The organism is Ferrimonas aestuarii, assembly GCF_005116665.1.
Classification (GTDB): Bacteria; Pseudomonadota; Gammaproteobacteria; order Enterobacterales; family Shewanellaceae; genus Ferrimonas; species Ferrimonas aestuarii.
Window position 1 is genome coordinate 1 of sequence record NZ_SWCJ01000026.1, and the last position, 49,802, is coordinate 49,802.

The following is a 49,802-nucleotide window of genomic DNA, read 5'->3' on the forward strand; positions in this document are numbered from 1 at the left end:
ACCTATAACAACTTGAGACCGCACCTTAGCCTGGGAATGAAAACCCCAAACGAGGTGCATGGAAAAGCCAGTTGCTGATGCAACTGGCTCTAACTGAAAAGTGTCAACGCATTTCAGGACGACACAAAATCTACACTTGCGCCGAGCTTGTCAAATAACTATCCAGCCTCGCAATCGCCTCTACCAATGGCTGATGCTGACCACAAAACACCTGCTCCGCCATGGGTGCCACCGCAATTTTAGTCGGCAGTGGCAGTTGGTTATCCAATAGAATCCTCATCTTAGGGATAAATAAGAACTGCAACCACTGTGGAAAGCTCATGGTATCAACGGCAAAAGGCTGAACGCTCTCAAGTGCTTGCGGATCAATAGGCGCATCTTGCCACAGCTTAGCGTGCACCAGCTGCGATTCAATCTCATCGATCAAGCCGTGAAGTGTGTCTTTGTGGCTCATGATTCTCTCCAAACGTCATTGGGGGCGCATCATAGCACTCAAGTCGCTATAATGCCGCCAACTTGCGCTAAAGCACATCGACATACCAATAGAAACGACACCATGGAAAACATCAATACTCTACACCAGTTCCTGCAGGCTGCAGGCGTTCAATACCAAGCCTTCGACCTCGGCCGCCGTGTTACTCCGCTGGATCCCATTGAGTTTGCTCAGGTGGAGTCGTTGTCAACGGCTTACCCCTACCCGAGAAATGGCCACGCTTGGCTGGGGCTGCTATTCTGGAACCAAGGGCTATCCAAAGATCACTACATTTGGTTTATCAAACTGCCGCTGGATGAGATGGGCAAGCTCAATCCGGCCGCTCGCAGCCAATTTCTTCAGACGGTGATCGACGCCTTAGGTGAGAACCCAACGGCTCCCATGACCGAAGAGAAGCAGCAACAGCTAAAATCCAACCCATTCATTTTCACCCCGCCTCAAGAAAAATTGGCGGTGTTCCATGCGCTGGTGAATAAACAGTTAGCTCGCCCGGCCTCCATCTACTTCGAGCACTGCCAAAGCTACTTGCAAGGCCAGATGGATTGGGATAATTGGCAACAGATTGGACTACAGGGCCTGGCCGACGTGATGGCTCGCCCTACCACAGAGATGCTCGACAAACACCTTCCTCAAGCCATTGAGCAGATGCCGCCACAGCCTTTGGCCGCATTCGCTTCTGTTGCAGAGAACTTTAAAGCCAGTGACGCCATGGCAAACTCTTGGCTGGCATTGATGGCTGATGGCAGTAATGACACCATCAACCAAATGGCGCTTCGAGGTCTGGCTGGACACCCACAACATCTATCGACGGCGATAAAACTGGCACTGCCCCACGCCTCCGCGGATACCTTGGTCATCATCGCTGCCCGAGGCTGGCTGGCCTTAAATGATGCCGAACTTTTGATGAACTATTTGGAGCAGTTGGCAAAACAGGATCACCAACTGTTCATCGGGCTTTACTCCGACCTCGTTTCCATGCCAAGTTTACGTCAACAGGTATTGACCAATATTCGCCGACCAGATCGCTCTGCGGAGCTAACCGCGGCCATTGGTCAATTAATGCAAACCTTAGGTGCTTAATTCATGTTGAATCTGTTCGATCTTATTCTTGGTCTACTTGTCTGCGGTATAGCGGCGGTGTTCTGGCAATTGCGTCAGGTCGCTGAGTTTGCTGAATTCCACTCCAAACGCGAGTGTGACCGACGCCGGCTCCAGTGGGTCAGTACTGCTCGAACCAAAGCACGCTTAGGTTTTATTCCAGGTCAGGGGCTAGGTTGGCGAACTGAGTTCCAATGTGAATTTTCCACAGATGGCATTAACCGTTTGCACTCGACTCTGCTGTTTAGCGGCAAGAAGCTCTCTGATGTAAAAATGCCTCTCTACCCAGAGCCTGAGTGGCAGCAGGCCCCACAAGCCAAAGGACGTATCGGCGGCTGTGGCGGCGGTGGCGCTCCTGCCTCCAGTTGTGGAAGCAAGTGCAGCACTAACTGCAAATAGCAACAAACTTTGCGATCAAAAAAAACCGGCCTTGGCCGGTTTTTTTGATGCCTTCAAACAGAGAGATTCTGTTTAGATGACAATGCGCTCGATCATAAATCATCAAGCGCCGGAAATAGAACGGGGCGCCACGAGTGCGCCCCTAGATATTACACGCTAAGCAATCCTGCTATAATTGGTGCTCCCTGCATCATCCTTGCGTACTACAGCTTCCTGCTATCTTCCTTGGCCGATCCATCAGCTTCCTTGTGCACTTACTGCACTGTCTTCCTTTACACGATAACGTCCTGTTATCGATCTCTCCTCATCCTGAGGGTGTCCTAGACCTTCCTTGGAAATCTGCAATCCGGCAGATAGTGCGTTACCATTAAGTCTCACCATCCTAGTGATGTCTAACGGTTCAGCTGTCCCCGACACGTTAACGGCAACTTCCTGTCACGCATCAAAGTTTCGGTTCCTTTGCCCTTGTCCCTAGGCACAACTTAAGTCTACTCACAAACTTAAACTTAACAAGCCACCCATAAAGCCAATGAACCACGTCATATTAATTCAACAATGTTAATTTAGAATTAAAGCTTAATATATTCAGCAGGTTAGCTAAAGAAGCCACCGCTAATGGAGTAATTTCTCACACATTCTCCTACACGCTTGTAAGAGATCTCGCACAAAAAAATTCAGTTAGCTAGGCGAACCTCTGCTTCCCTGTTTGCGGGTTGGTACAATAATTGACCACTTATGTCTGCCACTTCCACATCTGCAATAAAATCAAAGCCGTGTTGTTGGAAAAATTGCTGATGTTCTGGCTGATAAGTGAACACTGCAAGACCGGAAGACTCAGAACGATTCTGCAGCTCAAGAAGAGCGGTAAGAAATTGAGAGCCTAAGCCGGTGTTTTGATGTTGAGGGTGAATTGCGATCAGCTGCAGTAGCCAGTATTCATTAGACGGTAATAAACGTTTCAGTTCATCCTCTCGTTCAATCCAGTGTCGCGTTGGTGCCCACCCAGTCCCTAACGCCATCTTAATCCGCCATGACCAATAACGGCTTTCGCCCTGTGGATACTGATGATCAATGATGCAGGCAACACCCAACAACGCACCATCCACGTAGAAACCAACCACTCGCTGTTGATGCTGCCAAAGCTCGGTGAGCTCTTCACGAATGGCTGCTCGCAACTTTTGGCCATAATCTTTGCGACCAAAGGCCTGCTGGAAAAACAGATCATCATAATAGGCGTTGTAGAGTAACGACGCCGCCACCCTCAACTCTTCTGCGGTTAAGTACTCCGCTTTTATCTCGACTTTTTTCTGCTCATCCATCGCCTACGCTCCCTGAACCCAACTCAACCTAACTTAAAATCAAAACTGCCTCTAACTCAAGCCTAATTGCTGATTTATTACTCAATATCGTCAGAATTGAAACTAAACTGAAGTGGCGTCTAGAGATCTAGGGATTGTAAATATTATGGATACCACCACTCCAAGCTTGAATACCCTGTTTCAACAACTTGGTCTAAAAAGCAATGATAGTGACATTGACCAGTTCATCCGCCAGCACAAACTCCATCGGCGTACCTTAATCGAAGACGCCCCTTTCTGGTCGTCTTCTCAATCGCAATTTTTGAAAGAGGAACGTCGACAAGATGGCAACTGGACCGAGGTAATCGATTACCTCGATGGACTGCTGCACAAGTAGCATCAATAAAAAACGCCGGCAATCGCCGGCGCTTCGATTTCACTATCAATTTAAATTAGATGCTTTGGTATGCGCGCTCGCCCCAGCCTTTAAGCTCTCCCTGTTCAAATACCAGTGGCGTACATTCGTCTTTGGTTGTCTTACCATCGCCCTTAGTGCGCTGAGTCCGATAGAACAGCACTTGAATCTGCTTATCGTTCTGCTGATAAAACTCATTAAACGCCGCCGTGCCCATCAGGGTTTCCACCTGCTGAACGCTCATGCCAGGATTCAGTGTCGCCAGCTTTTCACGATTTTGCTTCTCTTGGTTCTCCCAATGGCTGCTGGAACTGCTGTCATAGCTATCGCCATCCCAACCATCGCCATCTACCGCAATCACGCAGCCGGTCAAAGTCATGGAAGCAGCCAAAACGGAAGAGATTAATAAAGTGGTTTTCATGATAAACATCCTTATTGCTTATAAAGTTTGCTAACACTAGAGCAACAACTGGGCCAAACCCATAAGCTATTGATATTATTAATTATGAGGAATATTTCATTGCCCCCGAGTAGTGAATTAGGTCAAACTGGTGGTCAAATTCACCACTTAAACTGGCAAGAGTTCACATCATGAATCCGGAATTAGTGCGCGCACTCAATCGATTGCATCAAAAAGGGCACAGTGTGTCGTTGGCGACATTAAAAGCGCAACTGACCACTCCATTGCCGATGCCGCAACTGATCGCAGCCATTAAGGCTTATAAAGCCGATCCTGAAGCCGTTTTAAATCAAGCCAGCACTGCGGCGCCTACTCCAGAAAAACCGAGTGAGAGCGCTTTGGAGCAGAGGGTCGCAGAGCTAGAACAGCAATTGAAGCAACTGATGAGCCGAGTGGCTCAGCTAGAACAGCGCTAACCGAGCAACCCTAGAAATGTTATTGGCCGTGCTTCGATAGCCAACGGCCATAGTAGATAAGACCGACAGTAGTCACTAAGCCGACGGCACCAAACACATACCACACCTGGCCTACCGAGCCGCTTTGGTACAACTGCTCGGTCAACACAGAGGCTTCCACGCCAGTACGCTGCTGCAGCGCCATAAAGTACTCCCCTTGAGGAATGGCTTTAATCTGCTCTGGGGTTAACCCCATCTGCTGTAGCGACTCTCGAGCCAAAGTCTCTTTGGCCCCCCATGCATCATACAGACGTGGCCCGACTAACGATTCCAATACCCAGCCAATGCCATAGGGCAACTCCTTAAAGCCTAGGTACATCGCTTTCTTATCGTCAGGAGCGAGATTGCCGATGAACTTGGAGGAGGTAGGGCTAGCCAGCATCTCACCGGAGGAGAACACCATTACCGCCAGCACAATGATCCAGGCGTAGGTGGAGAACCCAATCACCATCAATCCCAGAGAGCAAAGCAGTGTTCCCCAAATAAGTGAAGGCACAGTACCGATACGACCGGCGATGGCGGCATAAAGAAAGCACACCAACATGATCATGCCGAAGTTGATGTTCATGATCCCTTCAGGCAGCACGCTCATTCTTGAAGGGTCGATGGCTAAGATGGCCTGCATAAAGCTCCCCGGCGCATCAACACCAAACAGCGACTGCACAATCACCGAGGTATCCACCCAATCTCGAATGTAGACCGGCAGCACATCAAACAGCGCCATGAACATAAACCAGAACCCGGAGAAGATAATGGTGTAACGCATCAGGTGGGGCTGGCGAATCTCCTTCCACGCACTTTTCCACAAACTGCCTTTATTCTGCTGAGCCTGACGGGCTTCTTTTCCCGGTTCTTTGTAGGTCAGTAGCAACAAGAAGTTAAGGCTGATGATGCCGGCGCAAGCAAAGAACAGTTGATCCCAAGCCAAAATACGCATCTGCGCCGCTAAGATAGGGCCCAGCCATCCACCGATGTTGACCATCTGGTAAAACAGACCCCAGGCCATGGCGGAGTTTTCTTTGGTAGAGCACTTCACCAAGGTGCCCTGAATGCCGGGCTTAAATATTCCGGTACCAAATGCCAGTGTTGCGGCACCGATTAAAAACCCCCAGAAAGAGGGGAAGAACGCCATGATCAGGTAGGCGGCAATCTTAATAAAAGTCGACAGCGCAATGGTCTCTTTGTAGCCGATGCGGTCGGCGGTGCCACCAAAGAACACCGGAACGAATGACTGGAATGCGGCCCAGGCCACCAAAATCCAACTGAAATCAGTCATGGTCAAACCAAGACCACCAATGGATTTGGCGTCGGTGGCATAGATGCTGGCCGTGGTTTTCACCCCGTAGAACGCCAAACGCTCTACCAATTCCATGCCACCAACTACCCAAAATACGTAGCCTAAGCTGGCTATCGCTGTCCATAGCCCAAGTTTGCTAGCGTCGTTCCAGCCAGCGGAAGTAGGTTGTGTCATCCGTGTCACTCTTATTATTGAATAATGTATACAAGGTATCGTCTGAAATGAGTGGTGACAAGTTTCTCTCCTACCCACCTAACGCTATACTGTTGCGCTTTTTCGCCAATGCAACCTGTATACTCAGCCGGACGGCCGTTAGCGTCATCGGCTCAGATAGCCATTGGCAAAACCCGCTTAACCAAAATCGCTTTTACTCTCGGAGCCCTGTATGTACCTGGTCGAAATTCGTTTCGAATGCTTTGCTGACACCACCCTGACTCAGGTGGAATACGCCATCAATCAACTGGTGGAAGCCTGGCGTGCCAACGGTCAGATCCTCGGCAAAGAGTTTCCAGTGATGCAGCACGACGCCGAGTTTCGCCTGCGAGCCCTATGCCCAGAAGAGGACAGCCTCCACCATCGCAACCACTCCGCTTGGGCCAAACAGCGCATCGACAAGCTGGCAGACGCCAACCTGACTCGCCCTCGCCTCAAGATTCTTGGCCGTGACATCAACAGCGAGGCCAGCTCGCCGGTACTGCCCACCAACTGGCAACTTATCTACACCACCTACGTGCACACCTGCTCGCCACTTCGTGATGGTGAAACCATGATGCCAGTGCCACTGTACAAGCTGCCAGCGACCTTCAATGGCGATCATAAAGCATTGATTAAATGGCAAAGCGAATGGCAGGCCTGTGACGAGTTACAGATGGCGGGCAGCGGTGCAGTGGAGTTTGCAGCCCTTAATGAGATCACCCAAGTCGATAGCGTACTGTTCCGCCGTGGCTGGGATCTTCGTGGCCGCATCGAATACCTCACCAAGGTGCCCACCTATTACTACCTTTACCGAGTTGGTGGTTCCTCTTTGGAGGAGGAGATCGCCCGTCCTTGCCCCCGCTGTGGCAACACCGATTGGTACCTCGGCGAATGCATCCACGATCTGTTTCATTTCGTCTGCCACGACTGCCGAATCGTCTCCAACCTCTCTTGGGACCTGATTTAAAAAATCTCGCCTTCTTTCTAGCGAACTGATTTTTATGAACTAAACTCAGTTGCGTTACGATTTTTTAGAGCTATCGGTGGCCAACGCATGAGTCGCCGAAGCATCCTGTGTAATGCCCCATAGATTCAAACACTGGGGCCTTGAGTTGTCTTAGGGATGGCAGTCTTCGCGCCGGTCACCACGCCTTGGTGATCCGTGGCTCATTCGCACACACACTGCGTAAGGAGACGCCATGATCTACTCACCACCAGGCACACAGGGTGCCCTATTTAATTTCAAGCCTCGCTACCAGAACTTCATCAACGGCCAATGGGTCGAGCCGGTGATGGGCAACTACTTCGTCAACACCAGTCCGGTGAACGGCGAGCCGATCTGCGAAGTGCCTCGCTCTAGCTTCCAAGATATTGAACTGGCACTGGATGCCGCTCACGGCGCTCAAGAAGCTTGGGGGAAGACCTCCGCCGCCGAGCGAGCCATCGTGCTGCTAAAAATTGCCGACCGCCTTGAAGCCAATATTGAAACTCTGGCTTATGTAGAGACTTGGGATAATGGCAAACCGATTCGAGAGACCCTTGCGGCAGATCTGCCGCTGTGTGTGGATCACTTCCGCTACTTCGCCGGTGCCCTTCGCTCTCAGCAGGGCACCATAGGTCAACTGGATGAACACACCAGCGCCTACCACTTCCATGAGCCCATTGGCGTCGTCGGCCAGATTATCCCTTGGAACTTCCCCCTATTGATGGCAGCTTGGAAACTGGCTCCTGCGTTGGCAGCCGGTTGTGCCGTGGTACTCAAACCCGCCGAGCAAACTCCAACCAGCATTCTGGTGATGCTGGAGATGATTCAAGACCTACTCCCAGATGGTGTAGTCAATGTGGTCAACGGCTTCGGAGAAGAAGCTGGGCAAGCACTGGCCAGCTCGAAACGCATCAATAAATTGGCGTTTACTGGCTCTACGCCAGTGGGTCAGCAGATCATGCGTCAAGGGGCTGAAAACCTAATTCCGGTAACCTTAGAGTTGGGGGGTAAATCCCCCAATATCTACTTCGAAGATATTCTCGACCAAGACGAGGCTTACATCGACAAGTGCGTCGAAGGCTTGCTGCTGGGCTTTTTCAATCAAGGCGAGGTCTGCACCTGCCCCTCTCGAGCCTTGGTTCAGGAATCGATCTATGAGCGCTTTATCGACAAAGTGATTGAACGAGCCAAAACCATCAAACAGGGCAACCCACTGGATACCGACACTCAAGTAGGTGCCCAAGCGTCTCAAGCTCAGTTTGATAAGGTAATGAACTACATGAAGATCGCCCGCGAAGAGGGGGCCGAAATTCTACTGGGTGGCGATGCGGCCAATCTGGACGGGCTGGATGGCTTCTACGTTCAGCCAACCCTACTCAAGGGCCACAACCAGATGCGGGTATTCCAGGAGGAGATCTTCGGCCCAACCCTAGGGATCACCACCTTTAAAGATGAGGCAGAAGCGCTGGCCATCGCCAACGACACCGACTATGGCCTCGGCGCAGGCGTTTGGACCATGAATCAAAACCTGGCTTACCGCATGGGTCGGGGCATTCAGGCGGGCCGAGTTTGGGTTAATTGTTATCACCTCTATCCGGCCCACGCCGCATTCGGCGGCTATAAGCGCTCCGGCATCGGCCGAGAAACCCACCTACAGGCACTAGGCAACTACCAGCAAACCAAGAACATGCTGGTCAGCTACGACCCCAATCCGCTGGGCTTTTTCTAGGCGAAAGCACATTAAATGAAAACGGCCTCTCATGAGGCCGTTTGTTTAGCTCGAGCTTAGCTTTTACCAAGCAGGTGTCGCCCCATGGTTTTCAGACGTTGCCATAATCCCGGCTGAGGCACTGAAGCGGGCATCGGCTCAGGCATCAGCACCTTAGGCTCAATCGCACTCAATAGGGCATCTAAGCTGTCTGCCACCTTCTGGTGCGGTTCCTTACCCGGTACCTCTAGCCATACCGTGGCATCACTATTATCCAGCACTAAGATGGCATCGGAGTCTTCCATAGGCGCTAAGAACCACGTCGGTGGCTGCTTAAGCTTTTTCTTCATCATCGCATGGCCGATGAGGTTCTCCTGCAGAAAACCAAAATCGTCTTCGTTCCAAGCCTGCAGCAGTTCACCACTGCCAAAGTCGGCAGCAAACGCCATATTGCCGCCATAAAAGCGTCCGTAGAACTGGGATAACTCCGGATTTACCTCCAGCTCCAGCGCTTTGGAGAGGTTATCAAAGCTGGCCACTTCGCTACGGGCATGCAGTTGCCAATGGCTTCCCAGCTGATGTTCACCGCTAGCCGCAGGGCTAGCCTCCTCTCGTGGAGCGATGGCATCGCACTGATGGCTGTTGTGCCACGCCTGATGAAATCGAGCGTGAAAGTCTAATAGCGACTGAGGATTCATGATTATCCACTGACTTAAGTTACAATAGGCCTTATTTTGCATGAATTGGATTAGCGATGACAGACCATCACGACCCCTACCACGGCGCCGACGCCCTGAAAGGCCTGACCCTAGGTCAGCAAACTCAATACCAAGATCAGTACGCCCCAGAGCTGCTGCAAGGCGTGCCTCGCCAACTAAACCGCGACGCCATCAAGCTGCCTGAGCCACTGCCATTCAGTGGTGCCGACATCTGGACCGGTTTCGAGCTGTCTTGGCTCAATGGCAAAGGCAAACCGATGGTGGCCGTGGCCGAATTTCGCCTGCCCGCCACCTCAGCGAATCTGGTGGAGTCCAAATCATTCAAGCTCTACCTTAATAGCTTCAACCAAACCCGTTTCGACACCCCGGAGGCGATAAGAGAAACTCTGGCCAAGGATCTAAGCCACTGCGCTCAAGGTGAAGTGGAGGTTAGCCTGATTCTGCCAAACGCCTTTGCCGATGAACGCATCACCGAATTTGACGGCGAGCTAATCGACGATCTGGACATCAGCATCGATGATTATGAGTTCAACCCTGACTATCTAGATGGCGCCGCCGATGGCGAGCTGGTGGAGGAGACCCTGCGCTCCAACCTGCTTAAGTCCAACTGCTTGATCACCTCTCAGCCGGACTGGGGCAGCGTACTTATCCGCTACAAAGGCAAGCGCATCAACCGCGAGAAACTGCTGCGTTATCTCATTAGCTTCCGTCGTCACAACGAGTTCCACGAACAGTGTGTCGAGCGCATCTTTATGGATCTGAAGCGTTATTGTGGTGTAGAGCAGCTGACAGTGTACGCCCGTTACACCCGCCGAGGTGGCCTGGACATCAACCCGTTCCGCAGCGATTTTGAGTCCTTGCCTGCCAACGTGCGCTTGGCACGCCAGTGATCCCCACCCACCATGCCCCCATAAAGGGCGTGGTTATTTTATAATCAAATTTGCATCCAGCGGCGACCATTCTGTAGAATGCCCGCCGCCCTGAGAAGCTATAGGATTATCATGTTTAAGCCAGAACTGTTGTCCCCTGCGGGAACACTGAAAAATATGCGTTACGCATTCGCCTATGGTGCGGATGCCGTTTATGCGGGTCAGCCCCGCTACAGCCTGCGTGTGCGCAACAACGACTTCAATCTAGAGAATCTGGCCACAGGTATCGACGAAGCCCACGCTCAGGGCAAAAAGCTCTATGTGGTGTCTAACATTGCGCCCCACAACAGCAAGCTGAAAACCTACCTGCGTGACATCGACCCGGTGATGCAGATGAAGCCTGACGCCCTGATCATGTCTGATCCAGGCCTGATTATGATGGTGCGTGAAGCCTACCCGGATCAGCCGATTCACCTGTCGGTACAAGCCAACGCCATCAACTGGGCCAGCGTTAAATTCTGGCAGCAGCAGGGCATTGAGCGTGTGATCCTCTCCCGTGAACTGTCACTGGACGAGATTGAAGAGATCCGCATGCAGTGCCCAGAGATGGAGCTGGAAGTGTTCGTTCACGGCGCACTGTGCATGGCGTACTCCGGTCGCTGTTTGCTGTCTGGTTACATCAACAAGCGCGATCCAAACCAAGGCACCTGCACCAACTCTTGCCGCTGGAACTACAACGTTCACGAAGCCAAGGAGACTGAGTCTGGCGACGTTGTTGCGGTAAACCCTAACGCTGGCGTGCAGCAGATGCAGCCAACTCTGGGTGAAGGCCCAACCACGGATCAGATCGTGCTGCTGCAAGAGGGCAACCGCCCAGGCGAATACATGCCTGCCTTTGAAGATGAGCACGGCACCTACATCATGAACTCCAAAGATCTGCGCGCCATCCAGCACGTAGAGCGTTTGACCAAGATGGGTGTGCACTCACTGAAGATTGAAGGCCGTACTAAGAGCTTCTACTACGTCGCCCGTACTGCGCAGCTGTACCGCAAAGCCATCGACGATGCCGTTGCCGGTCGTCCGTTCGATCCAAACCTGATGCTGTCGCTGGAATCTCTGGCCAGCCGTGGTTACACCGAAGGCTTCCTGCGCCGTCACACCCACGATGAGTACCAGAACTACGAGTACGGCTACTCCGTGTCTGACAAACAGCAGTTTGTGGGCGAGCTCACCGGTGAGCGTAACGGCCAAGGCCTAGCAGAAGTGTTAGTAAAGAACCGTTTCGAAATTGGCAACAGCGTTGAACTGATGACCCCACAGGGCAACATCAACATCAACCTTGGCCACATCGAAAATCGCAAAGGCCACAAGATGGACGTCGCCCCGGGTAACGGCCACACCGTCTACCTGCCGCTGCCGGAAGACATGGACTTGAGCCATGCCATCCTGATGCGCAACCTGACCGACGGTCAAACCACCCGCAATCCGGTGACGCCGAAATAAGTTCACGGCACCAACGCGTAAGGGCACCCATGACGGTGCCCTTTTTGATGGCCTAAACTTATGGTAAAGTCGCCGCCCGAATTCAATACTGACCAACAGGCAACCCAATGGCTTTAGTCATTCTCGACAGCTGCATCAATTGCGACATGTGTGATCCTGAGTGTCCAAATCAGGCGATCACCATGGGTGAAGAGATCTATGAGATCGACCCAGACCGCTGTACCGAGTGCGTTGGCCACTACGACAAACCCACCTGCGTCAGCGTCTGTCCCATCGACTGCATCATTCCAGATCCAGAACATAAAGAAGATGACGCCACCTTGATGGCCAAATATCTGATTCTGACCGGCAAGGCGTAATACCGTCCGGCATAATTGCACCCACAAACAATCAAGGCGCCACAGGGCGCCTTGATTCATTTATCGAGATAGAGTTCTCGGCTAGGATTTGGGCCTTAACAGTGTGGCCAGCATCTTCAGCGCCGCTTTAGGCATCGGCAACAAAGTTTCTCTGCCGAGTAACGCTTTAAGCTCCATAGCCAGTTCGGTATCGCCGCTCATCTCCAACTGCCGCTGAAAAAACAACGCATCCGCATCCGCTTGGCCTCGAGCCAAGCTCCAAAATGCCCGTGGCGTGCCTTGCAAACTGGCATCTTCATCGCCATTGGCCCAGCGCACCTGCCAGCGACCATCGTTAAGCGATAACGCCAGCCCCATCGGCGCACCTTCAATCATCAACGCCACCCAGCGCCCTTCCAGAAACGCCAACTGGCCAGCGCCCACCTGCTCGGAGAAACGGTGGCTCATCAGGGTTTGCATCACCACTGCCACTGGCGCAACGGGAGGGAGTGGCGGCGTAATGCCTAATTTTCCACCTAACACAAGCTCAATTCCATCTAAAGAAAAAATGAATAATAAACGGGAGATAAGTCACATTCTCTGTTTCAGATCAAAGTGTTAACTAACAGTATTAGTAAAGTAGCACCCAGAACCTGTCAGGACTATAGAGTAGTTACATGGAACTGTTGGCCCCTGTTGCCAATCTGGCCGCCTTGGACATCGCCATAGAAGCCGGTGCCGATGCGGTCTACGTCGGCCTTAAAAACGACACCAATGCCCGCGCCTTCGCTGGCATCAACTTCGATGAGCAAGATCTCATTGCCGCCAAAGAACGCTGCGAACGACACAAGGTCAAATTGATGGTCGCCATCAACACCTTCCCCCAACCTGGCCAAGAGCCCCGCTGGCACCGCGCCATTAGTCTTTGCGCCGATGTTGGCGTGGATTCGGTGATCATGGCAGACCCCGGTCTGTTGGCCCATGGCGCTCGTCATTACCCCAACCTTGAACGCCATCTATCGGTGCAAGCCAGTGCCGCCAATGTGCCCACACTGGAGCTGTTCCATAACCAGTTTGGCATTACGCGAGCAGTACTGCCTCGGGTGTTGGACATCCACCAAGTGGAAGCCATTTGCGCCGACAGTCCGGTCGAGATCGAGGTGTTTGCCGGTGGCAGCTTGTGCGTCATGGCTGAGGGACGTTGCCAGCTGTCGCACTACGTCAGTGGCCATTCGCCCAACTCTGGGGGGGCTTGCTCCCCCGGTGCCGAAGTGAGCTGGCACCACCATAACCAACACCGAGAGGTACGCCTTAGTGGCACCCTACTCGACCGAGTCGAAAAGCAGGAGGCCGGTGGCTACCCCACGGTCTGCAAAGGGCAATTTGTGGTCAGTGGCCAACCCCTGTACCCCATCTCTCGCCCCTGCTCGCTCTCGACCCTGCCGCTGCTGCCGCGTTTTGGAAAAGCGGGGGTGGCAGCGCTGAAAATTGAGGGCCGACAACGCAGCCCATTTTACAGCAAGCAGGTCACCCAGATCTGGCGTCAGGCCATCGATGAATGGAAGGCAGGCCCAGAACGCTATCAACTCAAGCCTCAGTGGCATCAACAGCTAAAACAGTTAGCCGAAGGCGGTCTATTGACCACCGGCGCCTATCTTGGAAGCTGGCATTAAGGGATTAAGATGAAACTGGCTATGACGCTAAACTGCTGGCCATTGACACGTCAGCAACAACAACAACAACTGGATCAGCTCGCCACCCTGCCGGTGCAGCGAATATTTCTTGGGGAAACCGTCTGTGAAAAACGCGATCGCGTCGCCCTAAGGGGCTTGCTTGAGCTTGCCGACGGCTTAGCCCAACAGGGGAAACAACTGGTGCTGTCGACACTGAATCTGGTTAATGGCCCCAGAGAGCTAAAACTGGTGGAGCAGGTATGCCAACAAACCAAGATGCTGGTGGAGGCCAACGACTACACCGCGGTTCGATTGCTCACCGAAATGAAACAGCCATTTTGGGCCAGTGCCAACCTGAACCTGTATAACTTAGATACCTTAAGTTGGCTGCACGACCTCGGCGCTCAGGGCTTTGTTCCGCCTATCGACATCAGCGACAAGAACGCCACCCGTCTGTTTGAGGAGGCCGCCACTTGGCTGCCCAATCTGGAACGTGAGATCATCGGTTTTGGCTGGCCACAACTGTCGGTGTCGGCACGCTGCGCCACCGCCAGAATTCAAGGAAGGAATCGGGATAACTGCGACAAAGTGTGCCAACAGCACTGCACGCCGGTGGCCGATACCTTAGAGGGAGAGCGATTGCTTTACATCAATGGACCTCAAACCCATGGGGTTAACGCCGTCAATCGCTTTGCAGAAGCGCGCCATTGGCACAACCTCAATACCCATTGGCTGCGGATCATTCCGGGGCCGTCACTCAACTTTGATTGGATGACGCCCCTTTGTGACTCAGATGGTTTGGTTAAAGTTGCGGAGGTGGAGTCGAATCTCCATCTCGAAATACCAACACCAGAGAGTAATATAGCCATAGGATAACCGACAGCATCAACGCCCAGCCTAACAGAGCCGGCCACCAGATGAGTGGCCGCTCAATGCCAAACAGGCCGTAAGGATAACGGTCTTGTAGGCTGAGCAGCAGATCCTCTCGAGACAGCAACATCATCGCCAGAATCGCCGCCGTTACCGCGGGCAGTACGCCCCAACGGGGAGGTTTGTCAGTGAGAATCGAGTGGCAATAGAACACGGCACACAGAATGGTCATCACGTAAAATGACAGCATCGCCTTGGCATGTAAGGCCCCGACGTTCACCGGGAATAACCCACAGCCACACAGGCTTAAACTCAGCATCACCCCACACACCAACAGTGGCGAGCGTAAGTTGCGGTTGATAAGCCAACTGCTCATCAAAAACGACAGCGTCAACGCCAGGCCGCCGAAAAACAGCCCCCCATTCACTAGAGCCGCTAATGGCGAAGAGCCGTAGCGTCCCAATTCAGACAAGCTGTGGTTCAGAAAGCTGTAGTGCTCCCCCGCTTCCCCCTGATACACCAAGGCCGCCAACAGCGGCGGCAAGGCGATCAGCAATAGGGCGGCTAAACCGATGCGATTGGTCAGGCGCACCAAGGGCCGGTTTTGAAAACGATTGGCCACCGGTTAACCTCGAATGTGGTAGTCGCCCACACCCAACCATTTGTACGTGGTTAACGCTTCCAGCCCCATAGGGCCGCGGGCATGCAGTTTTTGAGTACTCACCGCCACTTCGGCACCAAGGCCAAACTGGCTGCCATCGGTAAAGCGAGTGCTGGCATTGATGTATACGGCAGCAGAGTTGATGCTGGCGGCAAAATAATGTGCCGTTGCCAGCTCTTCCGTCAAAATTGATTCCGAGTGATCACTGGAGTGAGTTCGGATATGGTCGATGGCACCATCCACGTCATCCACCACCTTAATGCCTAAGGTCAGCGACAACCACTCACGGTCAAAATCGCCTTCGCCAGCGGCTTCCACCTCAATAATCGCCCGAGTACGTTCACAACCAAGTAGACGCACCTGCTCTGACAGTCGACGTTGCAGCTGAGGCAGCAGCGTGTCGGCAACGCTCTGGTTCACCAACAAGGTATCCAGCGCATTGCATACGGTTGGACGCTGCACCTTAGCGTTTTCAATCACGTCCACGGCGCGTTCAAGGTTGGCGCTCTTATCCACATACAGGTGGCAGATGCCAATGCCTCCGGTAATCACTGGAATGGTCGCCTGCTCTTTACATAGCTGATGCAAGCCCGCACCACCACGAGGGATGATCATATCCACATAGCGGTCGAGTTTAAGCAGCTCAGTCACCAATCCTCGGTCGGGATTATCAATCAGGCTGATGGCCGCCTGAGGTAGCCCTTGCTGCTCCAAGGCTCGATGAATCACCGCCACCAGCGCCAAGTTACTACGACGGGTCTCTTTGCCACCACGCAAGATCGCTGCATTGCCAGTTTTCAGCGCCAATACCGCCACGTCGATGGTCACATTAGGCCGAGCTTCGTAGATCACCCCCAGCACCCCGAGCGGAATGCGGCGACGGCTCAGGCGCATGCCGTTGTCCAAAAGCTTCGATTCCAGCTCTTCACCCACAGGGTCGGCCAGACCACGGACGGTTTCAATATCAGCACAAATCGCCGCTAACCGCTCGGGGGTCAGCAGCAATCGGTCCAACATGGCGGCATCCAGCCCCGCCGCTTTGGCATCTTCAAGGTCTTGGGCATTGGCCGCCAAAATCTCCGCCTCACTGGCAGCAATGCCTTCGATTATCTTCGCCAGCAGTGCATCTTTATCACTGCGACCTAAATTCAGTAGCGCGAAACTGGCCTTGCGAGCCGCTTGGCCCATCTGTTGTAACTGACTCATAGAATTACCAAATCATTACGGTGTACGGCCACAGTGCCATAACTAAAACCTAATTGCCCCTCAATTCGTTCCGAGTGGCAACCTAAAATCTTACCCAAACTGGCTTCATCATAGCGGGCGATACCACGGCCAATCAATTGGCCTCCTGGACCACAGATGTTGACCGTTGCTCCACGAGCGAAGCGCCCCTCTATGGCAACGATGCCCTTAGGCAACAGACTGGATCCTTTTTCGATTAACGCGTGTACCGCTCCGGCATCGATATGCAGCTGCGCCACCGGTGCCGGTGCCGCCAGCAACCACTGTTTGCGAGCATCCAGTGGGCAGGCGTGGGCGGTAAAGCGCGTTCCCGCTTCGCCCCCCATCACCAAAGTTTCGATGATGCCTTCGGCGTGACCGGCAGCAATCACCACCGGAATGCCCGCTCGCTGGGCTTTATCTGCCGCCTGCAACTTAGTCGCCATGCCGCCAGTTCCCAAATTGGTACCACTGCCCCCAGCGAGACGACGAATGTCATCGGTGATTCGGCCCACCTCTTTGATGAGCTCGGCATCCGGATTGGAGCGAGGATCGGCTGTAAACAAGCCGTGCTGATCGGTCAGCAGAATCAGCTTATCGGCATCCGCCAACAGCGCCACCAACGCAGACAGGTTATCGTTGTCGCCCACCTTAATTTCGGCGGTGGCCACCGCATCGTTTTCATTGACGATGGGCACAATGCCGCAATCAAGCAAGGCGTTAAGCGTATCGCGAGCATTCAGATAACGTTCGCGGTCATCCAGATCGGCCCGAGTTAACAACATCTGACCAACGTGCATGCCGTAAAGATTGAACAACTGCTCCCAGGTTTGAATCAACTGGCTTTGCCCTACCGCCGCCAGCATCTGCTTGCTGGCCACGTTGGCGGGCAACTTGGGGTGGCCTAAATGCTCGCGTCCAGCGGCGATGGCGCCGGAGGTGACTAGAATCACTTCGCAGCCTTCGCGCTTTAAACGTGCCATCTGCCTAACCAGCTCCACCATGTGGGCTCGGTCTAGGCTGGTACCACCTGAGGTCAGTACGCTGGTGCCCAGCTTTACGACCACTCGTCGATAAGGGAGAGTAATAGAGTTCATCAATTGGAAAACCTTCTAACACATCCTTTCAGTTATACCTTATCTGGCGGTGCTAAACGTAAAAAGGCGCCCCAAAAAAGGGACGCCCATCACGAAAACTTGTCTGGTTATCGGCATTCCTTATTAAACACCGATTTTTGGAACAACCTTTACAAAAAGAGATACTTCAAGATGAAGGCAATGGCAATCACCGCCACCGCAGGATTGAGCTCTTTAAAACGCCCAGTCATCAGCTTTAGCGCAGCATAGGTAATAAAGCCAACCGCAATGCCGTGAGAAATGGAGTAACTCAGCAGCATCACCAAAGTCGTTAGCACCACGGGGGCCGCTTCAGTGAGATCTTCCCACTCCACGCCAACTAAACCGGACATCATCAAAATGGCCACATACAACAGCGCCCCAGTGGTGGCATAAGCGGGCACCATGCCCGCCAATGGCGAGAACAACAAACAGGCGATAAACAGCAAACCAACCACAACCGCAGTCAAGCCAGTACGACCACCAGACGCCACACCGGCGGTACTTTCGACATAACTGGTGGTGGTTGAGGTGCCCAGCGCTGCTCCCGCAATGGTGGCGGTGGAATCGGCAAACAGAGCTCGTTTCAAGCGGGGTAAGTTACCCTTGTCATCCAACAGGTTGCCTCGTTGAGCCACGGCAATCAGCGTACCTGAGGTATCAAACAGATCCACAAATAGGAACGCAAACACCACGGAGATCATACCCACTTCCATGGCACCGGCCAGATCCATCTGCATTAGGGTTGGCGCAATGGACGGTGGCGCCGACATTACCCCAGTAAAAGGCTGTTGACCAAAGATCACCGCAATGGCGGTGACCACAAGGATGCTCAGTAACACCGCAGCTTTAAATTGAAAATGTACAAGGGTAATCACCAGCAGGAAACTCAGCAGTGCCATCACCGAACTGAACGAGGTGATGTCGCCCAATGACACCAAGGTAGCCGGATTATCAACGATGATGCCCGCCCCTTGCAGGCCGATGAAAGCCAAAAAGAGGCCGATGCCAGCGGCAATCCCCAGACGCAGGGACATCGGGATGGAGTTCACCACCCATTCGCGAACCTTAAAAATTGACAGCAACAGGAAACAAAGCCCAGAAAGGAACACTGCCCCCAACGCGGTTTGCCAGGAGTGACCCATCTGGCCCACCACGACGAAGGTGAAAAAGGCGTTCAATCCCATTCCCGGTGCCAACGCAATCGGATAGTTGGCCACCAAGCCCATGATGAAACAACCGATGGCCGCCGCCAGACAGGTCGCCACAAACACTGCCCCTTGATCCATTCCGGTGATCGCAAGCATCGAAGGATTAACGAAGATGATGTAGGCCATTGCCAAAAAGGTGGTAAAACCGGCAATCACCTCTTGGCGAACGGTGGTACCGTGCGCCTTGAGCTGGAAATGCTTTTCAAGCATAAGATGTCCTAATTGTATGTATTTTATATTTTTTTAGAGTCAGAGGTCCGCATATCGCGGATGGCGCGCATTATCCGTATTTCCTGCAGAAGCGGCAAGTTTTTGACCAACATCCAGATCACAACCAGAGCAGCCAACTGGTCTTAGACCCGCGCCACGGGCTATCGGTGTCAGTTTCACGGGCGCAAAAAAAAACGCCAGCAACTTGGGTTGCTGGCGTCAAGGATGACAAATATCTCGACCAGAATTACCGGTTGGCTTGCCGGCAAAGGATGTAGGTCTAAAAAGTAACTGATGAAATTACTGGGTACCAACCCGTCTTAATCCACCCTGTTGGTGTTCAAGACCGGTCAGTAAGTGCCTTAGCGAGCGTAGTAAATTACGCCAGCGTTCCAACCCATGGTTGATTGGGAAGAAAATAGGGTCACGTTATAACCAAATGCGTAAGACATAATCATGTTCTCCGAAAAAATTGCTAACACCTAGTAAAGTGCGTGCGGTTCCTTGGCACAGCGGCTCAGTTCCTTGGAGAAACTTCCGTCCCTACCCAGGGACGGCTTCAAATCACCTGACTTGAAACTAGGGGGAGTTGCCTCCCGACGCTGGCTATAATATCAAACTGTAATTTAATTACAAGAAATAATGCAAAAAAAGCCCAAAATATCCATTTCAGAGCATTATTGTGTAATTTAATTACACCATAAGCAAAACGAATGCTGTTTAGCCTAGAACGACATTCATTTATAAGCAGTATGGAAATTCACCCGTTGGAATGGCGATCAAGCATCTGGTTTTTAGGCTAAATTCACAGCGGAATGGAGAAGGTTGTCATGGAGACTAAAACCGATTTAGCCACAAAGTGGTGCCGCGCAGCAGCGCTGCTGTCTATCTGCCACCTTAACGGGGGCATTGCTACGCCCTTCTTTTTCAGCACGCAAAAAAAACGCCAGCAACTTAGGTTGCTGGCGTCAAGGATGACAAAAATTCTGACCTGAATTACCGGTTGGCTGACCGATAAACAAAAAGAGGTCTAAAAACAGTAACTGATGAAATTACTTGATACCAATTCACCCGGTGCTGATTACGTCACCGGATGAATCAATTTGGTGCCTTAGCGAGCGTAGTAAACTACACCAGCGTTCCAACCCATGGTGGATTGAGAAGAAAATAGAGTTACGTTGTAACCGAATGCTTTAGACATAATGATGTTCTCCGAAAAATTTGCTAACACCTAGTAAAGTGGTGCGGTTCCTTGGCACAGCTGCTCAGTTCCTTGGAGAAACTGCCATCCCCACCTGGGGACGACTTCAAGCTCTCTTAGCTTGAAACTAGGGGGAGTTGCCTCCCAACACTGACTATCTTATCAAGCTGTAATTTAATTACAACCCCTAAAGCAAAAAAAGTGGTTTTTTACCTAAAAACGGGCTCATTTGGTAATTTTATTACATTATCAATTTGAGCAATATCACTCGAACCGATTTTCCAGTGAGCGCCAGCACAAAAAAAGAGGCGCATTTGCGCCTCTGGTTGCCATGTCGATAACGACTCAATCTCGATATTACATCTCAAACAGTGCCGCATAGAGGGCCGCCACCGGTCTGGCGGTTGGTTTACCGTAAAGGGGATTACTGGCTTCAACCGCCGAAGAGGCGATATCCAGATGCAGATACGGCACTGGGTTTTCACTTCCCGTGTGGTAGCTATCCAGCCCAGAGGACTTAAGCAGAAACGCCAGTGGGAACTGATGACCACGGCTGATGTTCACTGAAGCACCATTATTAGAGGAGAGCAGATCTTCCGATTCACTGCGAGGTGCCACCTGCGCGAAGTCTTCTCGGCGCAATCGAGACAACTCCATCGGTTCGCCCCAGCGCTCCCCTATATCTGACAACACTCGGCCGCACTGCGCCAAACGGGAAACCCCATTTTCAACAATGCCAGTATAAGGACCATAGGCACGGCCTACATGGCCAGTTAAAGTGGCAATGGAGAACACTTTAGGATTCACCGCACCGGCAATGCCTTCACGCAGGTGAGACAGCAGATCCGCCAGCACCAATCGTCCTTCGGCATCGGTATTGCCAATGCGAACCTTGGCGCCCGCATGACTGGTGATGATCTCATCGGGAACAAAGGCATCTGAGCCGATGGAGTTACGCACCAAACCCAGCTCCATTACCACGCGAACCCCTTGTGGTTTCAGCATGGCGATGGCTTTCATTAATCCTGCCGCCGCCGCTGCGCCACCTTTATCGCGGCTCATGCCCGCCATGGCACCACCTATCTTAAGATCGGCACCACCGGTATCGTAGGTCACTCCTTTACCGGCAATAAACCAGGTTTGGGTGACCTCCCCTTCGGGCCGATATTCCAGACGCACCACGCGGGCACTGTGACGAGGCACGGCAAAACTGGAACGCGCGACGGCACTCAGCAGCGGGTAATCACGCTCAAGCAATTCTTGGTCGTCCAGTACCTGCAGCTTAATGGGCTCCTCAGCAAACAGAGCCACACAATAATCGGCGAATGCCGGCGGTGCCATCTGCTCTGGGTCGCCTCCGCAAAGATCTCGACAAGCGCTACGGCCAAGTTCCAATGCATTTAGCTTGTCTGCGTCTTGGCCATCCATCAGACCTATCACTACCTGCTCACCGGTTTCTACGTCTGCATTGAGATACAAGCCTTGGCCACAACCTAAGACGGCCACCTCGGCACTGTGCAGATAGCGGCTGTCATCTTGGCTTAAATCCAGCACCAGCAGCGGCCGACGAGAGCCTGATTCATAGGCAATTTTGATCCCTTTCTCAGCCGCCTCATACACCCGGCGCACATCTTCATAATCACTGCCCAGATCGCCGGTCGGCGACAGCACTAAGCGGCCCCCAGCCAATCCCGGTGCCAACAACACCGTGGCTTGCTTGCCGATTCGATGATCAATACTGGCAGCATGATGAACCAACTGCGTGAGCTCACTGTGATTGGTCAGTGCAAACTTATCGCTGATGACCAACACCGAATCCCAACCACCCTCGCCAAATAGGGCGTTCTCTTGTGCTGTTAAAAATTCCACTTTTGCCATTCGGCCTCCGTATCCTTGCGGATTGCGTTTATTGTTATTCGCTCCATGATGCCCACAGCCGACCTGTTTGGGCAAGCACAGCCCGACCATCAATTGTGGTAGACTGGCACAATTCTAATAACGGCGTATATAGGAGTATTGCTCGTGCAGCCATTGAGTTCCTTAAACCCGCAGCCCCTTTGGCGCTGGTTCGAAACCATCTGTTCTATTCCGCATCCTTCCAAACACGAAATCGCCCTTCGCGACCACATCGAAGCGTGGGCCAAGCAGCAGGGTCTGAGCACTCAGATTGACCCAGTTGGTAACCTGATCATCAAAAAAGCCGCCACCGCCGGCATGGAGGATCGCCAAGGGGTCATCCTGCAAGCACACCTCGATATGGTGCCGCAGAAGAACAACGACACCGACCACAACTTCGAAACCGATCCAATTCAAGCCTACATCGACGGCGAGTGGGTTACCGCTAAAGGCACCACTTTGGGATCGGACAACGGCATCGGCATGGCATCTGCGCTGGCAGTGCTGGAAGCCAGCGATCTGGAACACGGCCCTCTGGAAGTGCTGCTGACCATCGACGAAGAAGCGGGCATGACCGGCGCTTTTGGTCTGGAAGCGGGTTACTTAGATGGCCAAATTCTGATCAACACCGATTCCGAACAGGAAGGTGAAGTCTACATGGGCTGCGCCGGTGGCGTAGATGCCAGCCTTAAGCTGGACACCCCACGTGAAGCCACTCCTGCGGATCACGCCAGTGTGCAGATCGCCCTGACCGGCCTCAAAGGCGGTCACTCCGGTTGTGACATCCACCTAGGTCGTGGCAACGCCAACAAACTGCTGGCGCGCTTCCTGTTTGGCCATGGCGAAGAGCTGGAGCTGAAACTTAGCGAGATTCGTGGTGGCTCTTTGCGTAACGCCATTCCTCGTGAAGCCTGGGCTACGGTTCAGCTGCCACAAGCGAAGCTAGGTCTACTAGAGCAGCGCATCGAGCAGTACCGTGACATCCTAGTCAATGAGCTGTCTGCCGCCGAACCCAATCTTGCCCTAAGCCTAGATCAAGCGGCCCCAGCAGAACAGGTATTTGCGGCCACCGCTCAATCTCAGCTTATCGCCATGATGCACGGTGCCCCTAACGGCGTTATCCGCATGAGCGACGAGTTTGAAGGCGTCGTGGAGACCTCTTTGAACATGGGCGTAGTCACCACCGAAGCCGACGCTGTGGAAGTGCTGTGCCTGATTCGCTCTACCATCGACAGCGGCCGCAGCATGGTAGAGAACATGCTGGCTGCGATTGCCCAGCTTGCGGGGGCTAAGCTGACCCTGTCCGGTGCTTACCCAGGTTGGAAGCCCGATGCCAGCTCACCAGTAATGAAGATTGTCCGTGAAACCTATGAAACCAAGTTTGGCAGCCTGCCAAACATCATGGTGATTCACGCCGGTCTGGAGTGTGGCCTGTTTAAAGAGCCTTACCCACACCTGGATATGGTTTCCATCGGCCCAACCATTCGCTTCCCTCACTCCCCAGATGAGAAGGTGAAGATCGATACCGTTGAGCAGTACTGGCAGTTACTGACTGAAGTGCTCAAGGCGATTCCGGCGAAGTAAACGCAAACAGACCCGAAAACCAAAAGCGCCGTCACTTAATACCGTGACGGCGCTTTTTTGTTGATTAGCCAATACGGCTAGTTTGGCTAGATCAGGCCTTTCTCTTTAACCTGAGGCTTATTGTGCTCCAGCACCAGCATCTCTACCTGATCTTCTGGGGAGTTCATGCAAGCGCTGACTAAGGCCTCATGACGCTGCATCTCACAGGCGCCCACAATGTCCATGCCCTTGTCTTTACCAAAGCGCTTCATCAGATACTCCATGGCGTTGTCTTCGGCGTAGCGCAGTAACACCTCAACCTTTTTCTGATCGCCTTTCTGCTGATAGTAGTTGACGGTATTACAGTGGGTGCTGGGCCCAACGTACATGGTGAAATAATCGGAATCTCGCAGCGGTTGCTGCTGGTAAAAGCCATATCCTAGGGCATAGCACGCGCTGCCCACCATGGCTAAAATGCCGGCCGAAACGGCCAATTGCTTGATGTATGCTCTCATAGCATAACCCTCCTTCTGTCGGCGTCGATGGATTGCAATGCATCGACATCAAGGCCAGGCAAAAGATGGGAAAAGTTAGGAAAGAACGGTGCCTGGCGTCTCGCTCAGTGACGCCTATCGATTTATTGGCCACTACCCTCTGCATGACGTATGGACCACGGAGTGTGGGTGCAGCAATTTATGGTGGCGTTCTTGAGCTTAATTTCAGATTAAAACTCTGTTTAGTTTTGGCATTGACTAGGATCAAAAAAAGGTCAGACCAAAGGCAATGTGAGCTGTTTTAGGTTTTGAGTGTTATCTAGCTCTACTTGAAGGCCCACCAAGCGAACATTTCGACCATGACCACGGTCAAACGCAATGCGCATTAACGCCTTAAACAGGTCAGGGTTGAGTTTCTGGCTCTGCTGCGACACCGTCGTCTGTTCAAAATCATGGAACTTGAGTTTAACCGTCTGCCCCTTGATGCCCTTTCGGCTCTTAGCCAAACGCCGCTCCAGCTCCGGCACCAAGGTCTCCAGTTGCTCAGCACACTGTTCAAGGCTGGTCAGATCTTTCGCCAAGGTGGTTTCTACACCAACGGATTTTCGAATGCGGCTTGGCTCTACGGGCCGCTCATCCAAGCCCTGACAACGCTGCCACAACACTGGGCCAAACTTACCCAGCATCTTCTCTAAATCCACATCAGAGAGCGCCAGCACGTCTTTACCGGTACTTAATCCCATGCGTGCCAAGCGCTCACTGGTTTTTGGCCCAACGCCGGGGATCTTCTTTAGGGGTAACGCTGCCGCAAATTCGCCGGCGTGATCCGGCGTGATCAACAACTGACCATTCGGCTTATTTTCATCACTGGCCACCTTGGCCAAGAACTTATTCGGTGCTATGCCTGCGGACGCGGTCAATCCGGTAACGTCAAAGATCTCTTGGCGAATCGCTTGAGCCATCAATTTGGCACTGCCCTGACAGTGACTTTGTCCTGTTACATCCAGAAAGGCTTCATCCAGAGACAGGGGCTCAACAAGGTGAGTGTATCGATGGAAAATCTCGTGGATCTGCTGTGACACCTGCTTGTACACGGCCATACGGTGGGGCACTAACTCCAGATCCGGGCACAGCTGCAACGCCTTGTGAGTGGGCATGGCAGAGCGCACCCCAAAACTGCGCGCGAGGTAGTTACACGTGGCGATAACGCCCCGACCAGACGCCCGCCCTCCCACAGCAATGGGTTTGTCTCGCAAACTGGGGTTGTCCCGCATCTCCACGGCGGCATAAAAACAATCCATGTCGATATGGATGATCTTACGCTGAGGGGTCATCTTACCGGCCAATTAAGAACTGTATATTCATACAGTCAATAGTAACGCCGCAACCTTAGCCAACGCAATAGCGAGCTTCCTTTGTGATGATTTGATGCAGGCCACGAACTTAAATCAGTATGAAGATTATAAAAATAGTCATACAAAGTTGATTTTGATCATCAAATCCATAAGCTAGGCCTGTTAACTTTTTTGGGGTCCCGGGAACAACTAGAGTGCAATCAGTTATTCCTAAGCCAGTCATCGTCAGGATGGCGGTGACTGGCTTACCCCAATTCCTCTCTGAGATTCATGCCGCCGCTGCGGAGTCCACCAGATTCGACACCCGATTTTCAATCTCTGCCAATTTTTGTGCTCGCTGCTGAGTGTCTAAGTGACTGGCGTGCAGGGTGGTCACATCGGTAACCCCCATCATTGCCAAAGGCTCAATAAGTTGCTTTTCAGTGCTGCCTATCTCCGCGCCGCCACTGGCAATCACCAGATACACCGGCTTGTCTGCAAGCAGGCCAACACACTCTCCATCCACATAGTGGAAGCTGCGGCCAGAGCGGGCGAGATGATCAATGTAGGCTTTTAACGTGGAAGGGATGCTCCAGTTGTATACCGGCACGGTAAAGACCACCGCATCCGCCTGTTCAAATTCATGAATCAAAGATTCAGACAGCGCCAGAGCCTGCTGGCTAGCAGCCGACTCCAACTCGCCGCTAAAGGCAGCGTAGGTAGCATCGGAAAAATGTGGCAGGGGCGATAGGTTCAAATCGCGCTGAGTCACCAACAGATCGGCAAACTGTTGATGCCAATTGGCTACTAACTCATACCCCAGTTGGCGACTGCTGGAACGCTCGGTACGCACACTGGCATGAACCATCAATACTCGCTTCATCGTTTTCCCTTATCAATCGACTAATTCCAAGTAAGTGATGGCGAGTCTAAAACTTCAAGTTAACTTTAAGTCAAGGTATGATTTGGCGTTATTGTTTCGCCAAGGAACCACAGGGATATGAAACGCCAAACTCAGGAGCTGACCGTTAGTCAGGTGGCCAAACGTACCGGCGTTGCCGCTTCCGCATTACGATTCTATGAAACCAAGGGGCTGATTCGCTCTCTGCGTACCGCTGGCAATCAGCGGCGCTATCACCCTGCGATGCTCAGAACCATCTCGGTCATTCAAGCGGCACAAAAATTAGGCCTGACGCTGGATGAGATCGGAGAGGCTCTTTCCACACTGCCGGGCAATCGCCCCCCAACGGTAAAAGATTGGGAACGCCTGTCCAGCCAATGGCGAATCACCTTAGATCAGCGCATCCAAGATCTCACCTTACTTCGAGATAGGCTTGATGGTTGCATTGGCTGTGGTTGCCTCTCGATGCAAAACTGCCAACTGTTTAACCCTGATGATGAATTGAGTCAGCGCGGCGCCGGCCCTCGGTTCCTGATCGATCCTGAGGCCGAGAGTGGAACTGAACAATAAAAAAGAGCAGGCAAAGGCCTGCTCTTTGAAATCAACAATGCGACTACACCCGATAGCCGCCTAGGGTATTGGCCAACTGACGGCCTCCCTCATCCAGCTCTTCCAAGCTGCGCTCAAGGTGATCCCCTTGAGCCACCGCTTCATCAGACAGCTCATGCACCTTAGACACGGTTTTGGCGATCTCATCGGCAACCTGAGCCTGCTGGCTGATGGCATGGTTCATCTGCTCAACCTGAGACTGAATCAAGCGCACATCGTCACTGGCCTGCCCCAGAGAATCGACAATCTCTTGGTTGCGGATCTGGCTCTGCTCCACCTGCTGACAACTGATGGACATCGCCTTCTCGGCGGCGATGCTAGATTGCTGCAGGGTTTCGATGATCGACTGAATATTGGCTGTGGAATCCTGGGTCTTAGAAGCGAGGTTTCTAACCTCATCGGCAACCACCGCAAAGCCACGGCCTTGTTCGCCAGCACGAGCGGCCTCAATGGCGGCATTGAGCGCCAGCAAATTGGTCTGTTCAGCGATGGTGCGAATCACGTCCAGCACTTCGCCAATCTGCTCGGCGTTTTGCCTTAACTGTGACACCACGTCGGTGGCATCGCCCATCTGTTGAGACAGCTCGCCCAGCGCCAATTTGCCTTGCTCCACCGTACTGCCAGCTTCGGTCATGCGCTGATGGACTCGCGTGGCATTCGTAAACATCTCATCGGCACTGCGAGCCATCTCGCCGCTGGTTTCCGCCATCTCAGTGGTGGCGGCAGAAGCCTGTTCAACTTCCCCTTTTTGCGACGCCATCGACTGCAGAGTTTGTGCCCAAGTCTGGGTTGCTGTGCTGCTGCCGTGGGAAACGGTGTTGGTCAAGGTTTTGCTTTGGGTCACCAGTTGATGCACCCGCTGTGCAAACTGGTTAAAAGCCTCACTGAGCTGGCCCAGTTCATCTTGGCGCTTCACCTCAATACGTCGGGTCAGATCGCCATCGCCTTGGGCAATCTCCTCCATGGCTTCGACCAGGTGGCGAAGATGAGCTTTCAGTGGCAGTGACATCATCCACACCACCAAGCTGATAACGCCAATCAGCAGTGCCAAAGCCAGTGCGGTCGACCAGGCTTCAGAAGCCACTTGGGCGTCCACCACCTGCTTAGGTAGCATAAAGCCAAGCTTCCAGCGTACGTGAGGATAATCGCTGCTTACAGGCTGCCACTGCACCCATTGAGCCTGTCCTTGCCACTCGACTTGGGTTACTCCTTCCGGCTGGCTATTTAGCTCTGAGGCCAACTGAGCAAAACCGGACGCTTCGCTAAACTGGCTGTCTACGGTTTCCAGCAAGCTTCCTGGAGGAAAGGCGTCGCTAAAGCCGGGGAAGAACACCAATTTGCCCTTTTCGGTGACCAGAAACGCCTGTCCCTGCTGCTGGTACTTAATCTGTGACAGCAGTGACTCGCCGATGGTTGAAATCAAGATGTCCATCCCCCCAATACCGAGGAAGCGGCCATCGGTGTCATACACGGTTTGCTTAACCGTAGCGGAGATGGAGCCATCATTGGCATCCACCGCAGGGTCAGTCACATAAAGCCGGTTTTGGCTGATGGCTTCACCCCACCATGGGCGGCGATTGGTGTAATAATTGGGGTCATCTTCGTAACGCCCATTAAGATCAAAGTACTCAAAGGTGTTTTCCGAGCCAAAAAACACACTTTTAATGGCTTCGTCGTTATCGGAGAAAAACTTAAAAAAGTCAATTACATCAGCGTAAGCCTGCGCATCGCCGATGCGGCCGCCACGATTATCGTATTCTTGGAAAAATTGCTGAACCTGCGGTGAGGCGAATACCGAGTGGATCACCTGACCTTTGGCCTCGAAAAAGGCCGCGATGCCCGCGGCCTGCTTGGCCACCATCTGGCGTACCTCGTGATCGATCTCCTGCTGAGTTTCCACCCGAGCATTACTGACCTGATATCCGGTCACCAGCACCATCAATACGCACAAGGCTCCGCCAATATACGCCACCAATTGGCGGGTAATTGAAGCTCTAATCCACTCCATCCCAAATCCCTTTTGTCACTGTCCTGTTTTTATTATCGGCTGCGTTAAGCGCAGCTTTTACTTTATTCTAAGCAAACCTCATCATACCCCAACCGCCAACTCGATTTAGGTTGTTGTAACAAAAGAGGATTTTCTTTGGAGTGATGCAGCCAAGCCAACCATAGCCCACTGAGTGACAAGCAATACTCCTACAGATCGGCGAAACATCTGGGGTTTAGCCAGACATTAATTGGGAGGCGCGCAGCGATTGCCTCGGCTTTATTTCACAAAGTGACAATTTGATTCGAAAAGGCACCAACAAAAACGGGGCGCCTTTGAAAAGACGCCCCGTAGAATCTGTATGCAGAAACGATTAAATAATGCGGTTCTCGGTCAGCTTTTGCTGACGCTCCTGTTCCGCCATCTTAGCTTTGCGTTTATCACAGGGTTCAGGACAATCGCAGGCTTTATCCACACCGACACTGCCTAGGCCACCGCAAGAACCACTGATGGTCTTGCGCTTAATGATGAAACCAACCGCCATCATCGCAACCAACAACAGCATCATGGCAAAAGTCGCAATAAAGGTTTGCATCGGGATCACTCCTTATCCAGATAACGGCGGAAAGCGTCACTGTAGTGAACCTTAAACTCGCCGTCGACGCGTTCAATCAGCATCACCGCCAATTTCTGACGATCTGCCAACTCCAGAGATTTCTCAACCCCCATTACCATCATCGCCGTTGCCAGACCATCGGCGGTCATGCAGCTGCTGGTGATCACCGTAGTCGACACCAGATGGTGGGTAACAGGATAACCGGTTTTCGGATCGATCAGGTGAGAAAAGTGCTTACCGTCTCTCTCGAAGAAATTGCGATAGTCGCCGGAGGTGGCCACCGCATTTTCACCGGGCTCGATCACACTGAAGATATCCCGTCCAGATGGATCCGGACGCTCTATGGCGATGCGCCACGGTTTACCTTCAGGCTTTTGGCCTTTTACTCGCAGTTCGCCGCCCACTTCCACGATGTAATCGTGAATGCCTTTGGACTCCAGTACCGTGGCCACAACGTCGACACCATAGCCTTTGGCAATGGCACCCAAGCCAATCTGAAGCTCAGGAACGGTCTTGGACAACCACTGACCTTGCAGGGTCAACTTTTCATCACCAACTACCTGCAGAATTTTCTGCACAATGGCGTCGTCTGGTGCGGTATCGATTTGACCATCTTTACCAAAGCCCCACAGATTCACCAACGGCCCCACCGTCACGTCCAGTGCGCCATCGGTCATCAAAGACAGCCGCTTAGCTTCTTGAACCACGGTAGCAAACTCAGAACTGATCTCATAGGGCTCCGTCGTATGGAGGCGATTGAAGATGCTGATCTCTGAACTACGTTTCCAGGTCGACATGGAGCGATTTACCTGGCCTAAACGCAGGTCTATCTCTCCTTGAACAAGGAGGGGATCGAGTGGGGTGTCGGTATCCACCCAGCTGACGTGGTAGGTGGTGCCCATGGTATGGCCTTCCACCGACTGAATCTTCTGGGGTTCACCGCATCCAGAAAGCAACATGGCCAGCCCGACAAGGGCCAGCCATAAAGTAGTACGGGCTTGAAACTGCATTTAGCCTCTCTAACTAGCCACCGAAATCATCCAACAGGATGTTTTCATCTTCCACGCCGAGATCTTTCAGCATGTTGATCACCGCGGCATTCATTACCGGTGGACCACACATGTAGAACTCACAATCTTCAGGCGCTTCATGATTTTTCAGATAGTTCTCGTACAGCACGTTGTGAATGAAGCCGGTGTAGCCATCCCAGTTGTCCTCTGGTTGAGGATCGGACAGGGCCACGTGCCAGTCAAAGTTTTCATTCTCAGCGGCCAAACCATCGAAGTCTTCGGTGTAGAACATTTCACGCTTGGAGCGCGCACCATACCAGAAACTGATCTTGCGGTCGCTGCCTAAACGCTTCAATTGGTCGAAGATGTGGGAACGCATCGGCGCCATACCTGCACCACCACCAATAAACACCATTTCGTTTTTAGTCTCTTTGGCGAAGAACTCACCAAATGGACCAGAGATGGTCACCTTATCACCGGCCTTCAGGCTCCAGATGAAGGAGGACATCTTACCGCAAGGCAGGCTCAGGTTGTTTGGCGGCGGCGTTGCGATCCGCACGTTCAACATGATGATGCCTTCTTCCTCAGGGTAGTTGGCCATGGAGTACGCACGGATGGTTTCTTCTTCCACCTTAGACTCCAGATCGAAGAAGCCAAAACGCTCCCAATCTGCACGATACTCTTCTGGAATATCAAAGTCTTTGTACTTCACATGGTGAGCAGGCGCTTCGATCTGAATGTAACCACCGGCACGAAACGGTACCGACTCGCCATTGGGGATCTTAAGCTTAAGTTCTTTAATGAAAGTGGCTTTGTTATCGTTAGAGACAACCTCGCACTCCCACTTCTTGATACCGAACACCTCTTCAGGCAGTTCGATGTCCATGTCGTTCTTAACCGCTACCTGACACGCCAAACGACAGCCTTCGCGGGCTTCACGCTTGGAGATGTGGTCCAGTTCGGTTGGCAGAATCTCACCGCCCCCCTCATGAACCTTTACGCGACACTGACCACAAGAGCCACCGCCACCACAGGCAGAAGATACGAAGATGCCATTTCCGGCCAGAGCGCCCAGCAACTTGTCACCCGCACCCGTGCTGATGGTTTTGTCGCTGTCGTCGTTAATCTTGATGCTGATGTTACCGCTGGCAACCAACTTGGATTTGGCGAACAAAATCACCAAAACCAGCAGCGTTACAATCACGGTAAACATGCCTACGCCGAGTACAATTTCCATCGACTAGTCCTTTTACTTCTTATTCCTAACGCCGCTTACAGCGACACACCAGAGAATGACATAAAGCCCAGCGCCATCAGACCGGCAGTCACGAAGGTGATGCCCAGTCCACGAAGGCCGTCTGGCACGTCTGAATACTTCATCTTCTCACGAATACCCGCCAGCAGCACAATCGCCATGGCCCAGCCGATACCGGCGCCCAGACCAAAGACAACCGACTCTAGGTGGCCGTACTCTTTGTTTGCCATGAAGGAAACCGCACCGAAGATGGCACAGTTTACGGTAATCAATGGCAGGAAGATGCCCAACGCGTTGTACAGCGGTGGGAAAAACTTATCCAGAATCATCTCCAGAATCTGTACCAGAGCCGCAATCACACCGATGAAGGTAATGAAGCTCAAAAAGCTCAAATCCGACTCGCCTAGGCCAGCCCAAGACAGGGCACCAGGCTTAAGTACATATTGGAAAATCAATTGGTTTACTGGAACCGCTAGGGTCAGTACCACAATTACGGCAACACCCAAGCCCATGGAGGTTTTTACTTTCTTGGACACCGCCAAGAAAGTACACATCCCCAGGAAGAAGGACAGCGCCATGTTCTCGATGAAGATCGCCCGAACAAACAGGCTGATGTAATGTTCCATATCTCGTCCTTAGTCCTTCGGCTCAACCTGATCTGGGCGTGCAGTACGGATACCCCAGATGATGAATCCAATCAGGAAGAATGCGCTTGGTGGCAACAGCAACAGGCCATTAGGCACATACCAACCGCCGTCGGTTACTTTGGTCAGGATCTCAACGCCAAACAGGCTGCCGCTACCAAACAACTCTCGAACGAAGCCGATGGACAGCAGGATGGCGGAGTAACCCAAACCGTTACCAATACCATCTAGGAAGCTTGGTACTGGTGGACTCTTCATGGCGAATGCTTCCGCGCGGCCCATTACGATACAGTTGGTAATAATCAGACCAACGAATACCGTCAGCTGCTTAGCCACGTCGTAGGCGTAGGCTTTCAGCACCTGGTCCACCACGATTACCAAGGATGCGATAACGGTCATCTGTACGATGATACGTACGCTGTTTGGAATGTGGTTACGCAGTAGCGAGATAAACAAGTTGGAGAACGCACACACCATAGTCAGTGCGATGGACATCACCAACGCGGTTTCCATCTTGGCGGTAATCGCCAGCGCCGAACAGATACCCAGTACGTTTAACGCAATCGGGTTGTTGGCGACGATGGGTGAGAGGACAATGTCCTTGTTTGAGGTCTCAGCCATTATAGGACGCCTCCTTTGCGTGCATTCTCAAGGAATGGACCATAGCCTTCGCTGCCCAACCAGTAAGCTAGGGTGTTCTGCACACCGTTACTGGTCAAGGTTGCACCAGAGAGGGCATCGATGTCGTAGTCTGGGTTAGTCGCCATCTTGGTAACGCGAAGCTTCAGGTTACCCTGATCGTCAAACAGCTTCTTACCCGGCCACAGTGCTTTCCATTTAGGGTTTTGCACTTCACCACCCAGCCCCGGGGTTTCCCCTTGGTCACTGAAGTCGTAGTACACCATGGATTTCACGGTGTTCAGGTCGGTGTCCAGCGCAAGGAAGGCGTACATGGTCGACCACAGGCCATAACCGTGTACTGGAAGAATGATACGGTCAATCTGGCCAGACTCATCTTTCACTAGGTACACCAGCACTTGGTTCGCGCGACGTTTAATGGAGGCGATGTCATCCGCAGGTACGATGCTGGTCGCAGCGTCACGAGCCGCTTTACGCGGGTCGTAGCTGGTTACATCGATGCTGTCATCGAACTTACCGCTGTCCAGATCCAAGGCTTTGGCTTCAATGTACTGGTTGTACACCGCAGCTACGTCACCATTGATCTTGTCGGTCAAACCCGCCGCTTCCAATACGTATTTCTGCGTATCTTGAGCTTTGTTCTTTTCCTGCAGCGGCTTTAACGCTACCGCCGCACTGGAGACCACTAGGGAGCAAACCAGACACAGGCCTACTACCACACCAAGGGTCTTGCCAAAACTGTCGTTATTATTAGCCATTACGTGCCAGTCTCCGCTTGATGTTGGATTGAACCACAAAGTGGTCGAACAGAGGTGCCCACAAGTTGGCAAACAGAATTGCCAGCATCATGCCCTCAGGGAAGGCCGGGTTCACCACGCGAATTAACACCACCATCACCCCGATTAGCATGCCGTAAGCCCATTTACCTTTGTCGGTAAAGGAGGCGGAAACCGGGTCGGTTGCCATAAAGAACATACCGAAGGCGAAGCCACCCAGAACCAAGTGCCAGGTCCAAGGCATATTCATAATTGGGTTGGTGTCAGAGCCAATCAGGTTGAACAGGCTGCTCATGGCAATCATGCCCACCATGGTGCCCAGCACGATGCGCCAAGAGGCGATACGAGCGTAGATGATCACCAGACCACCAATGGCCAGAGCCAGAGTGGAAGTTTCACCCACACTGCCGCCGATGAAGCCGTAGAAGCTGTCCCACCAAGCTTGGTCGCCAAAGGCGTCGAACCAGCTGTAGTTGGCAAAGCTCAGGTCGCCGGAAGCCGCTTGACTTAGGTAAGTGGCACCGGTGTACCCATCAACCGCACGCCAGATGGAATCGCCGGACATGTTCAGCGGGTAGGCAAAGAACAGGAAGGCCCGTCCTGCCAGGGCTGGGTTGATAAAGTTGCGACCGGTGCCGCCAAACAGCTCTTTGGCCACAACCACACCGAAGGTGATACCCAAAGCAACCTGCCATAGTGGAATGGTTGCAGGCAGAATCAACGCAAACAGAATGGAGGTAACGAAGAAGCCTTCATTAATCTCGTGCTTACGAATGCTGGCAAACAGCACTTCCCAGAAGCCACCAACCACGAAAGTAGTCAGGTAGATAGGTAGGAAGAAACAGGCGCCGTACACCATCAGTCCGGCAATACCAGTACTGGCATTAAGTTCACCGCCTAAGGCTTGATAGAGGCTAACCTGCCACATATCTGGCAGGCCAAAACCTGCTGCCATGGCGTCCTGAGCTTGCAGGCCGACGTTGTACATACCGAAGAACATGGCTGGGAACGTACACAGCCACACGGTGATCATGATGCGCTTCAGGTCGATGTTGTCACGTACGTGAGTGCCACCTTTGTTGGTGTGACCTGGCGTATAGAAGATGGTCGCCGCCGCTTCATACAGGGCATACCACTTCTCGTATTTACCGCCTTGCTCGAAGTGCGGCTCGATTTTCTCGATAAAGTTCTTAAGCCCCATCAGCCTTCCCTCTCGATGATCTCAAGACAACGACGCAGTTCGACCCCGTAGTCGTACTTGCCTGGACACACGAAGGTGCACAACGCCAAATCTTCCTCATCCAGCTCCAAACAACCCAACGCTTGCGCGTTGTCGGTGTCATTGGAGATCAGGTCTCGCAGTAGGATGGTTGGCAAGATATCCAGTGGCATAACACGCTCATAGGTGCCGATTGGCACCATGGCACGCTTAGAGCCGCCGGTGGAGGTAGTCATGTTGAACAGCTTGCTTGGGCTGAAATGCGCCAGGAAAGCACGGGTAGAGGAGAACTTGTTACCGCCAGGTAGAACCCAACCGAACAACTCTTTCTCATCACCCTCTTCCAGAGCAACCACTTGGTTGTGGAAACGACCCAAGAAACCGTGAACACCCGTTGCGTTGTGACCCTTGAGTACCGAACCGGAGATGACTCGGTTATGGGAACCTTTTAGCTCACCCGCAGTTAGCTGGGCTACATCAGCACCCACCAAGGTGGTGACCAAGCGAGGCTTATCAACCTGAGGACCCGCCAGAGCGATAACTCGCTGGCTGTTCAACTCACCTGTAGTAAACAACTTACCCATGGCAATGACGTCCTGGTAGTTGATGTGCCATACCGAGCGAGATGCGCTGGCTGGCAACAGGTGATGAATGTGAGTACCAGGCAGACCCGCTGGGTGCGGACCATTAAACTTGGTGTGCTGCAGATTTTCGATGCCGCTTACGTCCAAGTTCACGTCCGCAGTATTGAGGTAAACCTTCCCTTCGGTCAGCTTACTCAATACCAACAAGCCGTGATTGAACGCTTCGAAATCGGCTTCAATCACCACCATAGGATCCGCCGCCAGCGGATTGGTGTCGATAGCCGTAACGAAGATCCCCGCAGGAGCCGCATCAATTGCAGGGCTCTTGCTAAATGGACGCGTGCGCAAAGCAGTCCATAAGCCGGAATCAACCAAGTTGCTGACAACCTGATCTCGGCCAAGGTTTTTTAGCTCATCACTGGAATAGTGGGGGAACTGGATGCTGTCATCGCCCTGCACGTCGATAACGACGGATTGCAGAACACGTTTAGCACCACGATTCACGGCGGAAACAGTACCACTCACGGGAGCGGTAAACTTCACACCAGGGTTCTTCTTATCTTCAAATAAGAGCTGGCCACGTTTTACCGTCTCGCCTTCTTTGATATGCATGGTAGGACGCATACCAACGTACTCTTCTCCTAGGAGCGCGACACGGGAAACCTTTGGTCCCTCGTGAATTTTCTGCTCCGGCCTGCCCTCAATGGGAAGGTCCAATCCTTTCTTTATTGTAATCATACTCTTTGCACTACTGTCTGGGGACTACGTTCTCTCCGTCAAACCACTAAGATTCAGACGAAAGAGTAGGAGTTCTTGTTGACGTCGTTCGCAATTAACCAACTAGACATGAACCGCCGCATATAAATGACTTGTAGTGAGATCCATGTCACGTTGACTCGTGGCGAATGATACCTCAATCACACTTCAACTGCTACGAAAATCCATCAATAATGGATTCAGTGCTATGGTGCCGACTATTTTTCTTAAAAAAACAACATAAATATGTGAAAAGTCAGTGAAATAGGCTTCGAGTAATCTTCACTAAACTATTGAAGTCACCGCTTATTTCAATGACTTATGGGTGTTTTTTGATCGGTTCGCCTTGCACGAACTTGGTTTGATACCCAGTTTCCAGTACAGTCGGCAATCAGCCTTGGAACATAAAATATACAAGCAATAGGGACAAAAAAGGTGCACAGCCAAGATAATTACAAAGATAACGATCTAAGGGAGGTCAAGCAGCTGGGGTTATGGGCCTCAATTGCAGGACTGGGATACATTTTCTGGCTAGTCGGCGGCATGGAGATCGTCGAACGTTTGGCCTACTACGGCGTTAAAGCCACCGCGGGCATCTACGCCAGCGACCCGGTGTCCAAAGGGGGCCTGGGGATCAGCATGACCGATTACGGTATCATCATGTTCATCTTCGCCCTGACCCAAACCACAGTGCCCATCGTTACCGGTGGCCTGTCGGATCGATTGGGTTATAAAGAGACCATTGCTCTCTCTACCGTGATTAAGATCGCCGCCTATCTGATTATGGCGTTCTTCCCCACCTTCTTAGGCTTTACCCTTGGCGCCATGACGCTGGCCTTCGGTACCGGTATCTTCAAACCGGGTATTCAAGGCACCATGGTGAAAGCGGTGCCACGAGAGTCCAGCACCATGGCATGGGGCATCTTCTATCAGCTAGTTAACATCGGTGGCTTCTTGGGGCCTCTGGTCGCGGTACAGTTACGCCAGCTGTCTTGGGATCACCTATTCTTTGCCTGCGCGGCCATCATCTCGTTGAACTTCCTGTTCCTGCTGATGTACACCGAGCCAGATAAAGAGGAGCGTCTTGCCCGCAAGCAAGCGGTCAAAGAGGGAAAAATTGAACAACAAGCGCTGTGGCGCGAGTCCATTCGTGAAATCAAAAAACCGCTGGTATTGGGCTACATGTTTGCCTTCTCTGGCTTCTGGTTCATGTTCAATGCCATGTTTGACGTACTGCCAGTGCACATCAAAGAGTGGGTCGACACCAGCATCATCGTTACCGACATCTTCGGCCCCGGCGGCACCCAAAACCCATTTTTGATTGGCCTGATGGGGCTGAATCACGAGGGCACCCGGGTGATGCCGGACTTCATGATGAGCATCAACTCAGTGATGATCGCCACCTGCTGTTTCCTGGTGGCTGCCGCCACCGCCAAATATCGCATCATGAGCTCAATGCTGGCTGGAGCCATCTTCTGTACCGCAGCCATGCTATTGGTGGGCTTCACCCCTGGTGCTTGGTTTATGATCGTCGCCATCGTGGTGTTCAGCTTAGGTGAGATGCTCCTAAGCCCGAAAAAGGGCGAGTTCATGGGTAACATCGCCCCAAGTGACAAAAAAGCCATGTATCTTGGCTTTGTCATGTTACCTCAAGGCATCGGCTGGACACTGGAAGGCTTCATCGCTCCGTGGCTATACGATATGTTCGCCTCCAAAGATCGCTTCTCTCGCGAATACCTGTCGCAACTGGGTATGGATGGTGACGCCGTTGCCGCCATTCCTCAAGGGGAAGCCTTCGACCGCTTGATGGCCTTTACCGGTGATAGCGCCAGCGCGCTAACCCAGACCCTCTACAATGCTAACAACATCGGCATGGCCTGGTACATCATCGCCACCGTCGGTGCCATCTCCGCTGTAGGTATCTACATCTACGCCAAGATGGTGTTCCGCATTCAAAAAGCGGCCAACTAATACGCCCCGCTAAGTATCAACAGGGAGCTGCGGCTCCCTGTTTTTGTTCTTACTCACTCAATACTCAGCTCTCGTTCGCAGCACAATCGCACCAATGAACATAACTCATTGTCTGGTATCGACTTTAGTCATCGCCCGCTGCCTACCACTAAATGAGAAAAGAACTCACTTGTGACACAAAATCATCATTTAATTGTCATCTAAGCCATCTACCGTGTGCCCTTCTCCTACACGCGAACGGGGGATGGACCCACGTTCGCTCTAATAAAAGCTATGGATATGATGAAGTTAAATATTGTTGCTGCTGCCATTGGTGTCACTCTGCTTGCTGGGTGTAACGACGACACCAACACCGTAATTGAAACCGTTGAGGTGATCGTGGAGCCCACTCCTGTTACCTCTGTAAAGAACGTCATTCTGATGATCGGTGACGGCATGGGTGCCCAGCAGGTAGGTCTGCTTGAAGAGTATGCTCGCCGTGCGCCCAACTCCATCTATAACGAACAGGGCAACACCACTGCTCTAACCAAATTGGGCATGGCAGGCGATCTGGGTCTGTCATTGAATGCACCAGCAGGCGCCAATGGCAGCCTAGTGGTTGACTCCGCTTGCTCGGCGACTCAGCTGGCAACTGGCATGGCCGCTGGCTCAGAGATGATTGGCCTAGACGACCAGGGCAACATCGTTGCCACCATTTTGGAGAAAGCCAAAGCCGCAGGTAAAGCGACCGGTCTGGTATCAGACACTCGCATTACCCACGCCACACCAGCGGCGTTTGCGTCCCACCAGCCTCACCGCTCTTTGGAAGCCGAGATTGCCGCTGAGCTAATCAGCTCCGGTAATGTGGACGTAATGCTCTCAGGTGGTGCTCGGGTTTTCTTGCCTAGCGACATTAAAGACAACGCCGCCCAACAAGCCTTGATGGCTGAGCTGGGTGCACCGAGTTCCGTTTACAAAAAATCCAAGCGTAAAGACGAACGCAACCTGTTTATCGAAGCCCGTGACGACCACGGCTACAGCCTAGCATTCGATGGCGAGCAGTTGGATAAGCTGGAATCTGACAAGGTGCTGGGACTGTTTGCTAACTCAGGCATGGACGACGGCATCGCCTACAGCGCATGTAAAGCCGACGACAGCTGCACTCAACCATCACTGGCCGAGATGACCCAAAAGGCATTGGACATCCTCTCAGCCGATCCTGATGGTTTCTTCCTGATGATTGAAGGCGGTCAAATTGACTGGGCTGGGCACGACAACGACGCCGGTTGGATGCTCCATGAACTGCTGAAGTTCGATGAAGCGGTGGCCGCCGTCTATGAGTGGGTGAAAGAGCGTGACGACACCCTAGTGGTTGTCACTGCCGACCACGAAACCGGCAGCTTTGGCTTCAGTTATTCCCGTAATGACCTGCCAGAGGCGCAGCAGCTTTCCGGCGACGGCATGCAAGGCCGTGATTACAAGCCTAACTTCAACTTCGGCGCCCTGACGATTCTGGATCGCCTCTACGCTCAAACCGGCACCTTCCCAGACATGCGCGCTGAGATTGAAGCCGGTAGCGGTTACGAGAATGCCACCGGCGCCGAGTGGGCCGAAGCAGTGAACAAGTACAGCGACTTTAAGCTAAACGAAAACGAAGCCGCCAGCATCGCCGAGCGTGAAATCAACGACTACTACGTTGAAGGCCACAGCTATCTGTCAGCCACCGAATTCCCGAAGATCAACGACTTCAAAGAGTTCTACGTGTATGGGGATGAGATCCACAGTGACCTTATCGGCCGCGCGCTAGCCAAGTACCAGAACGTCGTATGGGGAACCGGCACCCACACCGCCGCACCAGTACCGGTTTATGCCTTTGGTCCCAAAGGTGTCACCAGTGGCTTCTCTCAGATGCAGCACCACGTGGATCTGGGTCAGAAGATGATGGCGGCGCTGCTGCCTGAGTAACGCGGCGGCTCTCGCAACAACCAACAGGTCATTACTGCAGCCACACAGAGCAAATACGCACTCAACTGGCTGAAATCAAAAAAGGCACCCTAAGGTGCCTTTTTCTATCAAGCTTGCTGTTACAGCTTAGAGAGCTGCTCATCACTCAAGGTGATGTCGCTGTTTTTGTTAACGCCAACGCCGCGCTTAATAATGTCACTGGCGATCGACTTCGCTTGATCCAGCGAATGCATCTCGTAGGTGCCGCACTGGTACTCATTTAGCTCAGGAATTTGCTCCTGAGTTTCTACCGCCAACACGTCGTTCATGCTGGCCAGCCAGGCATCTGCCACCTGCTGCTCGGAGGGGGTGCCAATCAGGCTCATGTAGAAGCCGGTGCGACAGCCCATGGGCGAGATGTCGATGATCTCCTGCTCGCCGCTATTGAGATGGTCTCGCATAAAGCCTGCAAACAGATGCTCTAAAGTATGGATGCCACGCTCAGACAGAATCTCGGCGTTCGGCAGGCAGAAACGCAGGTCAAACACGGTGATGGTGTCGCCTTTTGGGGTCGCCATGGTTTTCGCCACCCGCACCGCAGGAGCCTGCATGCGGGTGTGGTCAACGGTAAAACTGTCCAGTAGTGGCATAACTCAGTTCCTTTTAAACGTCTTTACAGCTAAACATCTATACGGCTAAACCATACGGTGATGTTGCCCTAAGGTCAATCATTACCCTGTGGACGCCGTGCTTCGAGGTAAGCCTCTTCGCTGATTTTATGGTAACGCTCAACCCCTTTGGCGAACTCGGTGTAGCTGTCGTACACCTTCTGCATCATGGGATCTTTGGCAGATTGCTCGGCGATTAACTGCTCGGATACCCGCTTAAGTTCCACCAGCAGATCCTGAGGGAAACGGCGCAGCTTAACCCCATGCTCCTCCTCTAAGGCCCGCAGCGCTTCGATATTACGCATGGTGTATTCATCGAGCATGTCTTGATTGACCACCTGAGACGCACTCACCACAATGGCTTGCAGATCCTTTGGCAGGGCATCGAAAGCTTGCTGGTTCACCAGAAACTCCATCGACGAGCCCGGCTCATGCCAGCCTGGATAGTAGTAGTACTGTGCCGCCTTATGTAGCCCAAACGCCAGATCGTTATAGGGCCCTACCCACTCGGTGGCATCGATGGCTCCCGTTTGCAGCGCCGTAAACAGCTCCCGCCCCGGAAGCGTCACCGGTGCGCCCCCAAGGCGAGCTAATACTTCGCCACCTAATCCGGGCAGGCGCATCTTCAACCCTTTAAAGTCCTCAACCGAGTTGATCTCTTTATTGAACCAACCGCCCATCTGCACTCCGGTGTTGCCCCCAGCCAAAGGCTTTATCCCAAAGGGTGCATACACCTCATGCCACAGCGCCATTCCGCCGCCATAACGCAGCCAGCCATTCATCTCCTGAGCATTCATACCAAAGGGGATGGAGGTAAAAAATTGCGCTGCTGGGGTTTTGCCTTTCCAATAGTAGGCTGCGCTGTGCCCCATTTCGGCGGTGCCTTGGCTTACCGCATCGAACACCTCAAAGGCGGGCACCAGATCGCCAGCGCCATACACCGTAACCGTCAGGCGACCATTGGACATCTGGTTGACCCGCTCGGCAAAGCGCTCCGGCGCCATACCAAGGCCGGGGAAATTTTTAGGCCACGAGGTGACTAACTTCCATTGATAACGCTGGGCAGGTTGCGCCTCCGCGCCACCGCTTTGTGCTTGCTCTGCGCCGCAACCCGCTAACAGCAGCAGCGACAGCCAAATCCATACTCTCATTGTCGTTCTCCCTAATTCGGCAATGATTGCCTTGATTAACCATAGATCTTATTGGGTAGCCAGGTGGCAAGCTCTGGCCAAAATGCCAGTGCCAACATCATCAAAAGTTGGATGACGATGAAAGGCACCACCCCTTTGTAGAGTGCACCGCTGGTTAGCCCCTTAGGCGCCACGCCCCGCAGATAGAACAAGGCAAAACCAAACGGTGGCGTCAAAAATGAAGTTTGTAGGTTCAGCGCCAGCATCACCCCAAGCCAAACGGGGTCTAGCCCCATCATTAGCAAACTGGGGGCAACAATAGGCACCACCACGAAGGTGATCTCGATAAAATCCAGAATGAAGCCCAGTAGAAACACCAACAACATCACCGCTAAAGTGGCACCAATGACCCCGCCGGGCAGGCCACTTAACAACTCATGAATCAGGGTTTCGCCCCCCAAGCCCCGAAACACCAGTGAAAACAGTGACGCACCAATTAGGATCATGAATACCATGGCGGTGATTCGAACCGTCTCTTTAAGGGCACCGGAAAGCTCGGCTCGATTTAGGCGGCTTTTACCTAGTGCCAACATCAGTGCACCAAAGGCGCCTACGGCGGCGGCTTCCGTCGGCGTGGCGACCCCAAACAAAATGGAACCCAGCACCAAGGCAATCAACAGCAATGGTGGCAGCAGCGCCATCAACAACTTCGGCAGTAAAGAAGCCTGCCAAGGCTGGTCGGTAAGAGGGGCAAAAGAATCGGGCTTACGCCAGGAAAGCCAAAGGGTGTAGAGGATGTAAGCGCCCACCAACATCAGGCCGGGTACAATGGCTCCGGCAAATAGATCGCCAACAGACACGGTTTCTGGGCTGAAAATGCCAGACTTTAACTGCGCCTGCTGAAACGCCGATGACAGCACGTCGCCCAGCAATACAAGGGCGATGGAGGGTGGAATAATCTGCCCCAAAGTGCCTGTGGCGCAGATGGCTCCGGCACTGAAGCTGGGATCATAACCTCGGCGCAGCATCACCGGCAGCGACATCAAGCCCATGGTCACCACCGTAGCCCCAACAATGCCGGTACTGGCCGCCAGCAGCGCTCCCACTAACATCACCGAGATGGCCATGCCCGCTCGCACTCGACCAAAAAGCTGCGCCATGGCACCAAGCAGCTCTTCCGCTAGCTTGGAGCGCTCTAGAATCACCCCCATCAACACAAACAGTGGCACCGCCATTAAGGTTTGGTTGCTAACAATGCCATAGAGCCGATTGGGCAGCGCGGTCACAAAGGCCCAATCAAATACCCCAAATAAGCTGCCGATTAGGGCAAACCACAGTGCCGTACCTGCCAACGCAAAGGCCACCGGAATGCCGGTCATCAGCACCAAGCAAACCACCAAAAACAGAAGCAGCGCCATTATTGAGCTCCTTCTGGTACTTTGTTGGTTCGAATAGTGCGCCAGTTTCTGCCCAGCTCAACCAGCGCCTGCAATCCAAGGGTAAGCGCCAACGCCAATAACAGCGTTTTGTGTAGGTACACCAGCGGCAAACCGCCCGCCTCCGCCGAGCCTTCCCAGCGGCTCCAGGAGTTCAGCACGTAGTTCCAGCTTAGAGTGACGATCACCACCACCGACGGCAGCACAAATCCCAATAGGCCAACCAGATCCACCCAAGCCTTTCGCCGCTTGCTAAAGCGGCGGTAGAAGATGTCTACCCGAACATGGCCTTGCTGCTTTAGGGTATAAGCGGCACCTAAGGTAACTGCCGCACCATGCAGGTAGAGCACCGTCTCCTGCAGGGCAATGGACCCAATGCCAAAACCGTAGCGTAGCCCTACCACCACCACAGCCAGTATCATCATCAGTAGGGTTAGCACCCCACATAGCTGTCCCAAACGTTCAGAAAAGGCGTCGCCCCACTCCATCCATTTTTGCACGCCGCGTCCTCTTCACTTCGTCCATGTTGCTTTAATGACCAAATTAACCTTTTGCTAACAAAAGGTGCAAGCCATTGGTTTTGTGAGCCATACCAATGCAATTAAGGAGCTGTTCAACTTAGTGCGCCGAGTAAATTGTCTCAATCTAGACGCTCAATGCCGTTGCTAGTGGCTCTAACAACAAATTGAGCAACGAAGAGTGAGGCAATTTAAACAAGTAATAATGACTAGATCTTTAGTTGAATTGGTATCTATTTGAGGCAACAAAAAGCCGCTCACTATGGAGCGGCTTAAGATAGCGGCGGTTACTGCGCGGAGTCAGCACCCTTAGGACAGTGAACCAGTACAGCCTGGGGTTTTCGGTGCGGCTTGCTGTTCGCTCCACTCCGCTTCGGTATAGGTGTGCAGTGCCAGAGCGTGCAGGCCGGCATCAAACTGGCTTTGCAGCAGACCGTTAATGATGCGGTGGCGTGCCAGTAGGCGTTTGCCTTCAAATTCATCAGACACCACGATCACCTTAAAGTGAGTCTCTGCATCCTTTGGGGTGCGATGCATGTGACTTTCGTTGATCACCTCAAGATGGGTTGGCGATAGGGCCTCGGTGACGAGGGTTTGGATCTGATTCTGTACGGACATGGAAGCTCTCCTTGTTCACTCCTCTAGCATGTGGGGGTTATACCCTAAAGCCCGCCTTAAGCTCAAACCGAGTAAACCGATTGCTAGCATTACTGGAAACGCAGCAGCCACATTTCGCCCGACAGCGAAGTATTGAGTTTTCCAAGGACTATAGTAGCCGCCACACCCGAACAATCTTGATAGAGGAAAAAATGATCGCCGTACTATTTGAAGCATCCGCGGTTGAAGGTAAGCAAGACCGTTACTTCCAGCTAGCCGAGCAGCTAAAGCCCCTGCTTAGTGACATCGATGGTTTTATCTCCATTGAGCGTTTTCGAAGCACCACCAATCCCAACAAGTTCATCTCACTGTCGTGGTGGCAGCATGAAACGGCCATCAAACAGTGGAAGCAAAATGTTCATCATAAGCTGGCTCAAGAAGAGGGCAAATCCGCTATCTTTTCCAGATATAAGATCAACGTTCTCACCTCAAGCCGAGAGTATCGCTCTCAGTAACTTCAGAGCCGATAACAATGCCTAAGGCCAATTGAACCTCCAACGGGTTCACTATACATTGGCCGCTATTGTCACCATCAACTAAGCGATTCAGATTTGAGCAAGCACAACACCTCCACAGAGCCTGGCGATTACAATCAAGAGACCGAGATGGCGGCATTGGCTGCGGCCATGTCAGATGCCTCTCGAATGAAGATTCTCTGCGCCCTAATGGATGGACGAGCTTGGACGGCCACCGAACTCAGTGCGGTGGCCGAGATTGCCCCATCAACCACCAGTGCTCACCTGTCTCGGCTAGTAAAGGCCAAGCTGGTGACCTGCTTATCACAGGGCCGACATCGATATTTCAAGCTGCATAACAGCCACATTGCAGGGCTGCTTGAAACCTTGATGGGCGTGACATTTCAGGCCAGCAACCCATCTCGCTCAAGGGTGCCAACGGACCTATTAAATGCAAGAACCTGTTACGACCACCTGGCGGGAGAAGTTGCCGTAAAGCTGTATGACTCATTAGTCATTCATGACTGGCTGAAACAGGATGGCAGCGACCTTACTGCTCAAGGTAAAGAGAAGCTGCTGCAACTGGGCATTCAAATTAACCCTAAGACCAAGCGCAAGAAGTGTTGCCCATGCTTGGACTGGAGCGAGCGCAAATTCCATGTTGGCGGCCATTTAGGAGCGGCGTTGCTCATCTTCTTTGAGGAACGTAACTGGGTTGAGCGAGTGATTGGCTATCGAGAGGTCACAATAACCCCCAAAGGCCAAGCTGAGCTCAAGCGGCATTTTCTTATTTAGAGTTAAGTCAATCAGAGCACTTCCGACACTTATTTAAGACAAAACCTTATAAATAAAAGAAAATTGATAAAATATGTTAAATGAAACTTCTACAACTTACTTCTATCTACAATTCCATACGCAACAGCTTTCGCGATTAAATGACTTCGATTTGAGGCATTAAGCAAAACCTTAGCATTATCCAAATGATAATCAACACCACGTCTGCTTAAAAATAATCGCTCAGCAACTTGGGCTGTTGTTAAACCTTCAGACAATAATTGTAGTACTTTACAACAGACTGGAGATATCACATTTAAATTACGCCAAGGATTTAGCTTGAGTGAGTAAGCAGAATAGAAAAGACTATGATATTTATTCAATAATAATATTAGTTTTTCTTTCTGAGATGCTAGCTGCTCATACAACCCACTTGAACTACTATCAGAATATAAAACAAAAACACCCATGCAGTGATTATCTGGATCAGGAAACTGATAATAAACAGCTGAATTTATATCTCTATCCTTGAACCTTTGAACAGCTTTAACAAATCTAGCAGGCTTATCCTTTTCTATAGGAAAATACAAGTCCCCCAGAGCAGAGCACAAAAACTCAGGATTTTTGGAAAAGCAGTTACGAATAATATCCGCTATTAATGATGTAAACACCTCATTACCTGAAGAAATGTAATACATCTTCAATGCTTGATTTGATGTAGTATCAAAGTAGCTGAAACTTTTTGACTGCTTACGTGATGCTCCAGAAACAAGCCTCTTCTCAAGAAAGTGAACAGTGTAAATAAAATGTGTTATTCCAAATTCAGACAATAAACCTTGTAACTCTTCGGATTCCACAAGAGGCAGTCTGAGTTTTTTATAGTCTTCAATGTAATCCACAATCATTCAACTCCAACATGGGTCAAGATTTTCGACCAACAATTAGTTACGAGTATAATCCACCAATACTTGAAACACCACTACCAAAGCGACGATCGCATGAGAGACATATGCCTAAAAATGTGATTATCATACAAGAAATAAAACCCAATGCTAAATCCCTGCCTTTAGAAGTAAATTTTAAAGGCGAGTCGAACATATTAATAAATAATCACATAAAAATAATAACAAGCCATCAATGCGGCTTGTTATTATTAAAGCTTAATTAAGGCCTAAATATAAGCTATAGACCACCAACCTTCTCTGGGTTGTCATTATAATGACAGCTGACACAGGCATAAGGATCCGGCATAACTTTACTCAATCCGCTTCCTGTTTTCTCAAATGGGTGAGTCGTTTTGTTGGCGGTGTTCGCATCGGCATGACCAGTCATATCCTGATGACATCGATAGCATCCGGCTACCTGATTATGTCCTTTTTTGGCACCATTGTTTCCATGACATTCTGCACACTCTGCTGGTTTAACCTCACCAATATGAGCTGAGGTTTCTGAATCAAAGTTCATATCCGTTTCATTATGGCACATGCCACAATCCGCAACACCTCGACCAAAATGAGTCTCAGGTAAAGGATACTTTGGTTTCAATACATGCTGTCTGGTTAACCGATATGGGTCAGCATCATCTCCAGCAATATTCTTCTGTATTGCATAGTATTTATCGTACATACTTGTATACGCAAAGTAGGCATCGTATGGGCTGGTAAGTTGAGCCATATCGGGCATAATGTGTGTTGCTTGGCCCCCACCAATATTCATATCTGGTCGCTGCTGCCCGACAAGGTAATTCCAACCAAAATTCCAACCATAAAACCCACTACTACCAAGGCCATTAATAGCGTTGATAGCATAAGATTCAACTTTAGCTTTGGTATTTAATGTCGGCCAATATACTAGGCTTCCCGAATACGGTTTATTTCCATTTTCATCAACATAATCTTCTAAAGAAAGAGCAATATCTGAAAAAGTTATCACTCCATCATAGAAATAATCAGGCCGTATATTGTGAGCAGTGACCTCCAAGTTAATAATTTCTTGATCAATATGAGGCCAAACACAATCTTGCCCGCTTATACCACAAGGTATGAACTTTGAATCTTGCAAGTATCCCCAATGAGTTTTTGGTTTACCATTGTCATCTATTTGTGCCAGTGTCACATCATCAGAAAATAACGGATGCAATTCCTTTGAGCCTGGGTTTCCAGGCATGGTTCCCGGATTTCCATAATCATCAACATACCCAATAATATATTGTTGAACCATCCCAAGCTTTTCAGGGTCAACCTTTCTCTCAACCAAACCCAGAATCTGCAGATAATTAAGAATTAACTTTCCATCATTAGCATTCAAACGAGAAACTTCATCGCGTTGATATTGCTTGTAGAAGTCAACCTTAGTTTTATCATAACTGGCAATACCCACACTTAATTCATCTTTAGCCAATACCTGATCGGGTCGATGATGTTCAGTAATCTCTAGGCCCCAAAACCCTTCTTCATGCTCAATACCAGCAGAGTAGTCTTGAGCAAAGAGCCAATTATCTTCTCCATTGATACTATAATCAAAGGTTCGTCGGTCCTCATCCCACTGATACTTGACTTCAAGTTTACAATTCGGCTCTTTCTCCCATCGTTGACACACTTCGTCCTTACGATTCTCTACCACATAAACAAAAATATCAAAAGAAGAAAAATTTCCCGGCTTATAAGTCTTTACATAACTATTCCGTAATGATTCTCCATTATGGTTCTCATCCAGCCACCTTATTACTTCATCTCCACTTACTACGATAGGCTTAGATTTTGGTGGTACCCGTAGCATATCGCCATTATTGGCTTCTTTTGCATTCCAATAAAAATGAACTTGCTTTCCTAACATAGTATGTTGAACCGGAGGACCAAACACATTAGGAAAAGGATTATTTTTATTTGGAAGTTCTGGTTCAGGTTGGCTTACAGTTTGACTGTCATCGCTACCACAGGCAGAAATAAGGCTCACTAACCCAACAATTAGTATTGATCGTAAGGGCTTCATCATTACTCCATATAATAGTTTTGTTTAGTACGTGATCAATAAGAAGGTTACAAGCCCTTCGAAGCCATCTGTGTGTGCAAATGTGCAGTATTATAATTAGTGCTCTGTGTCGTGATCATGATCACGACCTCGTGTGACTAATACAGCATGGACAAACCGCTAAACATCCACCGTTATAATGAAAACAAAAACTCCTTTGATGATTGATTAAATTAAGAAGGCGACACCTTACCGCTCAAGGTAAAGAGAAGCTGCTGCAACTGGGCATTCAAATTAACCCTAAGACCAAGCGCAAGAAGTGTTGCCCATGCCTAGACTGGAGCGAGCGCAAATTCCATGTTGGCGGCCATTTAGGGGCGGCATTGCTCATCTTTTTTGAGGAACGTAACTGGATTGAGCGAGTGGCTGGCTATCGAGAGGTCACAATACCCCCCAAAGGCCAAGCTGAGCTCAAACGGCATTTTCTTATTTAGTGACCCGTCCTGAAATAGGTTTACACATTGGAGACCTATTATGGAAAAGGTAGAGCCCAAGCGACGCAGACGCTCGCAGCGTGATTACCCAATGGCCTTTAAATTATCTGTGGTTGAACAGGTAGA

General features: G+C 51.7%; 48 protein-coding genes. 18 read left to right on the top strand and 30 right to left on the bottom strand.

Features of this window, described 5'->3' with window-relative positions:
• Positions 1 to 130: 130 nt before the first annotated feature.
• Entirely contained in the window at positions 131 to 454 is a 324-nt protein-coding gene (locus FCL42_RS20280) for a YqcC family protein (protein WP_136865257.1), read from the bottom strand.
• Between the two features lie 102 nt (positions 455 to 556).
• Between FCL42_RS20280 and FCL42_RS20285 the strand changes: the two genes are divergently transcribed.
• Both FCL42_RS20285 and FCL42_RS20290 read left to right on the top strand, forming a co-directional pair.
• On the top strand, positions 557 to 1,573 hold the full coding sequence (locus tag FCL42_RS20285; RefSeq protein WP_169308472.1) for a DUF3549 family protein: 1,017 nt from the start codon (positions 557 to 559) through the stop codon (positions 1,571 to 1,573).
• Between the two features lie 3 nt (positions 1,574 to 1,576).
• Complete coding sequence (locus FCL42_RS20290; protein WP_136865259.1) at positions 1,577 to 1,990, top strand: DUF3301 domain-containing protein; 414 nt, start codon at positions 1,577 to 1,579, stop codon at positions 1,988 to 1,990.
• 674 nt (positions 1,991 to 2,664) lie between these two features.
• On the opposite strand, the gene FCL42_RS20295 is transcribed toward FCL42_RS20290, so the two are convergent.
• Complete coding sequence (locus FCL42_RS20295; RefSeq protein ID WP_136865260.1) at positions 2,665 to 3,309, bottom strand: GNAT family N-acetyltransferase; 645 nt, start codon at positions 3,307 to 3,309, stop codon at positions 2,665 to 2,667.
• 145 nt (positions 3,310 to 3,454) lie between these two features.
• On the opposite strand from FCL42_RS20295, the gene FCL42_RS20300 reads away from it, so the two are divergent.
• Positions 3,455 to 3,685, top strand: coding sequence for a DUF2789 domain-containing protein (locus FCL42_RS20300; RefSeq protein WP_136865261.1), 231 nt, complete (start codon positions 3,455 to 3,457; stop codon positions 3,683 to 3,685).
• Between the two features lie 55 nt (positions 3,686 to 3,740).
• On the opposite strand, the gene FCL42_RS20305 is transcribed toward FCL42_RS20300, so the two are convergent.
• Positions 3,741 to 4,124, bottom strand: a complete 384-nt coding sequence (locus FCL42_RS20305) for a DUF3192 domain-containing protein (RefSeq protein WP_136865262.1) — start codon at positions 4,122 to 4,124, stop codon at positions 3,741 to 3,743.
• 170 nt (positions 4,125 to 4,294) lie between these two features.
• Between FCL42_RS20305 and FCL42_RS20310 the strand changes: the two genes are divergently transcribed.
• Positions 4,295 to 4,579: a hypothetical protein gene (locus FCL42_RS20310; RefSeq protein WP_136865263.1), complete on the top strand. Its 285-nt coding sequence runs from the start codon at positions 4,295 to 4,297 to the stop codon at positions 4,577 to 4,579.
• A gap of 19 nt (positions 4,580 to 4,598) precedes the next feature.
• On the opposite strand, the gene FCL42_RS20315 is transcribed toward FCL42_RS20310, so the two are convergent.
• Positions 4,599 to 6,089 carry an MFS transporter gene (locus FCL42_RS20315; protein WP_136865264.1) on the bottom strand — a complete coding sequence of 497 codons (1,491 nt, stop codon included), beginning with the start codon at positions 6,087 to 6,089 and terminating at the stop codon, positions 4,599 to 4,601.
• Positions 6,090 to 6,300: 211 nt separating this feature from the next.
• On the opposite strand from FCL42_RS20315, the gene FCL42_RS20320 reads away from it, so the two are divergent.
• Together FCL42_RS20320 and exaC are read left to right on the top strand one after the other, a co-directional pair.
• Positions 6,301 to 7,077, top strand: coding sequence for a Zn-ribbon-containing protein (locus FCL42_RS20320; protein WP_136865265.1), 777 nt, complete (start codon positions 6,301 to 6,303; stop codon positions 7,075 to 7,077).
• A gap of 232 nt (positions 7,078 to 7,309) precedes the next feature.
• Positions 7,310 to 8,824: an acetaldehyde dehydrogenase ExaC gene (gene exaC / locus FCL42_RS20325; protein WP_136865266.1), complete on the top strand. Its 1,515-nt coding sequence runs from the start codon at positions 7,310 to 7,312 to the stop codon at positions 8,822 to 8,824.
• 56 nt (positions 8,825 to 8,880) lie between these two features.
• On the opposite strand, the gene syd is transcribed toward exaC, so the two are convergent.
• Positions 8,881 to 9,501 carry a SecY-interacting protein gene (syd, locus tag FCL42_RS20330; RefSeq protein ID WP_169308473.1) on the bottom strand — a complete coding sequence of 207 codons (621 nt, stop codon included), beginning with the start codon at positions 9,499 to 9,501 and terminating at the stop codon, positions 8,881 to 8,883.
• 56 nt (positions 9,502 to 9,557) lie between these two features.
• Here syd and queF point away from each other — a divergent pair, with 56 nt between their 5' ends.
• The 3 genes from queF (at position 9,558) to FCL42_RS20345 (ending at position 12,253) form a co-directional block, all read left to right on the top strand.
• Positions 9,558 to 10,412 carry an NADPH-dependent 7-cyano-7-deazaguanine reductase QueF gene (queF, locus tag FCL42_RS20335; protein WP_136865268.1) on the top strand — a complete coding sequence of 285 codons (855 nt, stop codon included), beginning with the start codon at positions 9,558 to 9,560 and terminating at the stop codon, positions 10,410 to 10,412.
• A gap of 111 nt (positions 10,413 to 10,523) precedes the next feature.
• Positions 10,524 to 11,894: a prephenate-dependent tRNA uridine(34) hydroxylase TrhP gene (gene trhP / locus FCL42_RS20340; protein WP_136865269.1), complete on the top strand. Its 1,371-nt coding sequence runs from the start codon at positions 10,524 to 10,526 to the stop codon at positions 11,892 to 11,894.
• 107 nt (positions 11,895 to 12,001) lie between these two features.
• Positions 12,002 to 12,253: a YfhL family 4Fe-4S dicluster ferredoxin gene (locus tag FCL42_RS20345; protein WP_136865270.1), complete on the top strand. Its 252-nt coding sequence runs from the start codon at positions 12,002 to 12,004 to the stop codon at positions 12,251 to 12,253.
• 81 nt (positions 12,254 to 12,334) lie between these two features.
• On the opposite strand, the gene ubiT is transcribed toward FCL42_RS20345, so the two are convergent.
• Positions 12,335 to 12,775, bottom strand: coding sequence for a ubiquinone anaerobic biosynthesis accessory factor UbiT (ubiT, locus tag FCL42_RS20350; protein WP_136865271.1), 441 nt, complete (start codon positions 12,773 to 12,775; stop codon positions 12,335 to 12,337).
• Between the two features lie 134 nt (positions 12,776 to 12,909).
• Here ubiT and ubiU point away from each other — a divergent pair, with 134 nt between their 5' ends.
• Both ubiU and FCL42_RS20360 read left to right on the top strand, forming a co-directional pair.
• Entirely contained in the window at positions 12,910 to 13,905 is a 996-nt protein-coding gene (gene ubiU, locus FCL42_RS20355) for a ubiquinone anaerobic biosynthesis protein UbiU (protein WP_136865272.1), read from the top strand.
• 9 nt (positions 13,906 to 13,914) lie between these two features.
• A complete protein-coding gene (locus tag FCL42_RS20360; RefSeq protein WP_136865273.1) occupies positions 13,915 to 14,781 on the top strand; it encodes a U32 family peptidase in 867 nt (288 codons plus the stop codon).
• Here the strand turns inward: FCL42_RS20360 and FCL42_RS20365 are convergent.
• The 5 genes from FCL42_RS20365 to FCL42_RS20385 form a co-directional block, all read right to left on the bottom strand.
• Entirely contained in the window at positions 14,708 to 15,397 is a 690-nt protein-coding gene (locus FCL42_RS20365; RefSeq protein ID WP_136865274.1) for a hypothetical protein, read from the bottom strand. The two genes, FCL42_RS20360 and FCL42_RS20365, sit on opposite strands and share 74 nt — an antisense overlap.
• 3 nt (positions 15,398 to 15,400) lie before the next feature.
• Positions 15,401 to 16,642, bottom strand: coding sequence for a glutamate-5-semialdehyde dehydrogenase (locus tag FCL42_RS20370; RefSeq protein ID WP_136865275.1), 1,242 nt, complete (start codon positions 16,640 to 16,642; stop codon positions 15,401 to 15,403).
• A complete protein-coding gene (gene proB, locus FCL42_RS20375; RefSeq protein WP_136865276.1) occupies positions 16,639 to 17,757 on the bottom strand; it encodes a glutamate 5-kinase in 1,119 nt (372 codons plus the stop codon). Before proB ends, FCL42_RS20370 begins: the two co-directional genes overlap by 4 nt.
• Positions 17,758 to 17,906: 149 nt before the next feature.
• Positions 17,907 to 19,196, bottom strand: a complete 1,290-nt coding sequence (locus FCL42_RS20380; RefSeq protein ID WP_136865277.1) for an NCS2 family permease — start codon at positions 19,194 to 19,196, stop codon at positions 17,907 to 17,909.
• A 1,558-nt stretch (positions 19,197 to 20,754) separates the two neighbouring features.
• Positions 20,755 to 22,275: a M17 family metallopeptidase gene (locus tag FCL42_RS20385; RefSeq protein WP_136865278.1), complete on the bottom strand. Its 1,521-nt coding sequence runs from the start codon at positions 22,273 to 22,275 to the stop codon at positions 20,755 to 20,757.
• A 144-nt stretch (positions 22,276 to 22,419) separates the two neighbouring features.
• Here FCL42_RS20385 and FCL42_RS20390 point away from each other — a divergent pair, with 144 nt between their 5' ends.
• A complete protein-coding gene (locus FCL42_RS20390) occupies positions 22,420 to 23,877 on the top strand; it encodes an aminoacyl-histidine dipeptidase (protein ID WP_136865279.1) in 1,458 nt (485 codons plus the stop codon).
• 86 nt (positions 23,878 to 23,963) lie between these two features.
• Here FCL42_RS20390 and FCL42_RS20395 read toward each other — a convergent pair whose 3' ends face one another.
• The 3 genes from FCL42_RS20395 to FCL42_RS20405 form a co-directional block, all read right to left on the bottom strand.
• Positions 23,964 to 24,371: a hypothetical protein gene (locus tag FCL42_RS20395; RefSeq protein WP_136865280.1), complete on the bottom strand. Its 408-nt coding sequence runs from the start codon at positions 24,369 to 24,371 to the stop codon at positions 23,964 to 23,966.
• A 254-nt stretch (positions 24,372 to 24,625) separates the two neighbouring features.
• Entirely contained in the window at positions 24,626 to 25,684 is a 1,059-nt protein-coding gene (gene dinB / locus FCL42_RS20400; protein WP_136865281.1) for a DNA polymerase IV, read from the bottom strand.
• Between the two features lie 289 nt (positions 25,685 to 25,973).
• The gene (locus FCL42_RS20405) at positions 25,974 to 26,567 is read right to left on the bottom strand and encodes an FMN-dependent NADH-azoreductase (protein WP_136865282.1); all 594 of its coding nucleotides are present in this window, start codon (positions 26,565 to 26,567) and stop codon (positions 25,974 to 25,976) included.
• A gap of 117 nt (positions 26,568 to 26,684) precedes the next feature.
• On the opposite strand from FCL42_RS20405, the gene soxR reads away from it, so the two are divergent.
• Positions 26,685 to 27,155, top strand: coding sequence for a redox-sensitive transcriptional activator SoxR (gene soxR / locus FCL42_RS20410; RefSeq protein ID WP_136865283.1), 471 nt, complete (start codon positions 26,685 to 26,687; stop codon positions 27,153 to 27,155).
• Positions 27,156 to 27,198: 43 nt separating this feature from the next.
• Here the strand turns inward: soxR and FCL42_RS20415 are convergent, their stop codons facing one another.
• The 9 genes from FCL42_RS20415 to FCL42_RS20455 form a co-directional block, all read right to left on the bottom strand.
• Positions 27,199 to 29,202, bottom strand: coding sequence for a methyl-accepting chemotaxis protein (locus FCL42_RS20415; RefSeq protein WP_136865284.1), 2,004 nt, complete (start codon positions 29,200 to 29,202; stop codon positions 27,199 to 27,201).
• A gap of 352 nt (positions 29,203 to 29,554) precedes the next feature.
• Positions 29,555 to 29,776 carry a (Na+)-NQR maturation NqrM gene (gene nqrM / locus FCL42_RS20420; RefSeq protein ID WP_136865285.1) on the bottom strand — a complete coding sequence of 74 codons (222 nt, stop codon included), beginning with the start codon at positions 29,774 to 29,776 and terminating at the stop codon, positions 29,555 to 29,557.
• Between the two features lie 5 nt (positions 29,777 to 29,781).
• On the bottom strand, positions 29,782 to 30,807 hold the full coding sequence (locus FCL42_RS20425; protein WP_136865286.1) for an FAD:protein FMN transferase: 1,026 nt from the start codon (positions 30,805 to 30,807) through the stop codon (positions 29,782 to 29,784).
• Between the two features lie 13 nt (positions 30,808 to 30,820).
• On the bottom strand, positions 30,821 to 32,044 hold the full coding sequence (nqrF, locus tag FCL42_RS20430; RefSeq protein WP_136865287.1) for an NADH:ubiquinone reductase (Na(+)-transporting) subunit F: 1,224 nt from the start codon (positions 32,042 to 32,044) through the stop codon (positions 30,821 to 30,823).
• A gap of 35 nt (positions 32,045 to 32,079) precedes the next feature.
• Entirely contained in the window at positions 32,080 to 32,688 is a 609-nt protein-coding gene (nqrE, locus tag FCL42_RS20435; RefSeq protein WP_136865288.1) for an NADH:ubiquinone reductase (Na(+)-transporting) subunit E, read from the bottom strand.
• A gap of 9 nt (positions 32,689 to 32,697) precedes the next feature.
• Positions 32,698 to 33,327, bottom strand: coding sequence for an NADH:ubiquinone reductase (Na(+)-transporting) subunit D (locus FCL42_RS20440; RefSeq protein WP_136865289.1), 630 nt, complete (start codon positions 33,325 to 33,327; stop codon positions 32,698 to 32,700).
• Positions 33,327 to 34,103 carry a Na(+)-translocating NADH-quinone reductase subunit C gene (locus tag FCL42_RS20445; RefSeq protein WP_136865290.1) on the bottom strand — a complete coding sequence of 259 codons (777 nt, stop codon included), beginning with the start codon at positions 34,101 to 34,103 and terminating at the stop codon, positions 33,327 to 33,329. The genes FCL42_RS20440 and FCL42_RS20445 overlap by 1 nt, the downstream gene beginning before the upstream one ends.
• On the bottom strand, positions 34,096 to 35,322 hold the full coding sequence (locus FCL42_RS20450) for an NADH:ubiquinone reductase (Na(+)-transporting) subunit B (RefSeq protein ID WP_136865291.1): 1,227 nt from the start codon (positions 35,320 to 35,322) through the stop codon (positions 34,096 to 34,098). The genes FCL42_RS20445 and FCL42_RS20450 overlap by 8 nt, the downstream gene beginning before the upstream one ends.
• The gene (locus tag FCL42_RS20455) at positions 35,322 to 36,662 is read right to left on the bottom strand and encodes a Na(+)-translocating NADH-quinone reductase subunit A (protein WP_136865292.1); all 1,341 of its coding nucleotides are present in this window, start codon (positions 36,660 to 36,662) and stop codon (positions 35,322 to 35,324) included. Before FCL42_RS20455 ends, FCL42_RS20450 begins: the two co-directional genes overlap by 1 nt.
• A gap of 453 nt (positions 36,663 to 37,115) precedes the next feature.
• Here FCL42_RS20455 and FCL42_RS20460 point away from each other — a divergent pair, with 453 nt between their 5' ends.
• Both FCL42_RS20460 and FCL42_RS20465 read left to right on the top strand, forming a co-directional pair.
• On the top strand, positions 37,116 to 38,651 hold the full coding sequence (locus FCL42_RS20460) for an MFS transporter (protein ID WP_229359921.1): 1,536 nt from the start codon (positions 37,116 to 37,118) through the stop codon (positions 38,649 to 38,651).
• A 282-nt stretch (positions 38,652 to 38,933) separates the two neighbouring features.
• The gene (locus FCL42_RS20465; protein ID WP_407644384.1) at positions 38,934 to 40,595 is read left to right on the top strand and encodes an alkaline phosphatase; all 1,662 of its coding nucleotides are present in this window, start codon (positions 38,934 to 38,936) and stop codon (positions 40,593 to 40,595) included.
• Between the two features lie 119 nt (positions 40,596 to 40,714).
• Here the strand turns inward: FCL42_RS20465 and luxS are convergent, their stop codons facing one another.
• From luxS to FCL42_RS20490, 5 genes are all read right to left on the bottom strand, one after another.
• Positions 40,715 to 41,224, bottom strand: a complete 510-nt coding sequence (gene luxS / locus FCL42_RS20470) for an S-ribosylhomocysteine lyase (protein WP_136865294.1) — start codon at positions 41,222 to 41,224, stop codon at positions 40,715 to 40,717.
• A gap of 74 nt (positions 41,225 to 41,298) precedes the next feature.
• Positions 41,299 to 42,393 carry a TRAP transporter substrate-binding protein gene (locus FCL42_RS20475; RefSeq protein ID WP_136865295.1) on the bottom strand — a complete coding sequence of 365 codons (1,095 nt, stop codon included), beginning with the start codon at positions 42,391 to 42,393 and terminating at the stop codon, positions 41,299 to 41,301.
• Positions 42,394 to 42,428: 35 nt separating this feature from the next.
• Entirely contained in the window at positions 42,429 to 43,790 is a 1,362-nt protein-coding gene (locus FCL42_RS20480) for a TRAP transporter large permease (RefSeq protein WP_136865296.1), read from the bottom strand.
• A complete protein-coding gene (locus FCL42_RS20485; RefSeq protein WP_229359922.1) occupies positions 43,790 to 44,308 on the bottom strand; it encodes a TRAP transporter small permease subunit in 519 nt (172 codons plus the stop codon). The genes FCL42_RS20480 and FCL42_RS20485 overlap by 1 nt, the downstream gene beginning before the upstream one ends.
• A gap of 327 nt (positions 44,309 to 44,635) precedes the next feature.
• Entirely contained in the window at positions 44,636 to 44,944 is a 309-nt protein-coding gene (locus FCL42_RS20490) for a BolA family protein (protein ID WP_136865297.1), read from the bottom strand.
• A gap of 191 nt (positions 44,945 to 45,135) precedes the next feature.
• Between FCL42_RS20490 and FCL42_RS20495 the strand changes: the two genes are divergently transcribed.
• Positions 45,136 to 45,438, top strand: coding sequence for an antibiotic biosynthesis monooxygenase family protein (locus tag FCL42_RS20495; RefSeq protein ID WP_136865298.1), 303 nt, complete (start codon positions 45,136 to 45,138; stop codon positions 45,436 to 45,438).
• Positions 45,439 to 45,534: 96 nt separating this feature from the next.
• Positions 45,535 to 46,233 (top strand): ArsR/SmtB family transcription factor, encoded by a 699-nt coding sequence (locus tag FCL42_RS20500; RefSeq protein ID WP_136865299.1) that lies wholly within the window; start codon positions 45,535 to 45,537, stop codon positions 46,231 to 46,233.
• A gap of 89 nt (positions 46,234 to 46,322) precedes the next feature.
• Here the strand turns inward: FCL42_RS20500 and FCL42_RS20505 are convergent, their stop codons facing one another.
• Together FCL42_RS20505 and FCL42_RS20510 are read right to left on the bottom strand one after the other, a co-directional pair.
• Positions 46,323 to 47,117, bottom strand: coding sequence for a helix-turn-helix domain-containing protein (locus FCL42_RS20505; protein WP_136865300.1), 795 nt, complete (start codon positions 47,115 to 47,117; stop codon positions 46,323 to 46,325).
• A gap of 277 nt (positions 47,118 to 47,394) precedes the next feature.
• Positions 47,395 to 49,203 (bottom strand): cytochrome c3 family protein, encoded by a 1,809-nt coding sequence (locus FCL42_RS20510; protein WP_136865301.1) that lies wholly within the window; start codon positions 49,201 to 49,203, stop codon positions 47,395 to 47,397.
• 203 nt (positions 49,204 to 49,406) lie between these two features.
• Between FCL42_RS20510 and FCL42_RS20515 the strand changes: the two genes are divergently transcribed.
• Positions 49,407 to 49,676: a hypothetical protein gene (locus FCL42_RS20515; protein WP_205729310.1), complete on the top strand. Its 270-nt coding sequence runs from the start codon at positions 49,407 to 49,409 to the stop codon at positions 49,674 to 49,676.
• The last annotated feature ends 126 nt before the right edge of the window (positions 49,677 to 49,802 follow it).

Excerpts from the sequence above, each read along its gene's own strand:
- syd (WP_169308473.1), bottom strand. The coding sequence starts at position 9,501 with ATGAATCCTCAGTCGCTATTAGACTTTCACGCTCGATTTCATCAGGCG.
- trhP (WP_136865269.1), top strand. The coding sequence starts at position 10,524 with ATGTTTAAGCCAGAACTGTTGTCCCCTGCGGGAACACTGAAAAATATG.
- FCL42_RS20455 (WP_136865292.1), bottom strand. The coding sequence starts at position 36,662 with ATGATTACAATAAAGAAAGGATTGGACCTTCCCATTGAGGGCAGGCCG.
- FCL42_RS20490 (WP_136865297.1), bottom strand. The coding sequence starts at position 44,944 with ATGTCCGTACAGAATCAGATCCAAACCCTCGTCACCGAGGCCCTATCG.
- FCL42_RS20445 (WP_136865290.1), bottom strand. The coding sequence starts at position 34,103 with ATGGCTAATAATAACGACAGTTTTGGCAAGACCCTTGGTGTGGTAGTA.
- FCL42_RS20280 (WP_136865257.1), bottom strand. The coding sequence starts at position 454 with ATGAGCCACAAAGACACACTTCACGGCTTGATCGATGAGATTGAATCG.
- luxS (WP_136865294.1), bottom strand. The coding sequence starts at position 41,224 with ATGCCACTACTGGACAGTTTTACCGTTGACCACACCCGCATGCAGGCT.
- soxR (WP_136865283.1), top strand. The coding sequence starts at position 26,685 with ATGAAACGCCAAACTCAGGAGCTGACCGTTAGTCAGGTGGCCAAACGT.
- ubiU (WP_136865272.1), top strand. The coding sequence starts at position 12,910 with ATGGAACTGTTGGCCCCTGTTGCCAATCTGGCCGCCTTGGACATCGCC.
- FCL42_RS20300 (WP_136865261.1), top strand. The coding sequence starts at position 3,455 with ATGGATACCACCACTCCAAGCTTGAATACCCTGTTTCAACAACTTGGT.
- FCL42_RS20315 (WP_136865264.1), bottom strand. The coding sequence starts at position 6,089 with ATGACACAACCTACTTCCGCTGGCTGGAACGACGCTAGCAAACTTGGG.
- dinB (WP_136865281.1), bottom strand. The coding sequence starts at position 25,684 with ATGACCCCTCAGCGTAAGATCATCCATATCGACATGGATTGTTTTTAT.
- FCL42_RS20285 (WP_169308472.1), top strand. The coding sequence starts at position 557 with ATGGAAAACATCAATACTCTACACCAGTTCCTGCAGGCTGCAGGCGTT.
- FCL42_RS20295 (WP_136865260.1), bottom strand. The coding sequence starts at position 3,309 with ATGGATGAGCAGAAAAAAGTCGAGATAAAAGCGGAGTACTTAACCGCA.
- FCL42_RS20450 (WP_136865291.1), bottom strand. The coding sequence starts at position 35,322 with ATGGGGCTTAAGAACTTTATCGAGAAAATCGAGCCGCACTTCGAGCAA.
- proB (WP_136865276.1), bottom strand. The coding sequence starts at position 17,757 with ATGAACTCTATTACTCTCCCTTATCGACGAGTGGTCGTAAAGCTGGGC.
- queF (WP_136865268.1), top strand. The coding sequence starts at position 9,558 with ATGACAGACCATCACGACCCCTACCACGGCGCCGACGCCCTGAAAGGC.
- FCL42_RS20425 (WP_136865286.1), bottom strand. The coding sequence starts at position 30,807 with ATGCAGTTTCAAGCCCGTACTACTTTATGGCTGGCCCTTGTCGGGCTG.
- FCL42_RS20370 (WP_136865275.1), bottom strand. The coding sequence starts at position 16,642 with ATGAGTCAGTTACAACAGATGGGCCAAGCGGCTCGCAAGGCCAGTTTC.
- FCL42_RS20385 (WP_136865278.1), bottom strand. The coding sequence starts at position 22,275 with ATGGCAAAAGTGGAATTTTTAACAGCACAAGAGAACGCCCTATTTGGC.
- exaC (WP_136865266.1), top strand. The coding sequence starts at position 7,310 with ATGATCTACTCACCACCAGGCACACAGGGTGCCCTATTTAATTTCAAG.
- nqrE (WP_136865288.1), bottom strand. The coding sequence starts at position 32,688 with ATGGAACATTACATCAGCCTGTTTGTTCGGGCGATCTTCATCGAGAAC.
- FCL42_RS20480 (WP_136865296.1), bottom strand. The coding sequence starts at position 43,790 with ATGGCGCTGCTTCTGTTTTTGGTGGTTTGCTTGGTGCTGATGACCGGC.
- FCL42_RS20345 (WP_136865270.1), top strand. The coding sequence starts at position 12,002 with ATGGCTTTAGTCATTCTCGACAGCTGCATCAATTGCGACATGTGTGAT.
- FCL42_RS20305 (WP_136865262.1), bottom strand. The coding sequence starts at position 4,124 with ATGAAAACCACTTTATTAATCTCTTCCGTTTTGGCTGCTTCCATGACT.
- FCL42_RS20380 (WP_136865277.1), bottom strand. The coding sequence starts at position 19,196 with ATGCTTGAAAAGCATTTCCAGCTCAAGGCGCACGGTACCACCGTTCGC.
- FCL42_RS20475 (WP_136865295.1), bottom strand. The coding sequence starts at position 42,393 with ATGAGAGTATGGATTTGGCTGTCGCTGCTGCTGTTAGCGGGTTGCGGC.
- FCL42_RS20465 (WP_407644384.1), top strand. The coding sequence starts at position 38,934 with ATGAAGTTAAATATTGTTGCTGCTGCCATTGGTGTCACTCTGCTTGCT.
- FCL42_RS20405 (WP_136865282.1), bottom strand. The coding sequence starts at position 26,567 with ATGAAGCGAGTATTGATGGTTCATGCCAGTGTGCGTACCGAGCGTTCC.
- FCL42_RS20495 (WP_136865298.1), top strand. The coding sequence starts at position 45,136 with ATGATCGCCGTACTATTTGAAGCATCCGCGGTTGAAGGTAAGCAAGAC.
- FCL42_RS20505 (WP_136865300.1), bottom strand. The coding sequence starts at position 47,117 with ATGATTGTGGATTACATTGAAGACTATAAAAAACTCAGACTGCCTCTT.
- FCL42_RS20415 (WP_136865284.1), bottom strand. The coding sequence starts at position 29,202 with ATGGAGTGGATTAGAGCTTCAATTACCCGCCAATTGGTGGCGTATATT.
- FCL42_RS20395 (WP_136865280.1), bottom strand. The coding sequence starts at position 24,371 with ATGAGAGCATACATCAAGCAATTGGCCGTTTCGGCCGGCATTTTAGCC.
- FCL42_RS20440 (WP_136865289.1), bottom strand. The coding sequence starts at position 33,327 with ATGGCTGAGACCTCAAACAAGGACATTGTCCTCTCACCCATCGTCGCC.
- nqrF (WP_136865287.1), bottom strand. The coding sequence starts at position 32,044 with ATGGAAATTGTACTCGGCGTAGGCATGTTTACCGTGATTGTAACGCTG.
- FCL42_RS20310 (WP_136865263.1), top strand. The coding sequence starts at position 4,295 with ATGAATCCGGAATTAGTGCGCGCACTCAATCGATTGCATCAAAAAGGG.
- nqrM (WP_136865285.1), bottom strand. The coding sequence starts at position 29,776 with ATGCAAACCTTTATTGCGACTTTTGCCATGATGCTGTTGTTGGTTGCG.
- FCL42_RS20320 (WP_136865265.1), top strand. The coding sequence starts at position 6,301 with ATGTACCTGGTCGAAATTCGTTTCGAATGCTTTGCTGACACCACCCTG.
- FCL42_RS20510 (WP_136865301.1), bottom strand. The coding sequence starts at position 49,203 with ATGAAGCCCTTACGATCAATACTAATTGTTGGGTTAGTGAGCCTTATT.
- FCL42_RS20360 (WP_136865273.1), top strand. The coding sequence starts at position 13,915 with ATGAAACTGGCTATGACGCTAAACTGCTGGCCATTGACACGTCAGCAA.
- FCL42_RS20290 (WP_136865259.1), top strand. The coding sequence starts at position 1,577 with ATGTTGAATCTGTTCGATCTTATTCTTGGTCTACTTGTCTGCGGTATA.